Below are 56131 nucleotides of genomic sequence, written 5' to 3' on the forward strand. Positions count from 1 at the left end.
CGCCAACTGCCTAATGGAACGCATCCCCATCGATAACCGAAGTTCTTTAATAGTTCTCTCATGCGGGAAAACTATGCCATCCGGTATTAATCTTTCTTTCGAAAGGCTATCCCGGAGTTATCGGCAGGTTGGATACGTGTTACTCACCCGTGCGCCGGTCGCCGGCAAAGGAAGCAAGCTTCCTTCCCGATGCCCCTCGACTTGCATGTGTTAAGCCTGTAGCTAGCGTTCATCCTGAGCCAGGATCAAACTCTTCATTGTAATAGTATTTTAATCACTCCATAAAAGAAGTGGTTGTTGCTCTGTTCAGGACGCTCGAATTTAAAAGAGTCTCAATTACCTATTATATAGGTATTGACGGTTCTTTCTTTTTTACCCAAGACAGTCTTAAATGAATAAGAGATGTCTTGCTCTTGTACTACTTGTATTGTTTATGTAATTTCTTCAAAGAACGCTTCTTCTGTAAATTGCTCTCTTAACAAAAGCGGATGCAAAGGTAAGAACTTTATTCTATATATTCCAAATAAATCCTAAACTTTTTTTTCAATCCCCGTTTTCTCGTCTCTTACAAAACGTCTTAATCCAAAAGGAAATAAAAAAAACTTTTTTCTTTGCGAGTTAGACTGTAAAGATAGGAATAAAAATTAATAAAATCCTAATATTTTCAAGAATTTTATTTTAAATCACTATCCTCTTCACAACCTCATAATGCACTTTTGTTTCAGAATGTCAATCTATCGCTGCTCTCGTTCCCGAAAGCGGATGCAAAAGTAGAGCATTTAGTAATATGAACCAAATATATCTATCATTTTTTCTTAGTATTCTTAAAACTTTTTTGTAATCCGCTGATTAACAAACGTGTTATAAAACATATATTTTTGAAAGAGCTATGTATATTAACCACATATATACATTAATATATTAATATGTGCATAGCAAGGTATTCACCCCCGTCCATTTTCATCGCAAAACAGCATATATTTGGCGCTTCAGAAAAAAAAGACTATTTTTACTTTTAAAATAAAAACTGTATGAAACATAAAAAGACCCTAGAACTGTTATCTGCCTATACACTACTTTCTCTGCTGCTGAATTTGAGTACTGCATGCAGCAATGGGCAGGTAAGCAGCAAACACGTCCAAACAACTACAACAGATACTATCACCACTTTCGTATTACCCGAAATACCCGCCATGCTAAACAGCCCAGAGTTGCGTGCAGACTATTTGGCAAAACATTATTGGGACAATGTGAATTTTGCCGATACCAACTATATACATCATCCTGAAGTAACGGAGCAAGCATGGGTAAATTTCATCGAAATATTGAGATTGACATCCTCTTCTACCAGCGATACAGCCCTAAAAAAGCTATTCGCCCAAGCAGAAAAAGAAAAAAAATGCTATATGTATCTAACATCTCTGGCAGACAAATATCTATACGACCCTAACTCGCCGATGCGCAATGAAGAATTGTATATTTCTGTACTGGATGCCATATTGAAATCGCCCGCTATGAGCGACACGGATAAGATTCGTCCGCAAGCCCGGCGGAAACTGGCACAAAAAAACCGTATAGGAACTAAAGCACTGGACTTTATTTACATGCTTGCCAACGGTAAACAGAGCAGCTTATATAATGTAAAAGCCCCTTACACATTGCTATTCATCAACAATCCCGGCTGTAATGCCTGCAGCGAAACTATTGAAGCATTAAAAAGCAGCCCTTCCATTTGCCGAGCTACCGCACAGAAATCGTTGAAAATCCTTTCTATCTATCCAGACGCAGATTTGGTGGAATGGAAACGCCACCTCTCCGACTTTCCTAAGGAGTGGATTAACGGCTATGATAAAAAACAGACGATTGAACAACAAAACCTCTACGACTTAAAAGCTATCCCCACCCTGTACCTGCTGGACAAGGACAAAACCGTATTATTGAAAGATGCCACAAGCGCAGAAATCGAAGAATATCTAAAAAAGAATATAAAGAAGCAATAAGGCAAATTCTTTTTTCTATACCACTCCTCTCAATCCCCTTTGCCACCCGCTACCCACGAATTATTCTATAATTTCCGCATCTTCGATACTATCATCAGCGCCGGAGGGCCTATTATCGGCAACCGGTGTCTTAGGACGAAGACGGGTAAACTTAAACCAGTTTATCAACTCAGAAACTGCATACACCAAACTGGTAACACCGATAATGATGAATGCCGTAGAGCGTACCCCCGTAGGATTAAACAGTGCAATCAGCCCGGCAATCAAAATCAGCACCGGAACAACATAAAAGCCACCGGGAACGAGCATCCATTTACGGGCAGCCACAAGCGAGGCAATCTGTTGCACACCACCCATTACAAGAATAAAGCCCAGCACAAACGTCAGCAAATCCGCAAAAAATCCGGGCATGATAACCAGCCACAGTCCGAACAGCAGACTTCCTATCCCTTCGATAGGAAAACGGCGACGCACTTCGGAACCCTGGGCATAATAACCAATAATACTAATGAGTGAAGGTACAAGAAAAATAACACCGATTGTTATCACAAAATAATCACTGGCCTGGTCGGGAAACATAACCAATACCAAGCCTATTACCAGCGCACATATAATGCGTAAAAATGAATAACTTAATCCTTTCATGACTTTTTGTTTTTTTGCGAAGATACATCATTTATCCGAACAACCCCGTATGATAGTCCCGAAAAATCAATTCATATTGAGCCAGGCATTCAAGTCTTCGGCTATAAAAAGCCAATACAACAGTAAAACAATAGCAATAATTACCCCCACCGCGATTAAATGTCTCCGCTTCATAGTTCGTTCCTTTCTTTGTTACAAATAAATATGGTTGTCACATTTATAAAGAACAATATTCCAAGAAAAATGTTCTTATATAAAAAAAGTAAGATTTATTTTGGCAATTAAAACAATATGCTTATATTTGTCTCGGTAAAAACAAAAAAAGACAATGAAAACAATATTCGTAAATACATATTGGTGGTGGCGCCCGTTACAACTCCGACAGTCGTAAGGGAGCAGTGCTCGTGTGTATATACAATCATGGATAGATAAACAAAGAGCCCTGTCGCACCAAGCGACGGGGCTCTTTCGTTTAAATATCTCACACAGATTACATGGACTATACGAATTATCGTAAACCGATAACAGGATAATACTCCATACAATCCGTACCATTTGAAGATACAGGGCACAACAAAATTTTAAAAAAAAGAATTCATAGCCACACACAACCCGTGACGAGTGAAAACCTGTAAATAATTAAAATCGTAAATACAAATATGAGTTTCTTAGTTGACAAAGAAGGCTATTACGGAGAATTCGGCGGAGCATATATACCCGAGATACTCCACAAATGCGTAGAAGAATTACAGAAAAACTATCTCGACGTTCTACAAAGTGAAGATTTCAAACAGGAATACGACCGGCTGTTGCGCGACTACGTAGGCCGTCCCTCTCCACTTTACCTGGCAAACCGCCTGTCGGAAAAATACGGCTGCAAGATTTACCTGAAACGGGAAGACCTAAATCACACCGGTGCACACAAAATTAACAACACTATCGGCCAGATTCTGCTGGCGCGGCGCATGGGCAAGCAACGCATCATTGCCGAGACAGGCGCCGGACAACACGGTGTTGCCACTGCTACCGTCTGTGCCCTGATGAACATGGAATGTATCGTGTACATGGGTAAGACCGACGTAGAACGCCAACACATCAATGTAGAGAAAATGAAAATGCTGGGTGCGACCGTAATCCCCGTAACCAGTGGCAACATGACACTGAAAGACGCCACCAACGAAGCCATACGCGACTGGTGTTGTCATCCGTCGGACACCTACTACATCATCGGCTCTACCGTAGGCCCGCATCCTTATCCCGATATGGTAGCACGCCTGCAATCGGTTATCAGCGAAGAGATAAAGAAACAGCTCATGGAGAAAGAAGGACGCAATTTCCCCGACTACCTTATAGCCTGCGTAGGCGGCGGCAGCAATGCGGCCGGAACCATTTACCATTACATCGATGACAACCGCGTACAAATAGTTCTTGCCGAAGCCGGTGGCAAAGGAGTAGAAACCGGAATGACGGCCGCCACCATTGCTTTGGGGCAACTGGGCATCATTCACGGTGCACGCACCTATGTTATCCAAAACGAAGACGGGCAGATTGAAGAACCCTACTCTATCTCCGCCGGATTGGACTATCCGGGCATCGGCCCCATGCACGCCAACCTCGCCGCACGGAAACGTGCTGTCGTACTCTCCGTAAACGATAATGAAGCCATTCGTGCCGCCTATGAACTGACACAGTTCGAAGGTATCATCCCCGCATTGGAAAGCGCCCATGCACTCGGTGCACTGGAGAAGTTGAATTTCAAGCCCGATGATATAGTGGTCTTGACTGTTTCAGGACGAGGAGATAAAGATATAGAAACTTATTTGAACTATGCGTTATGAGTGATAATTTATGATTTATAATTTACGAGCGATGATTTCAGATTTTAGAGTGATGAGTGATGACTTCAAAGCTACAAGCCCAGAATTATAAGTTCAGAATTACGATTTCAGATTTATAAACTGGAAAACAATACAATTTAAACTCGAAACTCATAACCACCCGGCATAACCGGAATACAATACCAGCGATTATCAATCTAACCCATTCTTAAAGACACTATTTATAAAAACAATAAAGTAATGGAACAATATAATTATCAGACAGTAAGCCGTACAGTACTCGGCGACCTGCATACCCCCGTAAGCACCTATCTGAAAGTGCGTGATATCTTCCCTCAAAGCGCACTCATGGAAAGCTCCGACTATCACGGCAGCGAAAACAACCGCTCCTTCATCGGGCTTTGTCCAGTGGCGAGCGTCAGCATAGACCATGGAACCGCAGTATTCCGCTTGCCCGACGGAACACGCAAGGAACACCCCGTAACCGGGGAATACCGTGTGGAGAACGCTTTGCGCGACTTCCTCAACCGCTTCCATGTGGAAGGCGAATACAGCAACTACTGCGGACTATACGGCTATACATCCTTCAACGCCGTACACTACTTTGAAAACATTGCAGTGAAAGACAGCCGCGAAACTACCAATGACGCTCCGGATATGCTATACATACTCTACAAATACCTCATTGTATTCAACGACTTTAAGAATGAGATGCTGCTGTTAGAAATGCTCGCACCCGGTGAGAAAAGCGAGTTGGACAAAGTGCAGAAAGCCATTCACAACCGCAATTACACCGCCTACGACTTCCATGCCGTTGGCGAAACGACCTCCCCGCTGACCGACGAACAACACAAAGCCAATATCCGCCGGGGAATAGCCCATTGCCTACGGGGCGACGTCTTTCAGATAGTCCTCTCCCGCCGTTTCGAGCAACGTTTCGTAGGCGACGACTTCAAACTCTACCGCGCTTTGCGCAGCATCAATCCCTCCCCCTACCTGTTTTATTTCGATTTCGGTGGTTTCCGCATCTTCGGCTCCTCCCCCGAAACACACTGCCGCATCGAAGGACGCCATGCCTACATCGACCCTATTGCCGGTACAACCAAGCGCACCGGCAATCCGGAGCAAGACGCCGTAAACGCCCGGTACCTGCACGACGACCCCAAAGAAAATGCAGAACACGTGATGCTGGTCGACCTTGCCCGCAACGACCTGAGCCGTAATTGCCACGGCGTAAAAGTAGATTTCTACAAAGAAATGCAATATTACAGCCACGTCATCCACCTCGTAAGCCGTGTCAGCGGTACGCTGAACGACGGGACAGACCCTATCAAAGCATTTATCGACACCTTCCCTGCCGGAACACTGAGCGGCGCTCCGAAAGTACGCGCCATGCAACTCATCAGCGAGCTGGAACCACACAACCGCGGCGCATACGGCGGCTGTATCGGCTTCATCGGACTGAACGGCAGCCTGAACCAAGCCATAACTATCCGTACCTTCGTCAGCCGCAACGGTATACTATGGTTCCAGGCAGGCGGAGGCATCGTAGCCAAAAGCAATGACGAATACGAACTTCAGGAAGTAAACAACAAACTGGGAGCACTGAAAAAAGCCATTATAATGGCAGAGAAAATGTAGAAATCCCCAAATACCAATAATAAATAGAACAAATGATAGCAATCATAGACAATTACGATTCCTTCACCTACAACCTCGCACACCTGGTGAAAGAGCTCGGTGCAGAAACCGATGTACTGCGCAACGACCGGTTCGAAATGAAAGACCTGGAACAATACGATAAAATCATCCTCTCCCCAGGCCCCGGCATCCCCGAAGAAGCAGGGCTGCTGCTGGATGTAATACGTACCTACTCCGGCAAAAAGCCCATACTGGGCGTATGCCTGGGCGAACAAGCTATCGGACAAGTGTTCGGAGGGCGGTTAGTCAATCTCAGCAACGTATTTCACGGCGTACAGACAACCATAAGAATTAAAAGCGAAAAAACGGGAAAACAAGAAGAAGACAACAAGCACGAAGCTGTTATGCAAAACAAAATAGAAAACATCATCCAGCCCGACTACATCTTCCGCGGGCTGCCCGAAGAAATTCCCGTAGGCCGTTACCACTCCTGGGTGGTAGACACAGAAGCATTTCCCGAAACGCTTGCGATTACCGCTGTCAGCCCCGAAGGGCAGATTATGGCATTGAAACACCGGCAGTACGACGTCCACGGCATTCAGTTTCATCCGGAATCCGTGCTGACCCCGAACGGCAAACTGATAATACAAAACTGGCTGCAAGGCGATAAGCACGATACCTTTTGCAAAGCCCGGTGACACACCTTACGGAGAGTAAACACACATCCTCCGGAAACATATTCAACTATCAATATGTATAACGACTAATAATATACAGAAACAGATGAAAACGATATTGACCCGCCTCTTCAATCACGAAGAGCTCACTACGGAGGAAACCAGGCAAATCCTCCTCAACATCACCCGGGAAAAGTATCCCGAAGCACAGATAGCCGCATTACTCACAGCCTTCCAGATGCGCGGCATCACGGTAAACGAATTGATAGGATTTCGCGAAGCACTTATGGAGACAAGACTCCCGATAGATTTCTCACCCTATCGTCCCATTGACATCGTAGGTACGGGAGGCGACGGAAAGAACACATTCAACATCTCTACCTGCGCCTGTTTCATTGTAGCCGGAGCAGGATACAAAGTAGCCAAACACGGTAATTACGGCGCCACCTCCGTGAGCGGAGCAAGCAACGTGATAGAGCAGCACGGCGTACGTTTCACCAATAACCCCGACATCCTGAAACGCAGCATAGAAGAGTGCAACATTGCCTACCTGCACGCCCAACTGTTCAATCCGGCAATGAAATTCGTAGGACCCGTACGTAAAGCATTGGGAGTACGTACCCTGTTCAATCTGCTGGGACCGCTGGTAAACCCCTGCAAACCCTCCTACCAACTGCTGGGCGTGGCAGACCTCTCGCAAATGCGTCTCTACACGAACGTTTTCTACAAACTCGGTATTGACTTTGCCGTTGTGAACAGCCTGGACAGCTACGACGAAATTTCATTGACCGACGAATTTAAAGTGATGACACGCAATTACGAACGCATCTACCGTCCCCAAGCCCTCGGCTTCAGTGCAGTACGTCCCGAGGAACTCTCCGGCGGCGCCTGCAAAGAAGATGCAGCACGCATCTTCGACAACATCCTGAACAACCGTGCAGCAGCGGCACAGACGCAATGCGTCATCGTCAACGCCGCTTTCGCCATTCAAGTAATGGAACCGGAAAAGGAAATAGAAGAATGTATCGCTATAGCCCGCGAATCGTTGGAAAGCGGACGGGCACTGAATACATTGAAGAAATTTATAGAAATAAATAAAGACTTATGACCTATGAAATTTATAAGGCTTCGGATTTATAGTTTATGATTTTAGATTTATCAATTTAGAGTTCAAACGTACGGTTTACGATTATTTGTTTATAATTTCGGATTAACCTTAAAAGATAGCTTTAAATACTTTGCCACCACCTAACCTATATATGACAGATGTCGGCAGCAAAGTAAACATAAGCCCCTATAAACCTGAAATTCGAAACCATAAACAAAAAGTCCGAAACCTAAAACAGCATAAGTTTGAAATCCAAAATCTCATAAATCCAAAATCAGAAACCGAAAACCATAAAACTGAAACCCCATAAATCTGAAATCAGAAATCTCACAAGTCCGAAATCATAAACAAAAAATCAGAAATCCCACAAATCTATGGACATACTATCAGAAATAACAGACCACAAACGAATAGAAATAGAACTGCAGAAGCAGGCAATCTCCACGGAACAGCTACGCGAACGGGTACAAGAATTAATGGCAAACACCCAAGCACCCAAACGCAGTATGAAACAGGCGCTTGCCTCCTCACCTACGGGAATCATTGCCGAATTCAAACGCCGCTCCCCCTCGAAAGGCTGGATATACGAAACAGCCAAAGCCGAGGAGATACCCGCTGCATACCAAGCAGCCGGAGCATCCGCACTGTCTATCCTTACGGACGAAAAATACTTCGGCGGTTCGCTGCAAGACATCCGTACAGCACGTCCGCTGGTCGATATCCCTATCCTGCGTAAAGACTTCATCATCGACGAATACCAATTGCTGCAAGCCCGTATCGTGGGGGCGGATGCCGTATTGCTGATTGCCGCCTGCCTGCCACAAGAAACATGCGCCGCCCTTACCGCCCAGGCACACGCCTTGGGACTGGAAGTACTGCTCGAAATCCACACCCCCTCCGAGCTTGCCTATATAACCGAAGATGTAGATATGGTAGGCGTAAACAACCGCAACCTCGGTACATTCGTCACCGATGTAGACAACTCTTTCCGTATAGCCGGACAACTACGGCAAGCGATAGCCGATACCAAAAACACTTCCAGCACCCACGACCTGCCGTTACTCGTCTCGGAAAGCGGCATCTCGCATACTGCAACAATCCACCGGTTACACAATGCCGGTTTCCACGGTTTCCTTATCGGAGAAACCTTTATGAAAACCGGACAGCCGGGCAAAACGCTGAAAGAATTCATAAAAGGCATTGAACAAGCCCCCAAACAAGACATTGTAACCCTCAAACAATAAACCGTACATCCCATGACTCCACTTATCATCAAAGTATGCGGTATGACCGAAGCGGAAAATATCCGCAGCGTAGAACAACTGGGCATAGACATGATAGGCTTCATCTTCTATCCCAAATCCCCCCGTTACCTGTACGAAATGCCGGAATACCTGCCAACCCGTGCAAAACGTGTCGGCGTATTCGTCAACGAAAGCAAGGAAAACATCATGATATACGCCGACCGCTTCGCGCTGGACTATATCCAGCTTCACGGCAACGAGTCTCCCGAGTACTGCCGTTCCTTACGCAACAACGGCATGCGCCTTATCAAAGCCTTTTCCATTTCGCAGCCCAAAGACCTAACAAGCATCTCTGCTTATAAAGGTTTATGCGACTATTACCTGTTCGACACCAAGACATCGCAGTACGGAGGCTCCGGCAACCAGTTTGATTGGAACCTGCTATACCGTTATAGCGGAACGACACCTTTCCTGCTCAGCGGCGGAATCAACCCATACAGTATCAAAGCTATCAAAGAATTTCATCATTCCAAGTTAGCAGGTATCGACATCAACAGCCGCTTCGAAACAGTACCGGGCAAAAAAGACACGGAACGTATCAAGAAATTCCTACAAGAAATAAGAAACGGCGAAACCGCCTATTAAATACCATAACCGATAGTATAACCAATAATACAACCGATAATATAACAACAACCAGATAATAATAAACTTACTATGAACCGTATCGACCAACTTTTCCATGACAGCCCCCATAACCTGCTGTCCATCTACTTTTGTGCCGGCTGTCCCACCCTCGACGGTACAGCCGATGTAATCCGCACCCTCGAAAAAAACGGCGTGGATATGATAGAAATCGGCATCCCCTTCAGCGACCCAATGGCAGACGGCGTCGTTATCCAAGACGCAGCCACCCGTGCCCTACGCAACGGCATGTCCCTCCGCATCCTTTTCGAGCAACTGCGCAACATTCGCCGCAACGTCCGCATTCCGCTAATCCTAATGGGCTACCTCAATCCGATTATGCGCTACGGTTTCGAACCCTTCTGCCGGCAATGCGCAGAATGCGGCATCGACGGAGTAATCATCCCCGACCTGCCCTTCAAGGACTACGAAGAAAACTATAAAGCCATTGCCCGGAAGTACGACATCCGCGTCATTATGCTCATTACCCCCGAAACCAGCGAAGAACGTATCCGCGAAATAGACGCCCACACCGACGGCTTCATCTATATGGTATCATCGGCAGCCACCACCGGGGCACAGAAGGACTTCGACGCCCGGAAACAAGCCTATTTCAAGAAAATCCAGGACATGAACCTGCGCAATCCCCGCATGGTAGGTTTCGGCATCAGCAACAAACAGACCTTCGACGCAGCCTGCTCGCACTCATCCGGCGCTATCATAGGGAGCCGCTTCGTAACTTTGCTCAACGAATACGAAGGAGATGCACAACAAGCCATTACACACCTGAAAGCAGATTTGAAATAAGAAAAACCGAGTATGAAGTATAGGGGGATACTTCATACTTTACATTTCTTTTTGTATCTTTGTGCCCGAAAAAGAAGCAAAACGAACTATTTATGAAAGCAGACTGCCCCTCCGTCCTCCTAATTTACACAGGCGGAACTATCGGAATGATAGAAAACCCTGAAACCGGTGCTCTGGAAAATTTCAATTTCGACCAACTGCTCAGACACGTCCCCGAATTGAAACGCTTCAACTACCACATCTCCTCCTATCAATTCGACCCGCCTATCGATTCTTCCGACATGGAACCTGCCCTTTGGGCAAAGATTGTCAAGATAATAAACTGCAACTACAACAACTTCGACGGCTTCGTCATCCTGCACGGAACCGACACAATGGCCTATACAGCATCGGCGCTCAGCTTCATGCTCGAAAACCTTGCCAAACCCGTTATCCTCACCGGTTCGCAGCTCCCTATCGGTACACTGCGTACGGACGGAAAGGAAAACCTGATAACCTCCATTGAAATAGCTGCCGCCAAGCATCCGAACGGTACGGCTATCGTACCCGAAGTATGCATCTTTTTCGAAAACGAACTGATGCGCGGCAACCGGACAACCAAAATCAATGCCGAAAACTTCAACGCATTCCGCTCATTCAACTACCCGGCACTGGCAAAAGCAGGTATCCACATCCGATACAACGAACACATAATCCGCCGTCCGGACCCCACGCGACCTATGAAGCCGCACTATCTTTTCGACACCAACGTCGTAGTACTGACCCTATTCCCCGGCATCCAGGAAAGCATCATCAACTCCGTGCTCCATGTACCGGGGCTGAAAGCAGTAGTCCTCAAAACCTTCGGTTCCGGCAACGCACCCCAGAAAGAATGGTTCATCCGGCAACTGAAAGACGCCACAGAACGCGGCATCATCATCGTTAACATCACCCAATGCCAGAGCGGAGGTGTCGAAATGGGACGCTACGAAACCGGGCTGCATCTCCTTCAAGCCGGTGTTATCAGCGGCTACGACAGCACCCCCGAATGCGCCGTAACCAAACTAATGTTCCTCCTCGGCCACGGACTCAGCCAAGCCGAAATCCGTCACCGGATGAACTCCGACTTAACGGGAGAAATTACAAAAGAGTGATTTCTCCCGCACCTCTTCTCCTATTCTTTATTTTCCCGTTCCTCTCCTTCCCATTCCCACCCTCCTCATTCCCATTCTTCCCATTCCTCCTTTCCCGTTCCTATTCTTCCCATTTTCCCTTCCCCGTACTTTTTTCTCATTCCTCTCTCCTTCTGTTTCCGTTCCCCAATCATCCCCCCATAAAGCAAGCCGGCAATTCAGTCCCAAGCCTTCCTAATCTGACTACATTATACAACAAAGTGACTTTTATCTTTAATTTTTTCATTCTTTTCACCCATATTAGTTAAAGTAGGTTAACATATTTTTATTGCTATTAGCAGCAGACCGGCATTAAATAAAATAATTCCTACTTTTGTTACCCACATAGAAAACAGAGCAATGAAAAAAATCTTATTAGTCGATGATAAAGCCACCATAGGCAGAGTGTGTAATATCTATTTAGGAAAGGAATACGACCTGGAATATTTCGAGAACCCGCTGAAAGCACTTGAATGGCTCAACGAAGGAAAAATCCCCGACCTCATCATCTCCGATATCCACATGCCGCACATGCGCGGTAACGAATTCCTTTACTACCTGAAAGATAACGAGCTGCTAAAGCACATCCCGGTAGTGATGTTATCCAGTGAAGAAAGCACCACAGAGCGCATCCAGTTGCTCGAAGCCGGGGCGGTAGACTACATCCTCAAACCCTTCAATCCCCTGGAATTGAAGGCACGCATCAAGAAATACATTTAGAAGCCCTCTCAATCCGAGGAAAGACCCAAGGAAGGATAAAGGCAAAGGAGGAAAAGTAAGGGAGAAAAGCAAAGTCAAAAAAGGGAAAAAAGCAAAGCTAAAAAGGAGAAAAGTAAAACCCAAAAGAAGAAAAAAAGACCAAAAGAAGAAAAGCAAGAATAAAGGAAGATATGTTATATTATATCTATATAGGAAATAATACGGCTACCGTCAATCATCTGACTAAGATTACAGACGGTATGTTCATTACTGTTCCCGATGCCGGCAAAGCAGCCAAAGTCATAGACGGCATCAGCGAGCGGTATAACACATCTGTCCTTTACGAGCAAAGCACCCCCGAAAAAGACTGTCCCGCCATTGCCGGGCTCCACAAGCGGTTTCCACGCGTATACATAATCCTCGTAACCGAAAAGCTACAAGCCGCGGAACGCGAAAGCTACCTACGGGCAGGAGTCCACAACACACTGCCCCCGCAAGCCAGGGAAGAAAGCATCCGCAGAATGACGGACTTCCTGCAAATACGCCAGAAGCACAAAATGCAGGAATTCAGCCGGACGCGCCGCAAAATGCTCAACACATACCACCTTCCCCTATGGAAGCGCACGTTCGACATCGTATTCGCCACAAGCGCCCTATTGCTTCTCTCCCCCCTGCTTATAGGAACGGCAGTCGCTATCCGGCTCGAGAGCAGAGGAAAGATAATATACAAATCCCAACGGGTAGGCAGCAACTACCGCATATTCGACTTTCTGAAGTTCCGTTCCATGTACACCAATGCAGACAAGCGCTTGAAAGAATTCAACGCCCTCAACCAGTACCAGGCGGAAAAAGAAGTGATAGAAGACACCCCCGACATCTGTTTCGACGACCTCACGGGTACATCCGAAGAAGAAGCCAGCCTACTGATTTCGGACGACTTCATCATACAGGAAAAAGACTTCTTGAAACAAAAAGCACAATCGCAGGACAACCCCTTCGTCAAGATAGAAAACGACCCGCGCGTAACACACGTAGGCCGTTTCATCCGAAAATACAGCATCGATGAACTTCCGCAACTGTTCAACGTTTTAAAAGGCGACATGAGCATTGTGGGCAACCGCCCCCTCCCCCTCTACGAAGCCGAGTTGCTTACCAGCGACGCATACATAGACCGTTTCATGGCCCCTTCGGGACTAACAGGACTCTGGCAAGTGGAAAAACGGGGCGGAGCCGGCAAGATGTCCGCCGAAGAACGTAAACAGCTCGACATCAGATATGCGCAAGAATTCTCTTTTTGGCTCGACATGAAGATACTCCTGAGAACCTTCACAGCCTTTGTACAAAAAGAAAATGTATAACCGTTAAAACTAAAGCAAAACAGACAAATGAGAAAAGCCTATACATACCTACTATTACAACTTTGTACAGCTACATTTTTTCTGTTTCTGTCTCCCCATACCGCCGATGCCCAGCAGGAACTGACCCGTGAAGAACGCATCAAAATCCTGCAAACATTGAAAGAAAGCGACACAGCGCTGGAAAAGAGCATCTCCCAGGACAACCTGCAAGGAACATACAGCTACATAGAAGGCTTCGAGCTGCCTCCCCTCTCCGTGTTCATGGACGCCGTGATAGAAAATGCCACCGTAAAACGGGCACAATCACAGGTAGAGCAGGTAAAGAACCAGTACCGCATGGAAAAGCGGAACTGGTGGAACTATTTCCGGTTGAACGGAAACTACGCATACGGGCACTACAACGTGCTGAACGACAACAGCGACTCCTACCAGGACTGGTATCAGACCATCGTAGCCAGCTCCCGCCATACATTCAACGTAGGCGCCAGCGTAAGCATAAGCCTCGGCGACCTCTTCAACCGTCCGTTGCGGCTGAAAAACTACCGTTATAGCATCGAACAACTCCAGTACACACAAGAAGAAGTAATGGAAGACCGCAGGCTCAAAGTGCTGGAAGCATACAACAACGTAACCGCCCAACTCGCCACAATCAAGGCAAAGGCAGAGAATGCCGCCCTGTACAACGCCCAGATGAAAATCTCGGAAAACAACTTCATACAAGGCAAAATCGACATCATCTCCCTGTCGCTGGAACGCGCACGCCGTTCCGGGGCAGTAACCTCGTATGCCGAAGCGCGCGTTTCGCTGCACAACGCAATCATCCTACTCGAGATGCTTACAAATGTAAAAATAATCAAAGGGAAATAAAGGCTTATGGATATAATACAGTTTACAGCGCAATTTTTCTACCGCATCCGTTACTGGCTGTTGTGGGGTGGATTTATTGTCACGGTATTAGTGGCATACTTCACCCAGTTCCTACCGTTCAGCTATACTGTAAACAGCAATATATATGCCGGTGTAACCAACGTTACCAACATAGACGGGAGCAAAGTCGAAAATATCGGTAGCATCTTCGACAACCTCGTCAACATAGCCAAGTCCAAAAGCACACTGGAAAAAGTCTCCCTCCGCCTACTGGCAACCAGCCTGGTCTACGGAGAAGAGTGGCAAGACAATATGTACATCCAGGCAAAGCACTACCGCCAACTGCTCCAGGAAACCCCTAAAGAAGTACTGGCGCTGGTAGACCGCTCCTCGTTGGAAAAAACGGTCGAGAACCTTCAGGCATACCGCGAAGAAAGCGCATACAACTTCGTTTACTCCATGTACAGCCGCCCGGTAGACTTCTACAGCTTCGAAGCCTTAGACCAGATAATCGTGAAACGTTTGGGCGCCAGCGACCTGATAAGCTTCACCTATACCAGTCCCGACCCGGGCATCACCCAGAACACTATCAAGATACTGGAAGACGAGCTAATCAAAGCCTACGAGATACTCCGTTTCAGCGCCACCAACAGCGCCATTGCCTACTTCGAAGAACAAGTACGACTTGCCAAAATCAATCTGAGCAAAGAAGAAGACAACCTGATGCACTACAACGTAGAGCACTCGGTAATCAACTACGACAACCAAAGCAAAGAGTTGGCAATCACCAAGTACGACCTGGACGACCGCGAAGAACTTGCCCAGCGCACCTACCAGAGCGCCGTAGCACTCCGCCAGATGCTGGAAGACAAAATGGACATCCGCGCCAAGATAATCCGCGACAACACCAGGCTGCTCAAAGAACTGGAAAAAGTTACGGAGCTGAACCAGAACATCCTGGAACAAGAAATCTTCTCCACGGACACAGAACTCAAAGACAACGAACAGTTGCAGAAAAACAAGACCGATTTACGTAATTCGGAAGAAACAATCAGCCATATATCCGACAATCTCAACGAATACAGCTTCACCAAAGAAGGAGTAGGCATCGAAAGCATGGTTACGGAATGGCTCATGGCATGCATCAACGAAGCCAAAGCCAAAGCCGAGCTGAAAGTTCTCCGGGAGCGCCGTAATGACATCCTGAACCAATACCGGGAATTCTCCCCCGTGGGCACACAGGTCAAACGCAAGGAACGCGCTATCGGCATAGCAGAAGACAACTACCGCGAGCAACTCCGCGGACTGTCCGAAGCACGGCTACGCCTGCAAAATATCAAGATGACCACCGCCAACCTGCAAATCATCGCCCCGCCCGAGTACCCGCTGACCGACAACGGCCGCAAGCGGCTGCTCTACGTCCTGGCTGCCCTGGTAGGCAGTTTGGTGTTCATCACCTTCTACTTCCTCATTATCGAGCTTATAGACCGCACGCTGCGGGATGCCGAGCGTAGCCGTCGTCTCAGCGGCCTGCCCGTAATAGCCGCCTTCAACGGCATCAGCAACCTTAAATTCCGGGGCTTCCTGAAAGTATGCAACCGCCGTGCCGCAGCCTACTCCTGCCACCAGCTCAACAAATACCTGGCAACGGGGCGGCCTACCGTTATCAACCTGCTCAGCATGGAAGAGCGCGAAGGCAAAAGCTTCCTTGCCAAATACTTTGCCGACCACTGGGCATCCGAAGGGCTCCGTACCCGCATCGTAAGATACGGTGTAGACTTCGAAACCAACGACAAGAGATACATCCGGGCACAGCAGCTCTCCGACTTCTGGCAACTGAACCCCGCCGAGCAGATACCCGACATCATCCTTGTGGAATACCCCTCCATAAGCAGCACCAGCCTGCCCCTCACAGTACTGAAACAGGCCGACTTCAACCTGCTCATAGCCAACGCCTGCCGCCTGTGGGGCAAGAACGACGATGTGAACCTGAAATCCATTAAAGAAATACTGGACGACGCCCCGTTGTCGCTCTACCTCAACAATGCCGACCGCGAAGTCGTGGAATCGTTCACCGGCGAACTGCCGCCCCAAACACCTCTCCACAGCTTCGTCAGCCGCTTGTCACAACTGGGACTCACCGCTAAAAAAGCCGCCGTGAAATGAGCATAAAGCGAAGCTACATATCATCGCCCACACTAACCTTTGCCATACTCTGCATAGGCTTAGGCGGCATCGTATCAGCCACGCTGAGCCGCAACCTGGCTGCGGCAGGGCTGATAGCCATACTGCCCGCCCTGTTGTGCATCCTTATCCTGCACCTCCGCAAGCCGGAACGCTTCATATACCTGCTATTCATCTTCAACTACTTCTTCACCCCACTGGCACGTTACAGCCAGCAAGACGGGTTGAGCGTGCTGTCGGACATCCTCTGGTGGAGCGTGCTGCTCGTTATCATCGTGCAGACGGCGCTACGCTACCATTTTCCCTGGAAACAGGCCACCAACTACCTTACCATAGGTGGAGCGGTACTGGCAGCCTACTGCATCCTGGAGCTCGCCAACCCCACCGCCTCCCTGGAAGCATGGATATACTCCAGAGGCTTCCTGTACAACACCTTCCTGGTATCCCTAATCACGGTACTGCTGGCAACATCCCATAAACAGGTAGACCGGCTGATATTCCTCTTTTCCATACTCACGCTGATAGCCATACTGAAAGGGCTCTACCAAAAATTTATCGGGTTCGATACGGTCGAATACAACGCCATGATGGAAAGCGGCATGTATAAGACCCACCTGCTATCCCAGATAACCCGCTACTTCTCAATCTTCACCGATGCGGGCAACTACGGCTCCAACATGGGATTTGCCTGCGCGCTGTTCGGCATCGCCGGCCTGTTCAGTAAAAAATTCGGACTGAAAGTCTACTACATCTGCATCTCCGCACTGTCGCTGTACTCCATGTTCATTACAGGCACGCGGGGAGCTATCGTAGTGCCCCTGGGCAGCCTGCTGCTTTTTGCACTTATCAGCAAAAACATCAAGCTGATGAGCGCCGCCACAGTAGCAGGCATCTGCATCTACGTATTCTTCGCCTTTACATACATAGGCGAAAGCAACTACATGATACGGCGCATGCGCACGGCATTCCGCCCCAACAAAGACGCCTCCTTCCTGGTAAGAAAGCAAAACCAGCAAAGGCTGGCGGAATACCTCAGATACAGGCCCTTCGGCGAAGGCCTCGGACTGGGAGGAGTAGAAGCCCGGAGATTCGGCAACAGGCTGACCACCAGCATCCCCAACGACTCCACCTACGTCAAGATATGGACGGAAACCGGCATCGTGGGCATCGTGCTATACCTGCTTATCTATGCGGGCAGCCTGCTGTGGGGATGCTACTACATCATGTTCAAAGTAAGAAACGACGAACTGCGCCACCTGCTCACCGCGCTTGCCTGCGGCATATTCGGCATGATGCTCAGTGCATACGGCAACGCATTCTTCACCCAGTTCCCCACCGGCATCATGATGATAATGTTCCTGGGCATACTGATGAACGGCAAGTATATAGACGAACGACTGACAATAGAAAAACAGCAAGCATTATTAACCGCAACTAAAAAAGATTCGACGCTATGATATCCAGTATTTTTAACATATTCAGTATAGACTGGTGGATGAACGAAAACAACAATGCGTTACAAATGACAGACTCCGTACTGTACCTGCTGCTCGCCATTCCGGTAGTCTATCTGTTTGTGTGCGCACTCTTCTCGCTCGGCAAGTACAAGAACCCCTATCCGGCGGCAGACGTGCAGCACCGCTTCCTGGTACTTTTCACCGTGCTGCGCAACGGTAAGGAAGTAATCGAATCTATCAACCACTTCCTGGCTACCCAGCAATACCCGCGCGAGAAGTACGACATTGCCGTGGCAGCCACCCAACTGCCCGAAGAAGACCTCGTAACCCTGCTGCAAATGCCCGTCAACATCGTAGTGCCCGACAAGGAATACTGCACCAAAGTCTACGCAATCCAGCAGGTAATGGAGCGCTACGCCCCCGACGAATACGACATCATACTCATCCTGAACGCCGACAACCACATCGTGCCCGATGCGCTCCACATGTTCAACAACGCCTACTACTCCGGCTGCGACTCTATCCAGGCACACCGCATAGCGGAAAACCTGAACACCAGCATAGCCGTGCTCAACGCCGCCAGCGAAGAAATCAACAACAACCTTTTCCGCCTGGCGCACACCCGCATGGGATTTTCCTCCGCCCTTATCGGCTCTGCCATGACGTTCGACTTCGCCATGTTCCACGAGCTCGCCCCCAAGCTGAAAGGCTCCGACCTGAGCAAAGCAATGGAAATATCCCTGCTGGAACAGAACATCTACACCGAATACCTCAGAGACGTAATATGTTACAGCAAAAAAGAGGACAATGCCGACGGATACCAAACCCAGCGCATGAGCTGGCTCCGCACGCAATACACCAGCACTTTCTTCGCATTGAAATACCTCCCGCTGGTACTGCTGAAAGGCGAGTGGGACTACGCCCTCAAACTATTCCAGTGGCTCATGCCCTCCCGCTTCCTGCTTATCGCACTGATTTTGCTGTGCACGGTAGGCATAACCCTGCTGGACTGGACGCTGGCGCCCAAGTGGTATGTACTGTTTGCCAGCCTTATCCTCGCCTTCCTCATGGCACTGCCCGACGGCGAGCTGAACCGGCGCCTCCGCAAGGCAATCTGGGCGCTCCCCGTCCTGATGTTCACAGCCGTATTCAGCCATATCAAGCGTTTTTTCTATAAAAAGAGATAAGCGGCACGCACCATGAAGATAGCCATAGAAGCCCAGCGGATTTTCCGCCCCGACAAGCACGGCATGGATTTCGTAGCACTGGAAACCATTCGCGAGCTACAAAAGCGGCACGACGGCAACGAATACTACGTTATCGTAGCCCCCGGCAAAGACCGCTGCCTGGAAGCCTCCGCCAACCTCTCCATTATAGAGCTGGCATGCCCCACCTACCCGCTTTGGGAGCAGGTAGCCCTGCCGCGGGCAGTAAAGCGCCTGGGCGCCGACCTGCTGCACTGCACGTCCAATACAGCCCCGCTGTGCTGCCCCGTTCCCCTGGTGCTGACGCTTCACGACATCATCTACCTGGAACCCCGGCAGCACCGCAGCCCCTCGCTCTACCAGGAAATGGGCTGGCACTACCGTCGCCTCACCGTTCCGCGAATTTTGAAGAAATGCCGGAAAATCATCACCGTCTCCCACTTTGAATGCAACCGCATCCGCAAGGCGCTCGACATCCCCGCAGACCGCATCATAACTATCTACAACGGCTACAACAAGCATTTCCGCCCGATAGACGAGATAGACATGCAGGTTGTAAACCGCTACATCCCCCAAAAAGGTTTCCTGTTCTTCCTGGGCAATACAGACCCCAAGAAAAATGCGGCAAGGGTGCTGAAAGCCTACCGGTTGTACCTGGAACAATCCGCCATAAAGCGCCCCCTGCTCATTGCAGACCTCAAAGAACCCTATATAGACAGCCTGCTGCGGCAGGAGGGTCTCGGCGAGGAGCTGAAACAGCACCTCTATTATCCGGGCTACATAAGCAACGCCCACCTTGCCACGCTGTACAACGCCGCATTCGCATTCCTCTACCCCTCGTTGCGCGAGAGCTTCGGCATCCCCCTGGTAGAAGCCATGGCATGCGGCACACCCGTCGTTACGGGCAACACCTCCTCCATGCCCGAAGTGGGCGGTGCGGGCATACTTACCGCCGACCCTTACCAACCGGAAGAAATAGCCGGTGCGGTGCTGCGCCTGGAAAACGACGAAGCCCTCTACCGCCGGCAGCGGGAATACGGGTTGCAGCGCGCCCGGCAGTTCTCGTGGGAGAAGGCAGCCGGCGAGTTAGCGGAGGTTTACCGTAGCCTTGCACATAAATAACCGCCGAGCCATGAAAACCCTGTTCCTCGTCTTTTACGGATTTCAAGAGTACAACGGCATCAGCAAGAAAATCAGATACCAGACGGATGCCCTCGGACAATGCGGGTTGGACGTCCGCACCTGCCACTACGAAGTTGTCGGAGACGGCAGCAGGCAGTGGATGATAGACGGAGAAGTGCTTGCCGATTTGGGCAAAGGAATACCCGCCAAGATAAAAAAGCGGCTCTCCTTCGCCCCTATCCTGCGGTATGTACGGCAGGAAAAGATACAATGCGTATACATCCGCTCCTACCACAACGCCAACCCCTTCACCCTGCACTTCGTAAAGGCGCTGAAAAGGCAAGGCGCCGGAGTGCTGTTGGAGATACCCACCTACCCCTACGACCGGGAATACTCCTCCGCCGGGCAGAAGGTGCAGCTTTATACAGACAAACTGTTCCGCCGGGCATTCTGTCGGCATGTCGATTACATCGTCACCTTCTCCGACGACGACACGATATTCAGCCGCCCCACTATCCGCATATCCAACGGAATAGATTTCGACCGCATCCCCCTGCGCTCCTCCCTGCACGATACGGACAAGGAACTACACCTGATAGGAGTGGCCGAAATCCACTTCTGGCATGGCTTCGACCGCCTGCTGAAAGGTCTGGGCGAATATTACAGCAGCAATCCCGGCTACAAAGTCTATTTCCACCTGGTAGGTCAGCCCAGCGGAAAGCGGGAAGAAGAAGAAATCCTCGAACCTATCCGCCGCTACCGCCTGCAACCGTTCGTTACCTTGTACGGAACCAGGCACGGCAAGGAGCTGGACGCGCTTTTCGACCGTGCGGACTTTGCCGTGGGCAGCCTGGCACGGCATCGCAGCGGCATACACGCTATCAAAACACTGAAAAACCGGGAATACGCCGCACGCGGATTCGGTTTCGTCTACTCCGAAACAGACAGCGATTTCGACCGCATGCCCTATACGCTGAAAATCCCTGCCGATGAAAGCCCCGTAGACATCCCCGCCCTGATAGCATTCTGCCGGAACATGACCGCGACCCCGCAAGAGATAAGAGACTCTATCCGCCACCTCTCATGGAAAGAGCAGATGAAGAAAGTGTATGAACATATCGTACGAATAAAAAAATAAGATACCTTATGCCCCAAGTTTCCGTTATCATCCCCATATACAACACCGCCGCCTACCTGCGTCGTACGCTGGATAGCATTTGCAACCAGACCCTGAAAGAGCTGGAAATAATCCTCATCGACGACGGCTCCACCGACGGTAGCCGGCACATCATCGAAGAATATGCAGGGCGCGACGCAAGAATCCGGTGGTACGCGCAGCCCAACCAAGGGCAGGGCGTGGCACGCAACAATGCACTGCAACATGCCACGGGCAAGTATATATACTTCATGGACAGCGACGACCTGTTGGACGAGGATGCCCTGCTGCAATGCTATGAGGAGTGCGAGCAACACCGGCTCGATTTTGCTTTCTTCGATGCCGAGACTATCATAGACGAGCAGCACATCCCGGACATCAGCGATTATTGCAGGAAAAACATCGTTGATGATACCAGGCTGTGGAGCGGAACCGAGCTTCTGGATTTCGAGATGAACCACCGCAAACTTTTCATCTCGCCCTGCCTGTTCTTTACCAGGCACTCTTTCCTCAAGCAGCATTTCTGCGGATTTCCCTCCGGGATTATCCACGAAGACCACATCTTTGCAATGTATGTACTGCTCAATGCCCGGCGGGCGCGCTATATCCCCCGCCCCTACTTCAAGCGCAGGGTAAGGGGAAGCTCCACCATGACCAGCCGTTTCGGTATGCGCAACATCGAGGGCTATACCACCGTATGCACCCGGATACGCGCACTCAGCGAGGAGCATCCCGAGTGGAAAACGCTTATCGGCAAATACCTCGCCTACACTCTAAACGACGTAATTTGGGCAGGACACCGCATGACCTTCCTCGAAAAGGTGGAAACCGCTTGCCGCTTCAAGCGCCTGCGACTCGGAAAATACGTCAGCCTCAGAAACTGGGCTGTATTCTGGCTGAAGAAAAAATAAAGAAAAGACCATGACACCGCTCGTATCCATTATCACCGTCAACTACAACGGCATGCACGACACCTGCGAAATGATAGACTCCTTCCGCAGACACGAAACCTATCCGCGGTACGAAATCATTGTCGTAGACAACGGTTCACGCCTGCCCGAAGCGGAAAAGATACAGGCACGGTATGCGGCTGGTTACGCATCAGGCAGCTCCGTATCGGACAACCTCACAGCAGGAAGTCCGGCATTAGGCAGCTCCGTATCGGGCAATCCCCGTGTCAAGGTAGTCCGTAACATCAACAACGGCTTCGCCGGCGGCAACAATGCCGGACTGAAAGTAGCCAGAGGCGATTACCTCTTTTTCATCAACAACGACACACTTATCAAAGAACCCATACTGGCTACCCTGGTGCGGCGCATAGAGTGCAACCCGCAACGAACGGGCGGCGTATCGCCCATGTTGAAATTCGCCGCCCGCCCGGACATCCTGCAATATGCAGGCTTCACCCCCCTAAGCCCCATTACCCTACGTAACGCCGCCATAGGATTTATGCAGCAGGACAGCCCGCGCTTCCGTGTCCCTTGCGAAACCGCTTCGCTACACGGAGCCGCCATGCTGGTGAGCCGGCAAGCGTTGCAGGACGCAGGTCCCATGACCGAAGTATATTTTCTGTTCTACGAAGAACTGGACTGGTCTGCACAAATCCGGAAAGCCGGCTACCGCCTATGGTACGAACCTGCCGCCGTGGTATATCACAAAGAGGGCATGACGGCACGGCGCGGCAGCCCGATGCGGGAGTTTTACCTGTCGCGTGCACGTGTACTGTTTGCCCGCAGGAACCTGCGGGGCATCAGGAAATGCCTGTCATGTGCCTACCTCTGCCTTCTTGCCGCCCCCAAAAAGGCAGCCGCATACCTTCTGCACGGACAGGCGGCACTTGCCAAAGCTACGATATACGGCACTTACAAAGGAATATTATTCACTCAGAACGGATGAATTTGTTTATTCTCATTAAACTGATAATTTACTCTTATTAAACCGCCAGTTTAACAAGGATAAACTATTAGTTTAATAGGAATAAACGATAATATACCTTAGGCGTTTCTTTTTATTTATGCCGGAAACGTCTTACCAATGAGCGCATCCCCTCCGAACAGCAATAAAATCCGCTGCACAGTATCAGCAGGAACAGCAGGGAGGAAACCAGTGCATATGTAAGCCACATGCCATAACCCAGGGAGGGTTCCGGTAGCGGGAGGAAGTAAAGAGCCGCATCCGTCAGCCCCCACGAAAGGACGGCGAGCAGCAGATAACGGAAAATATTCTTCCAATACGACATTACGGGCATCTTAAACCCTTCCTTATAAAGAAGATAGGGTTTCCAAATGCTGATAATGGTTATCGAACTGGCTATATCGCCCAGCAATACTCCCGGAAGCCCCCACAGATAGCCGCCCGCTAAAGCCACCGTTACCGTTATCACCAGGGTGGCAACCGGCGCCCATGTATCGTGAAAGAGCCCGTAGCCGAAAATAAACTGGTCGTTCGTACCCCTGAACTGGCTGATAAAGAAGTTGGTGAGGATTACGACCAGTACGGAATGAGGCAATATGTACTCCTCGCCCAGCCACACCGTAATAAACGGGTCTATCAGGTGATAGAGCGCGAACGTCAGAAACGAGGCTATCAGGAAGCGCAGAGAGCTCAGCTCCCAGAACACCTGCTGGATACGTTTCATGTCGCCCTCGGCTATCAGATTGCCCACACCTGCACCGGTACTGCCCAAAAAGTTATCCACAAACTGGTTCAACTTGGTGAGCAACAGCATATAATTGCCGTAATATGCCACTAACTTCAACGAGGTAAATGCATAGACCAGAAAAGGCAAAAGTTGTGTCCTGCCCATTCCCGCCAGTTTATGTACGAACATCTGGCGGGCTTTACGCACAATAATCTTATTCTCCGGATACTTCCGCTTGCCTTCCGCCACGCTGCATTTCAGCCACGGATATACCTGGTTAATCTTCCAGTTCAGGATAAACGAGTACAGGATGCCGAATATCAGCTCGACGGCTATCCAGAGGTAGAAGCTGCCTACATAGCACACAAGCGCTATTTGTAGGAAAATCTTCACGATGTTCGCCGTTTGAAAGTAAACGGTGACTACATAGTTACGCTGGTCGGCGCCAAGCAGGGTTTGCCGGTAATTGATAAAATAGCTGATGAGTGCGGAAGCCAGAAATGTGAAATAAGCGAAATAGATTACACCGAGGTGAATGCCGGCATCGGCGAATATGTAGGGCAGAAAGCAGGCAAGAAGCAGCCCGGCGCCCAAAATAAGCAGCCCTACATTGCGGTAGAGATAGCCCAGCACCGAAACTATTTCTCTTATCTTGTCCTGGTTACGGTCGAAAATCGGCTTGTAAAGCACATAGCCTATGGATGCTCCGATGCCCAGCTCTGCCAGGTTGAGAAAGCCCAGCAGGTTTTGCAGCGTCCCCGTAAGCCCTACAAAGTCCGCTCCTAGCTTCTCGAGGAATATCTTCCGGGAGAAGAAGGAGATGAAAAGGGTGACAAGGTAGAAGAATACGTTGACACGCGCATTGAGATAGCTTTTACGGAGACGGGATTCGGACATGACTGCTTTTCCTGTTGGTTACTGTCTGTTAGATATTACTTGTTGGTTACTATTTATTGGTTATTACCGCCTGTCGGCTTATCGACTGTTATCCGTCAGGCACTGCCCTAACTTCTTTTTAGCTTTGCCGACAGCAACCGTCTGAATGTTTTGTAAACCATATCGGGACATTCCATGCGTACATAAATCCGCATTGCCTTCAAATATCCTTTCCAGCCAAAATGTTTCCGGCATAACTGTACGTAATAGTAGCGGTCTACGCATCTATCCCGCTCCCCTATTTTCTGCATGAAGCGGTTGTACCGGCATGATACCCGAACACGTGCCAGCAGGTTTTCAAGTACGACGCCATAGTATAAAGAGTTCTCACGGACTGTAGCGCAATATATGGATTGGGAACATAGAGCCACTTTCTGTGCATAATAATCGCTGTATGCCGAGAACATCACATCGTTTCCTGCCGGGGTTTCATCGAAGCCAATCCGGTTTTTCCGCACCATATCCGAGGATATCATCTTTGCCCACGGCACTCCGTTCTTATATCTCAATGCTTCCCAGTCGGCTTTTTCGTTAATCTTATCATAATATTCCTGCCGGGATGCTACCTGCCGGAACGTATCCGAATCCATGCTTTCCGCCCGAAAAACTATCATATCGTAATCCGTCGGGCTAAACGTATCCAGGACATCCAGAAATCCCGGAAGAAAGAAATCATCCGCATCGGCAAACAACAGCCACTTCCCTCTTGCTTTAACCAGTCCGCAGTTACGTGCATATCCGGCTCCCTTACCTTCCGTTGTATATACAATCTCCGCATTTTCGCGGGTAGTTCCAGGAAAATTGTCAAAGTCTACAATGGCAGGCGAACTGTTATCGTCTACTATCACAATCTGAACATCTTGCCGTGAAGGTATCGAATCGAGACAGCGCTGCAACAATAAAGGAATATTCTTGTGAGGAATAATTATCGTATAAGTATATGCAAAATCCATTTCAAGAGTTTTTCTTATATCTGTCATTATCAATCCACTCCATGCGCCGTATGGATAAACCGCTTATTCGCTTCCTTCAACCGGAACAGGTTTAAAAGCATCAGCAGGAAAGAGCAAGGAACCCAGCAGACTGCTCTCAACAACCGCCACTGCCAATACCTGCGGGGAATGGCAAGTGCCAATGCCAACAGCAGCAGGATGAATATTCCCCACCATTTGCATGCCAAGGAGGGTACACATAGGGAATATGCGAGGGCTATGATGAACACAAAGCCCAGCAGTAGCACTCGGGAGAAGGAGATTTGCTGATAGAGCTTGTCGCAGAAGTCCCACTTCCTGTCGCGGATAGCGGGCAGCAGGTGGTTGGCGAACTCGAAGAAGCTGTAATATTGGGCGGACAACCAACGGCGGCGCTGTTGGTAGAAGTTGTTCGCTTTCTGTATTTTCTCGTCTTTGACGAGGGTATCGGGCAAATAATGGAAGTGCACACCTTTATAGAGGAGTTTCATCTCCAGCACGCGGTCGAAACCGCCTACCGAGGTGTTGCTCATCATCGCATCGTAGAACAGGAGGTATTCGAATGCCATGCCCGAACCTATCAGGGCTGCCGACATGCCCAGGTTGGCGTGTCCCAAACGGAATATGGAGTTGTTTATCTCCTCGCTGACTGCGTCCAGGTAGGCCATGTCGGTATTCAGGTTCTTGGCTACCCGGTGTGTCTGTACCACCCGGACACCGGCAACGGCAAAAGCGTTGTTGACCTCGGACAGGTAGGAAGGGGCGATGATGTTGTCGGCATCTATCACCAGGGCTATGTCGTAGTTGTCTTTATCCAGGTATTCAAGGGCGACTTTGAGGGATTTCGTATTAGTACTTTTTTCAAAGTCCACCTGGAGCAGTTTTATGGGGAGTGAGGACAAAGTGGCATTCGTCCGGGGTTGCATGTGGTCTGATATTACCACGACATCGTATTTATCGTCCGGATAATCTTGTGCCAGGCAGGCGTGCACGGTAGGCAGGATTACCGCATCTTCGCGATAGGCGGCAATGAGTATCGCAAAGCGTTTGTGGTTTTTGGCGGGCGCGCTTGCAAAGGGTTTGCAGCGGCGCAACGATGCCAGGCTATACACCAACAGATATAGCACATTTACTGCAAACAGTATGTATAGAAACCAATCGAGAATGTGTAATATGTGTTCCAAAATCCACGTAATTTAACCCGGGTTGTTTATTCTTCGGAAGGCCTGCACGCAGGACATCCGTTACAAAGATACAAAAAACAGTGAGAGTTTGGATAATATCTACAAGAAAGGTGAAAAATAAAAAAAACGAGTAAGCTCTCCCGAACCCCTCGCCTCGTGTAAGAAAAGCCAAAAGGCTTTTCTTTTGCTTGCATCAAATTTGTTACCCGAAAACTAATCTTTTTTCTTTTTACCTTTAAAAAACAAACTTCAATTACCTCTTGAAAACAATTCTTAATGTTCTGATTTTACCTTTTTACCTAATACCTTTTTTCTAATTTCAGCTTATGAAAATAATTCAATCTTTTTACCTCTTAACTAATTACCTTTGTTACTGAAAACTTTGTTTATATCAGCAATTTCTCAATTGCATTGCAAAGGTAAGTGTTTTTTCCGTGTGCGCAAACAATCGGACAAAAAAGCGTATATCTTATAACATTGTTTTAGATATTAAACGTCGGTTTTACACTTGTAAACACTTAAAAGGCTGTCGCTGTGGTTTATCTGCGTGTGTCCTCCTTTTGCTTGCGGGGTATAAATGAGGGTATAATCTCCTTTTTTTGCCTACCGGGTATAAACGAAAGCATGCCTCCTCTTTTTGCCTACCGGGTATAAACGAAAGCATAACTCCTCTTTCTGCCTGCCGGGTATAAACGAAAACATATCCTTCCTTTCGCCTGCCGAGATAAATGAAAACATACCTCCTCTCCTTATCTGCCGGGTATAAACGAAACAAACCACCGAAGCACCGTAGTACTTCGATGGCTGTCCCCTTTAAACACCTTTAAACAAAATGAAATATTATATGATTACTTTCTTGCTTCTGCAATGTATGCCAGGGCTTCCTTGCATTTTGCAGTAACATAAGCCCAATCTTCGGCAGCAACCTTGTCGCCGGGGAAGAGCTTGGAGCCCATGCCTACGCAGAATACACCTGCCTTAATCCAAGCGGTCAGGTTTTCCTGTGTCGGTTCTACACCGCCGGTTACCATTAACTTAGACCAGGGCATCGGAGCCAGCAGGCCTTTAACGAGTTTCGTACCCAGCACGTCACCGGGGAATATCTTGCAGAGGTCGCAACCTACCTCTTGTGCGAAACCTACTTCCGAAACGCTTCCGCATCCCGGTGTGTAAGCCACCAGGCGACGGTTGCAAATCTTTGCGATTTCAGGATTGAACAACGGGCCTACAATGAAGTTAGCGCCTAATTGCAGGTACAGCGCCGCCGTAGCAGGGTCTACGATAGAGCCTACACCCATAGCCATTTCGGGACATTCCTTTGCTGCGAATTTTACGACTTCGGCAAATACTTCGTGGGCGAAGTCACCACGGTTGGTAAACTCGAATGCACGGACACCACCGTCATAACAGGCTTTCACTACTTTCTTTGCCACTTCTGCATCTTTGTGGTAGAATACAGGAACCATGCCGGTAGAACCTATCTTGTTCAATACGGCTATTTTATCAAATTTTGCCATTTTGCTACGTTACAAATTAAAGTTATAATTCATTTTAGCTTAGGACAGAAGAACCAAAGAGCATCATATCGATTGGGTAGTACCCGTCATCTCCGGTAAAGAATATGTTCTTTTGTTCTTCTGTCAAACGCTTTAGCGTTGAACACGACCGCTTGCGTCTCCTCCTGCCAGCGCTTCCACTTCTTCAACGGAAACGAGGTTGAAGTCGCCGTTGATAGTGTGCTTCAAGGCAGAAGCTGCTACTGCGAACTCGAGGGCTGCACCCTGGTTGGGCTTCGTAAGCAAGCCGTGGATGATACCGCCAGAGAAAGAGTCGCCTCCACCTACACGGTCGATAATGGGGTTGATGTCGTAACGTTTCGATTCGTAGAATTCCTCGCCGTTGTAAATCATCGCTTTCCAGCCGTTGTGCGTAGCAGAGAATGATTCGCGCAGGGTGGATATCACGTATTTGAAACCGAATTCCTTAGCCATTGCCTTGAAGATGCCTTTGTAGCCTTCCGCATCTGTCTTACCGCCTTCTACATCGGCATCGGGCTTGAAGCCGAGGCAGAGTTCGGCATCTTCTTCGTTGCCGATACAAACGTCTACGTACTGCATCAGGGGTTTCATAATGGACTGGGCTTTTTCTTTCGTCCAAAGTTTCTTACGGAAATTGAGGTCTACGGATACCGTAACGCCATGACGTTTGGCTGCTTCGCAAGCCAGGCGGGTCAGCTCGGCTGCTTTGTCGGAGATAGCAGGAGTGATGCCCGACCAATGGAACCAGTCCGCACCTTCCATGATAGCGTCAAAATCGAAATCTGCTGCATCGGCTTCAGCGATTGCAGAATGGGCGCGGTCGTATATAACCTTGCTGGGACGCATGGAAGCACCGGTTTCCAGATAGTAGATACCTACGCGGTCGCCGCCACGTGCGATGAAATCTGTCTTTACGCCATACTTGCGTAATGCGTTGACTGCCGACTGGCCGATTTCGTGTTTCGGCAATTTTGTTACAAAGTAAGCATCATGGCCATAGTTGGCGCAGCTTACAGCAACGTTGGCCTCACCGCCACCATATACCACATCAAAAGAATCGGACTGTACGAAACGGGTGTTGCCCGGAGTGGACAGTCTCAACATAATCTCACCTAATGTAACGACTTTCTTTCCCATAATTCTATGTTTTTATTAAATATATGATTAAATTGCTTCTTTCAAATTGTCATATCAGCCTCTTTATGAGGTTAAACACTTGATACCATGCAGAGTAAACGAAATTATTGTTTGTTCTTCATAGCTTTCGTGTGCGGGCACAAAGATACAACAATTTTCGTAATTACAAAAATTGTTATATATTTGTGTCGAAAATATTTAGATTATCAGTGTGTGCGAGCACAAGAAACCATAAACAAGCCCATGAATACACCGGAAAGAATAAGGATTAAGGACATCGCCAAAATGGCTGATGTGTCGGTGGGAACCGTAGACCGCGTTATCCACGGACGCAGCGGAGTGTCGGAAGCCAGCCGCAAACGGGTGGAGGAGATTTTAGAGAAGTTGAACTATCAGCCCAATATGTATGCCAGTGCACTGGCATCGAACAAGAAGTATGCGTTTGCCTGCCTGTTGCCCCAGCATGAAACCGGGGAGTATTGGACGGAGGTGGAGAGCGGCATACAGGAGGCGCTGAGTACGTACTCGGACTTCAACATCACCGTGAAACTGTCGTACTACGACCCTTACGACTACCATTCCTTCGACCGGGCTGCCCGCAGTATCGTGGAGCAGGAGCCCGACGGCGTGCTGTTCGCTCCCACGGCGCCGCAGTACACCGCTCCCTTCACCGGCGAGCTCGAAAAGCTGAATATACCTTATATATATATAGACTCGAATATCAAGGAGGCTCCCGCCCTCTCCTTTTTCGGGCAAAACTCGCACCAGAGCGGATATTTTGCCGCACGGATGCTGATGTTGCTTGCCGGCGAGGATGTGCGCGAGATTGTTATCTTCCGCAAGATAAACGAGGGTATCGTAGGCTCGAACCAGCAGGAACGGCGCGAAATCGGCTTCCGCGAATATATGCGGGAGCATCATCCCGCATGCCGCATCTGGGAACTGGACTTGCATGCCAAACGCGACGATGAGGACACGCAAATGCTGGACGATTTTTTCCGCATTCATCCCACCGTGAAGAACGGCATCACCTTCAACTCCAAAGCATACATCATCGGGGAATACCTGCAAAAGCACCGGAGGACAGATTTCAACCTCATGGGATATGACTTGCTGCAACGCAACGTGGACTGCCTGAAACAAGGGAGCATCTTCTTCCTCATCGCCCAGCAACCCACCTTGCAGGGTTTCGACGGTATCAAGGCCTTGTGCGATTACCTGATATTGAAGAAGGAGGTGGCAAGGGAGAATTTCATGCCGATTGACTTGCTGACGAAAGAGAATATAGAATACTATTATAATAAGTAAGGGAATACGGAATAACATTATAACAAGTAAGAGATATAAAATACCACTATAACAAGTAAGATAAAATAGAATACTATTATAATAAGTAAGAGCATATAGAATACCATTATAATAAGCAAATGTTAGAATGACAGATAGTACAAACTGATTATACATTAATAAATGTTGAAATTCAGTTTATATCAGTAACGATGATATAGCGTAACCTAAGGCTGAAAGCCTTTTTATCTTATAGCCCGGGGTAACACCCCGGGAATACGAATATGAATAACATTGCGCCCTGTAAGGGCAAAATATTTGAAGATTAATCTTTTGCCCTTACAGGGCGCAGGGTTCCGGGAACATTTATTCCCGGGGCGTTGCCCCGGGCTTAGAGATAAAAAGCCCTTCAGGCTTAGGTTATGCTTACTATAAAAACTTTCAACACTTACTTGTTTAATAAGGTGGTAAGATGATAAAGCGATAAGGTAGAAGCGATAAAGTAGTAAGATAATAAGGCAATAAGATAGTAAGATAATAAAGTGATTAAAGTAATCAAGTAATATTGAACGAAACTAATTAAAACATATTCATATGGAAACAAAGTACCTGAAAATTAATCCTGCCGATAACGTTGCGGTGGCTATTGTCGCACTGCCGGCAGGTGAAAAGCTTATAGTAGACGGCAAGGAAATCGTCCTGAACGAAGATGTTCCTGCCGGACACAAGTTCGCCCTGAAAGATTTTGCAGAGGGTGAGAATGTGATTAAATACGGTTATCCTATCGGACATGCCCGCACTGCAAAGAAGCAGGGGGACTGGATGAACGAGAACAACATCAAAACCAATCTTGCCGGTTTGCTGGAATATACCTACAATCCGACCGAGGTAAGCCTGGATATCCCGCACAAAAACCTGACATTCAAAGGTTACCGCCGCAAGAACGGCGATGTGGGGGTACGCAACGAGATATGGATTATCCCTACGGTGGGCTGTGTAAACGGCATCGTTAACCAACTGGCAGAGGGGCTGCGCCGCGAAACCGGTGGCAAAGGGGTGGATGCAATCATGGCATATCCGCATAACTACGGCTGCTCGCAACTGGGTGATGACCACGAGAATACAAAAAAGATACTGCGTGATATGGCGCTGCATCCCAACGCCGGAGCCGTGCTTGTGGTAGGGCTGGGATGCGAAAACAACCAACCGGATGTGTTCCGCGAGTTTTTGGGTGAATACGATGCAGACCGCGTGAAGTTCATGGTAACGCAGAAAGTGGGCGATGAATACGAGGAAGGCATGAAGCTGCTGCGCGAGCTATACGAAAAGGCGAGCAAGGACGAGCGTGTGGATGTGCCTCTGAGCGAGCTGCGTGTAGGTCTGAAATGCGGCGGCTCCGACGGTTTCTCTGGTATTACCGCCAACCCGTTGCTGGGCAGGTTCTCCGATTTTCTCATTGCACAGGGCGGCACAAGCGTGCTGACGGAAGTGCCCGAGATGTTCGGTGCGGAGACAATCCTGATGAACCGCTGCCGTAACAAGGAGCTGTTCGAGGAAACCGTGAAGCTGATTAATGATTTCAAGGAATATTTCCTTTCGCACGGCGAACCGGTGGGAGAAAACCCGTCCCCGGGAAATAAGGCGGGTGGTATCTCCACGCTGGAGGACAAGGCATTAGGGTGTACCCAGAAATGCGGTAAGAGTTATGTGGAAGGTGTGCTTCCTTACGGCGAACGCCTGAAGGTGAAAGGTCTGAACCTGCTCTCCGCACCGGGAAACGACCTGGTTGCCGCCACTGCCCTGGCTTCGTGCGGATGCCACATGGTGCTGTTCACAACAGGGCGCGGAACGCCTTTCGGGACTTATGTGCCGACCATGAAGATTTCCACCAACTCCAATCTTGCCAAGAACAAACCGGGCTGGATAGATTTCAACGCCGGCGTTATCCTTGAAAACGAACCTATGGAAAAGACTTGCGAGCGGTTTATCGAGTATATCATCCGTGTGGCAAGCGGCGAGTTCGTAAACAATGAAAAGAAAGGATACAAGGAAATCGCCATTTTCAAAACAGGTGTAACTTTATAAAAACGGAAGAAAGGCGGTTGCCCGGGGTTGCGGGAATGATATATCCAATTCACCAAAACATTTTCCGGGCTTACAGACACATAATAGTTTATAGTGCCCTTATATTTGAAAACAGAATTCAGATATAAAAGAACTTATAACTGAATCCCGTTTTCATTTACACAAAATTATGGACAGTGCTAAATAAGGCGGTGTGTCAAAACAAAAATGACTACTCTTTAGGTTACAGATTGTAACTATAATACCCGAAAGGGTCGTATCAAGCTCCGTTTTGAGTAATGATACGACCCTTTCTTTAGTCTTTTAGAGTGCTCGAATTTCAAGTTAAAAGTTCATCTTTTCAAAAATCGAGCTTTGACACACTCCTTACCTTCATCATCGGCGGACGAGCGAAAACACCCCTACTCTATAAAGGTAAGGGTTTCCTTGAACTTTTATGTGTGCTTTTCCCTATCTTTGAACCATTAGAAACAGTCGAGGAACCCGCGAAACGCAGCCTTATCGGGTTGTGATTTGCTTTCATTTTAGTATCTTTGCAAGGAATTATCAGGAATATCGCTTTTATAACTTATTAGTTTGTGTAACTATCGGTTCATATAACCTATTGGTTCTTGCAACTATCGGTTTACATAACCAGGAAGTTCCTGTAATTCGTTAGTTTTTATAGTTTGTTAGTTTTTGAAGCTTATCAGTTCCCTAACTATTAGTTCATGTAACCCATTAACAGAAAATATGTCCGCAGAAATAAATACTTCTTCCCTCAAAAAGGGCGGCTGGTGGTCGCTGAGCCCGTTGGTCGTATTTCTTTGCTTATACCTCATTACCTCACTGCTCGTAAACGATTTCTACAAAGTGCCGATTACGGTGGCATTCCTGCTATCGTCATGCTACGCCATTGCCATTACGCGGGGGCTAAAGCTGGAGCAGCGTATCTATCAATTCTCCGTCGGGGCAGGCAACAAGAACATATTGCTGATGATATGGATATTTGTCCTTGCCGGGGCTTTTGCACAAAGTGCCAAGCAAATGGGGGCTATCGACGCCACGGTAAACCTGACCCTGCACATACTCCCGGACAACCTGCTGCTGGCAGGTATTTTCATCGCCGCCTGCTTTATCTCATTATCTATCGGTACAAGCGTAGGGACAATCGTAGCGCTGACTCCAGTAGCCGTAGGGTTGGCGGAGAAAACCGGTATCGACCTGCCTTATATGGTGGGCGTCGTGGTGGGCGGTTCGTTTTTCGGAGACAACCTCTCGTTCATATCGGACACCACGATTGCGTCTACAAAGACACAGGACTGCGTAATGAGAGATAAGTTCAAAGTGAATTTTATGATTGTAGTACCGGCGGCGTTAATCGTACTGGGCATCTACATATTCCAGGGGTTTTCTTTGTCCGCCACTCCGCAGATACAGGAGGTGGAGTGGCTAAAAGTCATTCCCTACCTCATCGTACTGGGTACGGCAATAGCCGGAATGAATGTAATGCCGGTACTGCTGCTCGGCATCTTCTCGACCGGTATCATCGGACTTTTTACCGGAACGGGATTTTTCGACTGGTTCGGCGCCATGGGAACGGGTATCACCGGCATGGGCGAGCTTATCATCATCACCCTGCTGGCAGGCGGAATGTTGGAGACAATCCGCTACAACGGAGGTATCGACTTCATCATTTCCCGCCTTACACGGCATGTTACGGGCAAGCGGGGTGCGGAACTCAGCATAGCCGCGCTGGTGAGCGTTGCCAATCTCTGCACCGCCAACAACACGATTGCTATCATCACCACCGGCCCTATCGCCAAAGACATAGCCAAACGGTTCCACCTCGACCGCCGGAAAACGGCAAGCATACTGGATACGTTTTCCTGTCTCATCCAGGGCATCATCCCCTACGGCGCGCAAATGCTGATAGCCGCGGGGTTGGCAGACATCTCGCCGCTCAGTATCATAGGCAGTTTGTACTATCCATTTTGCATGGGAGCCTGCGCCATACTTGCCATATTAATAAGGTATCCGAGAAAATACTCGTGAAAAGAGTGATGATTTATGAGCTATGAGCTGGGGCGTAAGTGATGAGTTCCGGTTTATGATTTATAGGGCGCAAATCATAGGATAGCCCCCTGATTTATCAGATTATTGCCCTCTACCCGCAAATAAATCATAAATCATAAATCATAAATCATAAATCTTTCCTATCTTTGCACCCGCTACTACGAGTTAGCAGCATAATTCAAATCATTAACTAAAAAAACATTTAATTAAATGGCAACAAAAATCAGATTGCAAAGACATGGACGTAAGAGCTACGCTTTCTACTCTATCGTAATTGCAGACGTAAGAGCACCACGTGATGGTAAATTTATTGAGAAGATTGGTACTTACAACCCCAACACCAATCCTGCCACAGTAGATTTGAAATTCGACCGCGCACTGGACTGGGTACTGAAAGGCGCACAACCTACCGACACCGTTCGCAACATCCTTTCCCGCGAAGGCGTTTACATGAAGAAACACCTCCTGGGCGGTGTAGCAAAAGGCGCATTCGGCGAAGCGGAAGCAGAGGCTAAGTTCGAAGCTTGGAAAAACAACAAACAAAGCGGTTTGGCTGCCCTGAAAACTAAAGAGGAAGAAGCCAAGAAAGCCGAAGCCAAGGCACGCATGGAAGCTGAAAAGAAAGTAAACGAGGCAAAGGCTAAGGCACTGGCCGAAAAGAAGGCTGCCGAAGAAGCTGCTAAGGCTGCTGCCGAAGCACCTGCAGAAGCAGAAGCAACGGAAGCTCCGGCTGAAGAGGCTCCCGCAGCAGAAGCTGCCGCTGAATAAAAAGCACAGTCTCCCCTTGTAAAAAAGGGACAAAAAACATAAAATCCTCACCGGTTATGCCGGTGGGGATTTTTTATTCGTATATTTGTGGCTACAAATATTTATTTAATGAAAAGAAACAATGAAGAAATTAACTTACCTGCTCGCTGTTGCCGCCGTATTTGCAGCCTGTAACAGCGAAAACAAGGGTTACACCGTAACCGGAACAATAGAAGGCGCAACCGACGGCGACACTGTTTACCTGCAAACCGTAGAAAGCCGCCAACTGGTAAAACTCGACTCCGCAGTCATTGCCAACGGCACTTTCACCTTTAAAGGTACGCAAGACACCACCGCCAACCGCTACATTACTTATCATCCTGCCGGAACGGAAGGTATGATAATGGACTTCTTCCTCGAAAACGGAAAAATCGATATCAAGCTCAACGGAAAAAACAGTTCTGCCACCGGTACTGCAAACAATGACATTTACCAGGCTATCAGGGTGCAGTTCAACGACCTGGACAGCCAAATGGAGAACATCTACTCCTCCATGGCAGATGCCTCCCTGACCGACGAGCAGCGCGAGGCGAAAAGCAAGGAAATGAATGCCCTGGAAAACAAAATGATAGAGGTAGCCAAAAGCAGCATCGAAAAGAACATAACCAATGCAGTAGGCGTACATCTGCTGAAAAGCTACTACTATTACCTGGATGTGAAAGAGCTCGACCCGCTGATGCCGCAAATACCTGCGTTATACAGCAGCGATGCCACCATTATCCGTATCAAGGAAAACGTAGAGAAAATGAAAGCTACCGCCGTAGGCCAGAAGTTTACGGATTTCGAAATGCAGACCCCGGAAGGCAAGACCGTAAAACTGTCCGACTATGTGGGCAAGGGCAAAACGGTACTCGTTGATTTCTGGGCAAGCTGGTGCGGACCCTGCCGCCGCGAAATGCCTAACCTGGTAGAAGCATATGCCAAGTACAAGAATAAGAATTTCGAGATTGTAGGCGTTTCTTTAGACCAGAACGGCGATTCATGGAAAGAGGCTATCGAAAAACTGAATATCACCTGGCCGCAAATGTCCGACCTGAAATACTGGAACTGCGAGGGCGCCAAGCTGTATGCTGTAAGTAGCATCCCTCACACTGTACTGATTGACGGCGACGGGATTATCATCGCACGCGGTCTGCACGGCGACGAGTTGCAGGACAAGCTGGCGGAAGTTCTTAAATAAGAAAAGAAAGCCGGCAATAGGATAAAGAAACAAATGGAGAGGTGCGTCAAAACTAAGACGAACGCCCTGGAAAGTTACAGATAGTAACTGGCAAACGAACAAAAGAGCCGTATCATTACTCAAAATGAAGTGAAATGCACCCCAAAAGTTAGACACAAAACTTTTGGGGTGCACTCATTTACTCAAAAAGTAATGATACGGCTTTTTCTATTGCCGATAAAGGGGAGGGCTGATTTCAGATTAAAGTTCATTTTCTCCAAAATCAGATTTTGCTCCCTTGTTTTGCAACCACGCAGATTGACACTCGCAACATACGTGCCCGGATACTGTAACGTGCATAGCCGGATACTGCAACGTACATACCCGGATGCAACGGCATATGTACACAGGCACAACGGGGCGCATGCCCCGATACAGTGAAGTGTGTGCTCAGACGGGGAACACGCGGTCTGCCATATCTTTTGCCAGCTCCACCGCTTTCCACTGCCTCGTTTCGTCCGCATCCGAGGAACCGAGCATACCGGCTGCATCCGGCAGGCAGAGCGTCAGGCGCTTTGCGGGTATATAATTCAGGACTTCTTCTATTTTTGCCTGCAATTCATCCAACTCGTCCTCGTCTGGATAATACGAAAGCACGAAACCGAATACGGCTTCCCGCTCGCGAACGAACCACAGCAAGCGGCTACGGTCGCAGATTCCACAATCGTAATTCAGGAAATATGCATCCGCTCCCTGCAACCGCACCAACATGTCGGTCGCAGCATGAAAAGCCACGAACAAGCCTTCGGGACGCTCACGCAATACCCGGTTGTTGAGCCGGGCAGCCTCATCGGTCAGCATAGCTTTCACCCCTTCGAACTGTACATAGCGGCAACCCGCCCCGTACAAGCCTTCCAGCAGTTTCTTATAAGCTGTCGCCAAATCGTCCAACAGTACATTCAAGTCCGGATAAACCGACTTCAAGCATCTGGATTCCGTTTCGCGGAGAATTCTCATCAGCAATTTGCCCGGCGAAGGCATATGCTGCTTAGGTAGCACTTCTTCCGTAGAATTTTCCACCAGAAAAACAAAATCATCGATAATGGGATGATGAAGCAAACCGATTCTACCCGTTACCTCCAATTCCCCGCCGGACGAAAGAGCCGTGTTTGTTTTGCGGCGGATTCCCTCCCAGCCTTCCAGAAAATCGTAACTCCGGAAACCGCCGTCCGTTGCAACCTTCATACCTGCCGACTTCAGGCGTTCTGTAAGGTTACGGATTTCCGCATCTTCAACGGCACGCAATGTCTGTAAGCTAATCTGCCCGTCGCGATACCGGCTCCTCGCATCCCGTAATGCGGAAGGCACGCACAATGCCCCCGCAATATCAATTTTAAAGGGTGGAAATACTTTTCCCATGTTCACTCTTTTTTGATAATTAGTAATTGCGCTTTGCCCTATCCCACGAGTAGCAAAGAAAAACAATGAATGGCAGGTATTCTGACTCGGTTTCCATTTCAAACCGCCTTCCCAACCTTTTCCTTATATAACGGAAAATAATCAGTGGCAGAGGGTGTACGTTGAAATGTTTGACGTGAAACCTTACAGCAGCGGGACTGTCCGGGATTTGCACCCGATTCCCTTTTAATCGCCGGTGATGAAAACCACAGGCAAACCGATTCGCTGCAAATATAGCCAAAGTATTTGATAACCGGCAAATAAAATGCCTCTTTTTTATTGTCTGTTTCAAAATAGAGCGACACATAACATAATATATAATTATCAATAATGTACAACTGTGAAAACCACACAAATTACAAAGTTTCCCATTTCCCCAATAATCATATTTGATTATCAACTGATTAACCATTTTTAATTCAACAAAAGTTTTCCAAAATGGAAAACATAAGGATAAGTATCATACCTTTGTTTCGCAATTAAGCCCTATTATAAAATTCTAAAAATATAATCGATATGATACAAACGGTACTCAAGCGTGACGGACGCATCGTAGGTTTCAATGAAGAAAAAATAGCAACCGCTATCCGCAAAGCCATGCTCCATACGGACAAGGGAGAGGATATGCAGTTGATACGTCAAATCACCGACCACATATCTTTCAAGGGCGACGCCCAGATGACGGTGGAGGCGATTCAGGATTTAGTGGAAATGGAGCTGATGAAAAGTAGCCGCAAAGATGTAGCCCAAAAGTACATCGCTTACCGTAATCAGCGCAGTATCGCCCGTAAAGCCAAGACGCGCGATATGTTCCTGGAAATTATCAATATCAAATCCAACGACATCACCCGCGAGAATGCCAATATGAACGCCGATACGCCGGCGGGTATGATGATGAAATTCGCCAGCGAAACCACCAAGCCTTTCGTAGACGATTATCTTCTGAGCGAAGAAGTGCTGGATGCCGTCAACCATAACTACCTGCACATCCACGACAAGGATTATTATCCTACCAAGAGCCTGACTTGTGTGCAGCACCCGTTAGACCGTATCCTGACGTACGGCTTCTCTGCCGGACACGGAGAATCGCGCCCTGCAAAACGCATCGAAACTGCCAGCATCCTAGGTTGTATCTCACTGGAAACCGCCCAGAACGAGATGCATGGCGGACAGGCCATTCCCGCATTCGATTTCTACCTTGCTCCCTATGTGCGCAACAGCTATATCGAGGAAATAAAAAACCTGGAGGAACTGAACGGCAAGGATTACTCGCACCTTTACCAAAAGGAGCTGGCAGATTACCTGCAACAGCCTTTGGACGGGCTGACCGACGACCGACGCATCGTACAACATGCGGTAAACAAAACCGTGGCACGCGTGCACCAATCCATGGAAGCGTTCATACATAATATGAATACGATACACTCGCGCGGCGGAAACCAGGTAGTGTTCAGCTCTATCAACTACGGTACGGACACCTCTGCCGAGGGGCGCTGTATTATCCGCGAACTGCTGAAAAGCACTTACCAGGGAGTGGGAAACGGCGAGACGGCTATCTTCCCCATTCAGATATGGAAGAAGAAGCGCGGCGTAAGCTATCTGCCGGAAGACCGTAACTACGACCTTTACCAACTTGCCTGCAAGGTAACCGCACGCCGTTTCTTCCCGAACTTCCTGAACCTGGATGCCACCTTCAACCGGAGCGACGACTGGAAAGCCGACGACCCGAAACGCTACGAGCACGAAGTAGCCACCATGGGATGCCGTACGCGTGTGTTCGAGAACCGTTTCGGACCGAAAACCTCTATCGGGCGGGGAAACATTTCTTTCTCTACAATCAACATCGTCCGTCTCGCCATAGAGTGCATGGGTATAGCGGATAAGGAGCAGCGCATCGCCTGCTTCTTCGCCAAGCTGGATGCCATGCTCGAGGTAACCGCACGCCAGTTGCACGAACGCATGGAATTTCAGAAAACGGCATTCGCCAAGCAATTCCCTTTGCTGATGTCTGCCCTGTGGATAGGCAGCGACAAGCTCAAACCCAATGACGACATTTCTTCCGTTATCAACCAGGGTACGCTGGGTATCGGTTTCATCGGGCTGGCGGAGTGCCTGGTGGCACTTGTGGGCAAGCATCACGGAGAGTCGGAAGAAGCCCAGGAGTTGGGATTAAGAATCGTGACCTACATGCGCGACCGTGCCAACCAGTTCTCCGACCAATACCAGCATAATTACAGTGTATTGGCTACGCCTGCCGAGGGTTTGTCGGGCAAATTCACACGTATAGACCGCAAAAAGTTCGGCAGCTTGCCGGGCATTACAGACCGCGACTACTACACCAACTCCAACCATGTACCGGTGTACTACAAGTGCAGTGCCCGCCATAAGGCGGAGATAGAGGCTCCTTACCACGATTTGACCCGCGGAGGACATATATTCTACGTAGAAATCGACGGCGATGCCACCCACAACCCCGAAGTGATTATGCGCGTAGTGGATATGATGGACAAGTACAATATCGGTTACGGCTCGGTAAATCATAACCGCAACCGTTGCCTGGAGTGCGGATACGAGAACTCTGCCGCCGACCTGGAAGCCTGCCCGAAATGCGGTAGTACCCACATCGACAAGTTGCAGCGTATCACCGGCTACCTGGTAGGTACTACCGACCGTTGGAACAAGGCCAAGCTTGCCGAACTGAACGACCGCGTTATCCACCAATAACGTGAGGAGTTACCATACGGCATCATAACCGTAATATTGTATCCGACTATTAATTTTTCGATTTTAAAAGTGCTTTCCATTCTCGACATATTAGAAGATACTACGGTAGACGGTCCCGGTTTCCGTACCGCCATTTATGCAGCCGGATGTCCCAACGGATGTCCGGGCTGCCATAATCCGGAATCGTGGGACATCAACCGCGGACGCTGGATGACTACCGAAGAAATTCTGCAAAAGGTACTTGCCGACAACTTTGCAGACGTAACGTTCAGCGGGGGCGACCCGATGTTCCAGCCGGAAGGTTTCACCGAGCTGGCGCACGCTATCAAGAGGCAAAGCCGGAAAAACATCTGGTGCTATACCGGATATACCTTCGAAGCCCTGCTGCGCAATCCCCGCCAGGCAAAGCTGCTGGAATACATCGATGTACTGGTGGACGGTAAATTCAAGAAGGAGCTGCGCGATGAAGCCCTCTACTTCAGGGGCAGCAGAAACCAACGGCTAATCGATGTACAAGCATCACTGAAAGCCAAGAAAGCCGTAAGCTATAATTATAATCCGGGAATTTGACGCATGCTCATTCTCGCTGTTACCGGGACTACGGGCGGGAAGTTCAACAACGGCATGCGTCCTTATACATAACTTACCGCGGGCAGAAAGTCAACGACACGCATCTTTACAGGCAACTTACTGCGCATAGTAAGTTAACAACATGTATTCCTACAAGTTAACTTACTGTACGAAGTAAGTTAACTTCATCAATAATCAATAGTTAACATCTTCCCACCTACTCTGTTAACTTACCAAAATCCCAGGCTTGTTCCGGCTAACCTCCCTTTTCAGCGGGAATGGAACAGACGTATTCCGTTTCTCTTGCCGTTGTCATCATACAGCACTACAATCTTGGTGGGAGCCTCTCCTTCCGTATCGGTAACCTTATACAAGTTCCACACTTCATACTCTTTCCGTTCGTCATCGAGCAACTCCGCCTCATCGACCGCCGGGGCATACAAACCGTCGAAATATACGGAGATTTGCTCTTTTGCCTGCTGCACATACTGTTGTTCGTCCAAGATACCGGCATTCGTAGAGGAAGACAGCATTATGTTTTGGTGTACGAGTTTCGATTGGCACTTGCCATAGAGATAATATTCCAGACACCGCCTTAAATCCGCGTACCATTTCTTATGAAGGGCAATCGCATCAGCCCATTCCTTCGCTTCCTCATAAGTTATTTGCGGATTGGGGATATAGAAATCATAATGCGACTTGCTTTCGTAATATCCGGCATAATATGCATAGTACTTAATCATCCGGATACCTTCCGGCTCCGCATCCGGCACATACGAACCCCACAAATATTCATCAAGGGACTTTTTATAGGAGAAATCATGGAAAAAGGCATTCAGGCAATTATCCACTTTTATCAATTCGGCACAAGACTCTTCGTCCACATCCAGCGGATTATAGTTTTCTCTTTGCAGCAAAGCCTGCATCATGAAGTGGTTTACAGTATAATATCCGATATATCCAAGACAAATAGCGAGAAGGGTAATTCCGGCGGCACGCGAGATTTTTTTTGTTTTCATAGTTTCACAGTATTAATCCCCCAGCCTTTAAGAGGAATGATAAATAAATATGGTGCGGAAGAAAGAATATCTTCAATCCGTCCGTAAAAGTAGAAAAGAAATACCGGCTTTCCTATGGAAATCCTTTTTATATTTATTCCTTCTTCCAGCTTATCCGCCATATCCCCGCCGCCGGCACCGCAGCGGGCAAATCCCTCCGGCTCGTCCGGTCGAACGCCCCGCCAACTATTTTCAATGATATAAAAACCTATTTCATTTTTATTTCCTACATTTGTAGCCGTTAAAAGAATCTATAACGAGATACCGGAACCGTGAAACAAAGACAATCTTACAGACAGACGATACGCTTCCGCCGTTGGAGCCGGAAAGCTTATGCCGCATTTGCCAGTATAGGCAGGTGCGTCACGATAGGCTGTCTGCGCAAGAACGTAGCCGACTGTGCGTTGCGGAAACAGAATACGGTACGGACTATCCCCTATCTTATCCATATTATGACTATCGACAAACTGAAAGCCCAGGTACTGGCAGGCATGGACATATCGCCCGACCAAGCCGCCTGGCTGGCGAATACCGCCGACCGTGAAGCGCTCTATGCCGCTGCACACGAGATTACCGTACAATGCGCACAGCGCGAGTTCGATATGTGCTCTATCATCAATGCCAAGTCGGGACGATGCCCCGAAAACTGCAAATGGTGCGCACAATCCGCCCACTACCACACGAAGGCCGACATCTACGACCTGCTCCCTGCAGAAGAATGCCTCAAACAGGCGCAATACAATGAGCGACAAGATATCAACCGCTTCTCCCTCGTCGCCAGCGGCCGAAAACCTTCTTCCCGACAAATGGAACAGCTTTGCGACACGGCACGCTACATACGCCGCCACTCGTCCATACAACTGTGTGCTTCCTTAGGATTATTGAACGAAAAAGAACTGCATGCCCTGCACGATGCCGGCATCACACGTTATCATTGCAACCTGGAAACAGCCCCTTCTTTCTTCCCCACCCTGTGCAGCACGCACACGCAAGAAGACAAGCTGCGTACCCTACAAGCCGCACGCAATGCAGGCATGGATATTTGCAGCGGCGGCATCATCGGTATGGGCGAAACACTGGAACAACGTATTGAATTCGCCTTTACCCTGAAAGAGCTGGGAGTGCAATCCATTCCTATCAACCTGCTCAGCCCCATTCCGGGCACTCCGCTGGAGAACCGGCAGCCGCTCACGGAGGAAGAGGTGCTGGTAACAATCGCCCTTTTCCGCTTCATCAACCCCACCGCCTGCCTCCGCTTTGCCGGCGGACGCTCGCAGTTGAGCAAGGAAGCGGTGAGGAAATCGCTTTATATAGGTATCAATTCGGCTATCGTCGGCGACTTGCTGACAACGCTCGGCTCCAAAGTTTCCGACGACAAGAAGCTGATAGAGGAGGCAGGGTATGAGTTCTGCGACTCGCAGTTCGACCGCGAGCACCTATGGCATCCGTACACATCGACCACCGACCCGCTGCCTGTATATAAGGTGAAGCGGGCGGACGGGGCAACCGTCACGCTGGAAAGCGGGCAGACGTTGATAGAGGGAATGTCGTCCTGGTGGTGTGCCGTACACGGCTACAATCATCCGGTGCTGAACCGGGCGGCGACGGAGCAGCTCGGCAAAATGTCGCACGTCATGTTCGGTGGGCTGACGCACGCTCCGGCTATCGAACTGGGGCAATTGTTGCTGCCGTTAGTGCCGCCTTCCATGCAGAAGATATTCTATGCGGACTCCGGCTCGGTAGCCGTAGAAGTGGCGCTGAAAATGGCCGTACAATACTGGTATGCCAAAAACCAGGCGAAGAAGAACAACTTCGTTACCATACGGAGCGGTTATCACGGAGATACATGGAACGCTATGTCCGTGTGCGACCCGGTAACGGGAATGCACTCCCTCTTCGGCTCGGCACTACCCGTACGGTACTTCGTTCCGCAACCCCGCTCTCGTTTCGGCGGAGAGTGGAACCCGGAGGATATTCTCCCCCTGAAAGAAACCATAGAACGGTATGCCGGCGAACTGGCCGCCCTGATATTGGAACCCGTAGTACAAGGTGCGGGCGGTATGTGGTTTTACCACCCGCAGTACCTGCGCGAAGCGGCAAAGCTATGCCGGGAACACCGCCTGCTGCTTATCTTCGACGAGATAGCGACCGGATTCGGGCGTACCGGAAAGCTTTTTGCCTGGGAACATGCCGGAACAGAGCCGGACATCATGTGCATAGGTAAGGCTCTGACCGGAGGCTATATGACTCTTTCCGCCGTACTGGCTACCAACGAAGTGGCAGACACTATCTCCAACCATGCCCCGGGTGCGTTTATGCACGGTCCGACTTTCATGGGAAATCCCCTGGCATGCGCCGTAGCCTGCGCATCGGTGCGCTTGCTCACATCTCCCGAATACAACTGGCAGGAGAAGGTTACCCGCATCGAAGCACAGTTGCGGCAAGAACTGGAACCTGCACGGCAACTGCCGCAAGTAGCCGATGTACGGGTATTAGGTGCTATCGGGGTCATTGAAACCAAAAAGCCGGTGAATATGGCGTGGATGCAGCGCCGCTTCGTCGAGGAGGGTATCTGGGTGCGTCCGTTCGGCAGGTTAGTCTATCTGATGCCGCCCTTTATCATCGAACCGGAACAGCTCGGCAAGCTGACGAAGGGGCTGATTAAGATTGTAAAAGAAATGAAAGACTAAAGTTAAAGAGATAACATGTCAAGACTGTAAAAGAAGCAGTATAGCAAAGTTATAAAAGGAATGACATGTTATAAAAGAGCAATGTATTAAGGTTATAAAAGAAATGAGAGGTTAGCAAACTTCTCCGTAATTATCTGTAATAGTCAAGACCTGCTCTGACAATTGGTTTATTATCAGATTAAGTCTTGACTAATTCAAATTATCAAACAAGCATAACCAATGAGTACCATATCCCGAATGCAGCAAGAGCTGCAACTCCTCGAAGCCCACAGCAACCTGCGCCGTCTGCCGGAGATGACACACAGCGGACGGGACGTCACCGTAAACGGCAGGCGTATGCTGAACCTCTCGTCCAACGACTATCTGGGGCTGGCATCCGACCGGAAGCTGCGCGAAGAATTTCTCCGCACACTTACACCCGACACATTCCTGCCCACCTCCTCGTCTTCCCGGTTGCTGACGGGTAACTTCACCGTTTACGAAGAACTGGAAACCGAGCTGTCGCACCTTTTCGGTACGGAAGCCGCACTGATTTTCAACAGCGGGTATCACGCCAATACGGGTATCCTGCCCGCCGTAAGCGATACGCACACGCTGATACTTGCCGACAAACTCGTTCACGCCAGCCTGATTGACGGCATCCGCCTTTCGGCAGCCAAGTGTATCCGCTATCGCCACAACGACCTGGCGCAACTGGAACGGTTGTTGAAAGAGCACCACGCCGCCTACCGCCAAATCATTATCGTTACCGAAAGCATTTTCAGCATGGACGGCGACCAGGCCGATTTACAAGCATTGGCAGCCCTTAAGCACCGGTACGGCAATGTCCTGCTCTACGTAGACGAAGCCCACGCTTTCGGTGTACGCGGCAGGCACGGGCTCGGCTGTGCCGAAGAACTCGGCTGTATCCGTGACATCGACTTCCTCGTAGGCACATTCGGCAAAGCGGCTGCCTCCGTAGGCGCCTACATCGTATGCAAACGGGTGATACGGGAATACCTCGTAAACCGTATGCGTACCCTCATCTTCACCACCGGCCTGCCACCCGTAAACATAGCATGGACACTGTTCGTCGTACGCAGGCTGGCAGACATGCAAGAACGGCGCGAACACCTGACGCATATCAGCCGGACACTTCGCGAAATCCTGCTGGCAAAGGGATACGCATGCCCCAGCACCAGCCATATCGTCCCGATGATAGTCGGAGCGAGTGCGGATGCCGTTCTACACGCAGAAGCCCTGCAACGGCACGGTTTTTATGCCCTACCCGTACGCCCGCCGACAGTACCCGAAGGAACCTCGCGCATCCGCTTCTCACTGACAGCGGAAATAAGAAAAGAAGAGATAGAGGAACTGGGCAACAAATTATAAAATAATCAAGCGAATAATAGCTTAAGTTGAGTAATAACCTAATGAATAATATATCAATGACCGAACAATAACGTAGCTGAATAATAACTGAATAACCAAGTAACAACCTAATAACTAAACAATACATCAATGACTGAATAATAGCTTACGGCTGAGTAATAACCTAATGAATAATATATCAATGACTGAATAATAATATAGCTGAATAATAACTGAATAACTATATAACCGAGCAACAACTCACAACCTAATAATAACTTAATAATCAAAAAGAAACAATGAAACAAGTTTATATCATACACGAGAATCACCCTAAATTGCTCCTGTTGTTTGCCGGCTGGGCAGCGGATGAAACGCTTTTCAAACAATACCGTCCCAAAGGCATGGACTACATGATTTGCTACGACTACCGTACGCTCGATTTCGACATGTCCGTTTTCGACCGTTACCGCCAAGTAAATGCGGTAGCCTGGTCTATGGGAGTATGGGTAGGCTCGCTCATACTCAACGATGCGCCCCAGGACAAGGTAATCGGCATCTCTTTCAATGGAAGCACCTCTCCTATCGACCATTTGGAAGGTATTCCCCCGCAAACCTACCGGGCTACCCTCGACGGGCTCACCCCCGCCTCGCTCCAGAAGTTCATGCGCCGCATGTGCAAGGACAGCCATGCCTACAAAGCATTCATGGAAATAACTCCTCGGCGTAATTTCGACGAAATAAAAGAAGAACTGCGGCTTATCAAAGAACAATACTTCGAAATGCACGGCGATACGGAAAGTGAGGACATGGACGATGAAGCCCTCGATGAGAAATACAGCGAATACCACGATAAGTACAGATACGAGTACGATTATGCCTTTATCGGCAACAACGACCGGATATTCCCTCCCGAGAACATGAAACTCAACAACGAAAGCCCCGCATGCGGCATCGTAACCGTAACAGACAGTGCACACTATGACGAAGCCATGTTCCGCTTCTTGCTGCAAGATATGTGGGAGATGCCTATCGACGACTTCCTGCACCACCTCAGAAAGATAAGTGTTGAATGAAACGACAGAGAAGATGACTTGCAAAGCCATTCAATCCATTGATAAAACCCTTGTAGCAAGACGTTTTGCCCATGCACGGAACACGTATGGGTGTGAAGCCCGTGTACAGCAGCAGGTAGCGGAAAAGATGTTGCGCCTGCTAATGGAGCATACCCATACACCCGCCGCACACCATACCTCCGGCAGTACCCGCCTTTTCCGCCACATCACCGAATTCGGATGCGGAACAGGCAGCTACTCCCGCTTGCTGCTGCACGCCCTGCAACCGGACACCTTGCTGCTCAACGACCTATGCCCCGAAATGGAAGAATGTATAAAGGACTTATGCAACCAGGGCGGCGAATGCCGTGTAAGCTTCCTGCCCTGCGATGCAGAAACCCTCGACTTTCCGCCGGGGACAGACCTGATAACTTCCTGCTCCACCCTGCAATGGTTTGCCGACACGGAACGTTTCTTCGCCCGTTGCCACCGTTTCCTTCCGAACGGAGGCATCCTTGCATTCAGCACCTTCGGCAAAAAGAATATGCATGAGATACATACCTTGACAGGGAACGGACTGGACTACCTCTCCCTCGAAAGCCTGAAAGCCATGCTTACACCCCATTTCGAAATTCTCTATACCGAAGAAGAAATCGTTTCCCTGCCTTTCCACACCCCGCTCGAAGTGCTGCAACACCTCAAGCAAACCGGAGTTACCGGCACGGAAAAGAAAGTATGGACCCGCGGACGCCTGCAAAATTTCTACAACGAGTATATCCGGCTGTGCGGCAATGCCGACCTCAGCGTCTCCCTAACCTATCATCCGGTCTATATCATAGCGAGGAACCGGAGAGAAACGGAAAGAGCAGAACGTAAGGTATAAAATACGGAATATGAAGCATGAAAGTATAAGGCATAAATACGGAACATGGAAGTACAAGGTATAAAATACGAAACATGAAAGTATAAGGCTTAAATACGGAACATGAAGCATAAAAGCACAAAGCATAAATACAAAGAGTAAAGCATAAAGCGCAAAGCTTAAAACAACGCACGAGCAAGCATAAAACTAAAGAACAAACCCGAAGCATAAACCATAAACGATAATAAAAGAGTTATGAAACCGAACATCTACTTCGTCAGCGGCATCGACACCGACGCCGGAAAAAGCTACTGTACCGCCTGGTATGCCAAGCAGCTATCCCAAAACGGCAAGCGCGTCATTACCCAAAAGTTCATCCAGACGGGAAACACCGGACATTCCGAGGACATCGACCTGCACCGCCGTATCATGGGCACGGGCTACCTGCCCGAGGACAAGGAAGGACTCACCATGCCCGAAATCTTCTCCTACCCCTGTTCTCCCCACCTTGCGGCACGCATCGACCACCGTCCTATCGACTTCGACAAGATAGAGCGTGCCACCCGTGAACTCGCCCGCCGTTACGACACCGTATTCGTGGAAGGAGCCGGCGGCCTAATGGTCCCCCTTACGGAAAACTACCTTACAATCGACTACATCGCCGAGAAACGTTACCCCCTTATCTTCGTGACATCCGGCAAACTGGGCAGCATCAACCACACCCTGCTGAGCTTCGAAGCTATCAGGCATCGCGGCATCGTGCTCCACACCGTACTATATAACCTTTATCCCACAGTAGAGGACAAGACCATACAAAACGACACGATGCAATACATACGGAACTATCTTTCCAAACACTTCCCCGGAACGGGATTCGAGGTTGTACCGGAACTCACCACAGACTGCGCGGAATCGGCACAGACTGATTATCATTTGCAATCAAAGCAGTAAAACCTCTGTGTCCTCCGTGAACCTCCGTCTCCTCTGTGTTGAAAAACTCTGTGCCAATCCGCATAATCTGTGGTTAATTTTGTAAATTTGCACCCCATAAACGTCATACGCCCCATGGAAGCATTTACATTCGATACCACCGAGAAGATATTACTTGCAGCAACGGGAACTCTCCTCATCATCCAAGCCCTTTACTACTTTTGCCTGTACAACCGTATCCACCTGCGCAGCCGCGCCGTGAAACGGAACAATGTACACTTTTCCCAGGAGTTGCCCCCCGTATCGGTTATCATCTGCGCCCGCGAGGAGTCCGAGAACCTGCGCCGCAACCTGACCGCAGTTTTAGAGCAGGACTACCCGCAGTTCGAAGTCATCGTTATCAACGACGGCGATACGGACGAAAGCGAAGACTACCTGACTGTGTTGGAAGACAAATACCCGCACCTCTACCACAGCTTCGTCCCCGACTCGTCCCGCTACATCAGCCGGAAAAAACTTGCCGTGACCCTCGGTATCAAGGCGAGCAAATACGACTGGCTCGTCTTTACCGAGGCAAATTGCCGGCCGCAGAGCAACCAATGGCTACGCCTGCTGGCACGCAATTTCACTCCGCACACGCAGGTCGTACTGGGATACAGCGGCTATGAGCGCGGCAAGGGCTGGCTGCACAAGCGTGTGGCGTTCGACAACCTTTTCACCTCCATGCGCTACCTCGGCTTCGCACTTGCCGGCAGCCCTTATATGGGCATCGGGCGCAACCTCGCCTACCGTAAGGAGCTGTTCTACCGCGAGAAGGGATTCTCTGCGCATCTCAACCTTCAACGCGGCGACGACGACCTGTTCGTAAACCACGTAGCCACTGCCGGAAATACCCGTGTAGAAACCGATGCGAATGCCATTGTACGCATGCAACCCGTATCGCGCACTAAGGACTGGCACGAAGAAAAGATAGGTTATGCCTCCACCGCCCGGCTCTACCACGGTGCACAACGCTGGCTGGCGGGGCTGGAAACCACTACCCGCCTGATGTTCTATGCCGCATGGGTAGCTACGCTCGCAACAGGCATATTGAATTTCCACTGGCTGGCGGCAGGCATTGCGTTCTTTACCTGGATACTCCGTTTTGTATTGCAGGCAATCATCGTCAACAAAACTGCCGGAGACTTGGACGACCGGCGCAGGTACTACTGGACGTTGCCTGTGTTCGACATGCTCCAACCCTTGCAGTCGCTCCGCTGGAAACTCTACTGCCTGTTCAGGAAGAAAAGCGATTTCCTAAGAAAATAATTCATCCCGTGAAGCGGATATATTCAGCTTACGGGATGAAATTATCCGTCCCGTGAGACGGATAAATCCGTCTCGCAAGGCAAAACCGTCCGCCTCACGAGACGAAATCATATGCCCCGCAAAGCGAAATCAATTGCCCTGCAAGCATACTCCGCCTTCACTGCAACAGGAAAGCCGGCTACTCTCCCGCCTTTATTCGTAACGCATGGAATTTGCCGGGTGAATCCGTGTGATAAGGTATGACGGTCCCAGCAGCATAATAACCGAAGCCAGCAATGTACCGGCATTCAACAAGAGGAAAATCCAGATATTGAAAGACACGGGAACGGTACCCATATAGTATGTTTCCGGGTCGAGGCGGAACACTCCGAACCACTTCTGGACAAAATAGAACGCCAGCCCCAACACATTGCCCCACAGCATACCTTTCCCGATAAGGAACACTGCCAGCCAAAGGAACAGCTTGCGTATCGTGAAGTTGTCGGCGCCCAGGGATTTCAGTACCCCAATCATGGAAGTGCGCTCGATGATGATAATCAGCAATCCCGAAACCATTGTAAAGCCGGCTACTCCAATCATCAGGATAAGGATAACCCATATATTGACATCCAGGATATCCAGCCAGGCAAAAATCTGCGGGTTGAGCTGCTCCACATTGCGCACGCAGTAGTCCGCACCGTAAGGGTCGGGATGCCGTCCTGTTTCATCGGCTATCCGGTAGGTGCTTTCTTCGAGCCTGCCATAGTCGTACAGTTCCAGTTCCACTCCGCTCACCTGGTCGGGATGCCATTTGTTCAGGCGGTTCACCAGGTATAAATCCGTAAGTAGGAACAGGTTGTCGTATTCGGAAAAGTTAGTCCGGTAGATACCGGCAACCGTCAGGCGGCGGGCGCGCACATCGTCCTGTATATAATAGGTATCTATCTTATCGCCGAGTTTCAGCTTCATCTTGTCGGCTATCGCTTTCGAAATGACGACACGGTTGGCAGATGCCGAGTCGCTGAATTGCGGGAACTCCCCCTCTATCAAATGGCGGCGGAAAAAAGAAGCGTCGTATTCGGCCCCTATCCCTTTCAGCACCATGCCCTGAAAGGCATCGGCCGTCTTTATCATGCCCGGTTTGGTAGAGTAGCGCTGCACGTGCTTTACGCCGGGATTGCTTGCAAGGGCGGCAATCATGCTGTCCGTTACAGCTATGGGGCGAGTTTCGAAAGAGCGCGCCGCGTCCGAGTTGCTAATCTGGATATGGGAACCGAAGCCTATTATCTTGTCGCGCACCTCGCTCTTGAAGCCGATTATCACCGACACGGCAACAATCATTACCGCCAGCCCGATAGCGACACCGATAGTGGCTATCAGTACGGCGGGACGGGAAACTTGCTTTCCGGCATCACCGTCGCTGTAAATACGGCGGGCGAGAAACAGGGCTAAAGACATTCTTTCTAAATATAAGGTATAAAGTATAAGTCGATGAGACGCCTCTTTTCGGGAGTGATAATTCCTTTTTCAATTATATCTGTACTTTATATCATTCCGTACGCCCCGGATAGGCTTCGAGCGCCTTGGAGAGCACAAACAGCGCACGGGTCAAATCTTCCTTCTTCAGCACGTAGGCTATGCGGACTTCGTTGCGGCCGGAACCCGGGGTCGTATAGAAGCCGGAAGCCGGAGCCATGAACACGGTCTGCCCTTCGTACTCGAAGTCCGAAAGACACCAGGCACAGAACTTGTCCGAATCGTCCACGGGCAGCTTGGCTACGGTATAGAAGGCTCCCATGGGAATGGGCGAATATACGCCGGGAATACGGTTCAGCCCGTCTATCAGGCACTTACGGCGTTCTACATATTCGTCGTAGGTATCGCGCAGGTAGTCCTCTCCGGCATCCAAGGATGCCTCGGCAGCAATCTGCCCTATCAACGGGGGGCTTAGGCGTGCCTGGCAGAATTTCATAACGGCGTCGCGTATCTCCTTGTTCTTTGTTATCAGCGCACCGATGCGGATGCCGCACTCGGAATAGCGCTTGGAAACGGAGTCTATCAGCACCACATTGTTCTCGATACCTTCCAGGTGGCAGGCGGAGATATAGGGAGAACCCGTATAGATGAACTCGCGGTACACCTCGTCGGAGAAAAGGAAAAGGTCGTACTTCTTCACGAGGTCGCGTATCTGGTTCATTTCACGGCGGGTATAAAGGTAGCCGGTAGGGTTATTGGGATTACAAATCAGGATAGCGCGGGTACGGTCGTTAATCAGCTCCTCGAACTTCTCTACCTTGGGCAGTGAAAATCCTTCCTCTATGGTGGTGGCAATCGTACGGATTTTGGCTCCGGCAGATATGGCGAACGCCATGTAGTTGGCGTATGCCGGTTCCGGCACGATAATCTCGTCGCCCGGGTTAAGGCATGCCATGAAAGAGAACAGCACGGCTTCCGAACCGCCGGAGGTGATGATTATATCGTCGGCAGTAAGCTTGATATTGTATTTATCGTAATACCCCACCAACTTCTCACGATAGCTGCGATAGCCCGCGCTGGGACTATATTCCAGCACCTTACGGTCGACGTTGCGAATAGCGTCGATTGCAACCTGCGGCGTGGGCAGGTCGGGTTGTCCGATATTGAGGTGGAATACATGAATGCCCCGTTGCTTGGCTGCATCTGCCAAAGGAGCCAGCTTTCTGATAGGAGATGCGGGCATCTCCATTCCGCGAATAGAAATTGTTGGCATGAGTTTTTTATATCATTTTATCATTTAAGTCGCAAATGTAGCGATTTATTTGATACTAAAGGGAAGCTAAGACATAAAAACTTTAAAAACCTTATCTATATTAAAAACACTATGCCATTTAAAAAGAATCGCGTACCTTTGAGATAGTAAACAAATGGACAACCACAATCGTTTTATCATAAACCAACATAAAAAGAGTAAGTAATACCATGGTCATCAACCTAATAACTTTTGCTTCACAACTACATAAGCAAGCATCTGTTCGCAGTTCCCATGAGCTAATATTGACTGAGTTGGAAAAGTATTTCACTGTCAATTTCATAGATTATCAAGATATTGCCAAACTGACTCCCGATGATTTCAGCATCCTGTTCATCGCCACCGGCGGAGTGGAACGGCTAGTTATCCAGCATTTCGAATCGCTCCCCCGCCCCGCCATTATACTGGCGGACGGCATGCAGAACTCGCTGGCTGCCGCCCTCGAAATATCGTCCTGGCTGCGCGGCCGCGGAATGAAAAGCGAAATCCTCCACGGCGAACTGTCCGAAATCATCAAGCGTATTTTCGTATTACACGGCAACTTCATGGCGCAACGCAGCCTTTTCGGGATGCGTATCGGCGTGATAGGCACTCCGTCGGGCTGGCTCATTGCCAGCAACGTGGATTACCTGCTTGCCAAACGCCGCTGGGGAGTGGAATATACGGATGTCTCGCTGGAACGTATCTACGAGTATTACAACCGGATTACCGACGATGAGGTGGGCGAATCCTGCGCCCTGATTGCCGGCAAGGCGCTTGCCTGCCGGGAAGCGTCGCCGGAAGATATGATAAAGGCGATGCGCCTGTACCGCGCTATCCGGAAGATAGTGGACGAAGACCGTTTAAGCGCAATCACCCTGAGCTGCTTCCGCCTGATAGAACAGACGGGCACTACCGGCTGCCTGGCTCTTGCCCTGTTGAACGACGAGGGTATCATTGCCGGATGCGAGGGCGATTTGCAGTCTGTCTTTACCATGCTCGCCGCTAAGGTGCTTACCGGGAAACCGTCCTTCATGGCTAACCCGTCCATGATTAATGCGCGTACCAACGAAATCATACTGGCGCACTGCACAGTGGGCATTGCACAAACGGAGCAGTTCATTATCCGTAACCATTTCGAGACGGAAAGCGGCATCGGCATACAGGGAATACTGCCTACGGGTGACGTAACGGTCGTGAAGTGTGGCGGAGAATGCCTGGACGAGTACTACCTAAGCACGGGTACGCTGGTCGAAAATACCAATTACATCAACATGTGCCGCACGCAGGCACGTATAAAGATGAATACCCCGGCGGAATATTTCCTGAGGAACCCGCTGGGCAACCACCACATCATGCTGCATGGCAACTACGAACAACTGCTGGATGAATTCCTGCAATCCGCCGGTTGCAAGAGGATAGAATAAGGCTTCCGGAAAGGCGGTTACAGTATATCATCCTTTTAGGGACATTCAGTAAATAATATAAAATCAGCCAACTAATTCATACACAAAATATTGCGAATTAGCTGGCTTTTTTGTATCTTTAGGTATTCCCCCGCAAATAAGGTTTGAAGGCCAAAACGGGGGAAATTCCCCGACTAAGATATGGCTAAGATACAAAATATTTCCGAAATTCACCCAACTTTGGGCTTCACAGAATTTGATGTTCTGGAAAAATACCGCAAAAGTTTTAATGAGAGTGAGCTTGGCAGGCTTCACTCAGTGTTCCCGTTTG

44 protein-coding genes, 1 rRNA gene and 1 riboswitch are annotated in these 56131 nt (G+C 49.2%); of the genes, 33 read left to right on the top strand and 12 right to left on the bottom strand.

All coding sequences use genetic code 11. The features are described from left to right. Positions 1 to 261, bottom strand: a 16S ribosomal RNA gene (locus C233_RS0114925); the annotation flags it as partial. A gap of 770 nt (positions 262 to 1031) precedes the next feature. On the opposite strand from C233_RS0114925, the gene C233_RS0114930 reads away from it, so the two are divergent. Further along, positions 1032 to 2000, top strand: a complete 969-nt coding sequence (locus C233_RS0114930) for a DUF5106 domain-containing protein (RefSeq protein ID WP_018668365.1) — start codon at positions 1032 to 1034, stop codon at positions 1998 to 2000. 60 nt (positions 2001 to 2060) lie between these two features. On the opposite strand, the gene C233_RS0114935 is transcribed toward C233_RS0114930, so the two are convergent. Beyond that, on the bottom strand, positions 2061 to 2645 hold the full coding sequence (locus tag C233_RS0114935; RefSeq protein WP_018668366.1) for an HdeD family acid-resistance protein: 585 nt from the start codon (positions 2643 to 2645) through the stop codon (positions 2061 to 2063). Between the two features lie 659 nt (positions 2646 to 3304). Here C233_RS0114935 and trpB point away from each other — a divergent pair. From trpB to C233_RS0115030, 18 genes are all read left to right on the top strand, one after another. Beyond that, on the top strand, positions 3305 to 4483 hold the full coding sequence (gene trpB, locus C233_RS0114940) for a tryptophan synthase subunit beta (RefSeq protein WP_018668368.1): 1179 nt from the start codon (positions 3305 to 3307) through the stop codon (positions 4481 to 4483). Between the two features lie 240 nt (positions 4484 to 4723). Beyond that, entirely contained in the window at positions 4724 to 6124 is a 1401-nt protein-coding gene (locus C233_RS0114945; RefSeq protein WP_018668369.1) for an anthranilate synthase component I family protein, read from the top strand. A gap of 32 nt (positions 6125 to 6156) precedes the next feature. Next, positions 6157 to 6822: an anthranilate synthase component II gene (locus tag C233_RS0114950; protein WP_018668370.1), complete on the top strand. Its 666-nt coding sequence runs from the start codon at positions 6157 to 6159 to the stop codon at positions 6820 to 6822. Between the two features lie 85 nt (positions 6823 to 6907). Beyond that, complete coding sequence (trpD, locus tag C233_RS0114955) at positions 6908 to 7909, top strand: anthranilate phosphoribosyltransferase (RefSeq protein ID WP_018668371.1); 1002 nt, start codon at positions 6908 to 6910, stop codon at positions 7907 to 7909. Positions 7910 to 8283: 374 nt separating this feature from the next. Then, complete coding sequence (gene trpC / locus C233_RS0114960; protein ID WP_018668372.1) at positions 8284 to 9153, top strand: indole-3-glycerol phosphate synthase TrpC; 870 nt, start codon at positions 8284 to 8286, stop codon at positions 9151 to 9153. Between the two features lie 12 nt (positions 9154 to 9165). Continuing rightward, positions 9166 to 9798, top strand: a complete 633-nt coding sequence (locus C233_RS0114965; protein WP_018668373.1) for a phosphoribosylanthranilate isomerase — start codon at positions 9166 to 9168, stop codon at positions 9796 to 9798. A gap of 72 nt (positions 9799 to 9870) precedes the next feature. After that, positions 9871 to 10644 (top strand): tryptophan synthase subunit alpha, encoded by a 774-nt coding sequence (gene trpA, locus C233_RS0114970; RefSeq protein ID WP_018668374.1) that lies wholly within the window; start codon positions 9871 to 9873, stop codon positions 10642 to 10644. A gap of 92 nt (positions 10645 to 10736) precedes the next feature. Beyond that, positions 10737 to 11777: an asparaginase gene (locus tag C233_RS0114975; protein WP_018668375.1), complete on the top strand. Its 1041-nt coding sequence runs from the start codon at positions 10737 to 10739 to the stop codon at positions 11775 to 11777. Between the two features lie 378 nt (positions 11778 to 12155). Further along, on the top strand, positions 12156 to 12515 hold the full coding sequence (locus C233_RS0114985) for a response regulator (protein ID WP_018668377.1): 360 nt from the start codon (positions 12156 to 12158) through the stop codon (positions 12513 to 12515). Positions 12516 to 12685: 170 nt separating this feature from the next. Further along, positions 12686 to 13852 carry a sugar transferase gene (locus C233_RS0114990; protein WP_018668378.1) on the top strand — a complete coding sequence of 389 codons (1167 nt, stop codon included), beginning with the start codon at positions 12686 to 12688 and terminating at the stop codon, positions 13850 to 13852. A 27-nt stretch (positions 13853 to 13879) separates the two neighbouring features. Then, the gene (locus C233_RS0114995) at positions 13880 to 14719 is read left to right on the top strand and encodes a TolC family protein (protein WP_018668379.1); all 840 of its coding nucleotides are present in this window, start codon (positions 13880 to 13882) and stop codon (positions 14717 to 14719) included. 6 nt (positions 14720 to 14725) lie between these two features. Then, complete coding sequence (locus C233_RS0115000) at positions 14726 to 16885, top strand: GumC family protein (protein ID WP_018668380.1); 2160 nt, start codon at positions 14726 to 14728, stop codon at positions 16883 to 16885. After that, on the top strand, positions 16882 to 18360 hold the full coding sequence (locus tag C233_RS0115005) for an O-antigen ligase family protein (protein ID WP_018668381.1): 1479 nt from the start codon (positions 16882 to 16884) through the stop codon (positions 18358 to 18360). The genes C233_RS0115000 and C233_RS0115005 overlap by 4 nt, the downstream gene beginning before the upstream one ends. After that, the gene (locus C233_RS0115010; protein WP_018668382.1) at positions 18357 to 19547 is read left to right on the top strand and encodes a glycosyltransferase family 2 protein; all 1191 of its coding nucleotides are present in this window, start codon (positions 18357 to 18359) and stop codon (positions 19545 to 19547) included. Before C233_RS0115005 ends, C233_RS0115010 begins: the two co-directional genes overlap by 4 nt. 12 nt (positions 19548 to 19559) lie before the next feature. Beyond that, positions 19560 to 20687, top strand: a complete 1128-nt coding sequence (locus C233_RS0115015) for a glycosyltransferase family 4 protein (RefSeq protein ID WP_018668383.1) — start codon at positions 19560 to 19562, stop codon at positions 20685 to 20687. A 10-nt stretch (positions 20688 to 20697) separates the two neighbouring features. Next, positions 20698 to 21825, top strand: a complete 1128-nt coding sequence (locus C233_RS0115020; RefSeq protein WP_018668384.1) for a glycosyltransferase family protein — start codon at positions 20698 to 20700, stop codon at positions 21823 to 21825. An 8-nt stretch (positions 21826 to 21833) separates the two neighbouring features. After that, the gene (locus C233_RS0115025) at positions 21834 to 22754 is read left to right on the top strand and encodes a glycosyltransferase (protein ID WP_018668385.1); all 921 of its coding nucleotides are present in this window, start codon (positions 21834 to 21836) and stop codon (positions 22752 to 22754) included. 10 nt (positions 22755 to 22764) lie between these two features. Further along, positions 22765 to 23739: a glycosyltransferase family 2 protein gene (locus tag C233_RS0115030; protein ID WP_018668386.1), complete on the top strand. Its 975-nt coding sequence runs from the start codon at positions 22765 to 22767 to the stop codon at positions 23737 to 23739. 112 nt (positions 23740 to 23851) lie between these two features. Here the strand turns inward: C233_RS0115030 and C233_RS0115035 are convergent, their stop codons facing one another. The 5 genes from C233_RS0115035 to C233_RS0115055 form a co-directional block, all read right to left on the bottom strand. Next, positions 23852 to 25381 (bottom strand): lipopolysaccharide biosynthesis protein, encoded by a 1530-nt coding sequence (locus tag C233_RS0115035; protein ID WP_018668387.1) that lies wholly within the window; start codon positions 25379 to 25381, stop codon positions 23852 to 23854. A gap of 107 nt (positions 25382 to 25488) precedes the next feature. Continuing rightward, positions 25489 to 26373: a glycosyltransferase family 2 protein gene (locus tag C233_RS0115040; RefSeq protein WP_018668388.1), complete on the bottom strand. Its 885-nt coding sequence runs from the start codon at positions 26371 to 26373 to the stop codon at positions 25489 to 25491. A 29-nt stretch (positions 26374 to 26402) separates the two neighbouring features. Further along, positions 26403 to 27575 carry a glycosyltransferase family 2 protein gene (locus tag C233_RS0115045; RefSeq protein ID WP_026314878.1) on the bottom strand — a complete coding sequence of 391 codons (1173 nt, stop codon included), beginning with the start codon at positions 27573 to 27575 and terminating at the stop codon, positions 26403 to 26405. An 848-nt stretch (positions 27576 to 28423) separates the two neighbouring features. Then, complete coding sequence (locus tag C233_RS0115050) at positions 28424 to 29092, bottom strand: bifunctional 4-hydroxy-2-oxoglutarate aldolase/2-dehydro-3-deoxy-phosphogluconate aldolase (protein WP_018668391.1); 669 nt, start codon at positions 29090 to 29092, stop codon at positions 28424 to 28426. 132 nt (positions 29093 to 29224) lie between these two features. Continuing rightward, on the bottom strand, positions 29225 to 30250 hold the full coding sequence (locus C233_RS0115055; protein WP_005653084.1) for a sugar kinase: 1026 nt from the start codon (positions 30248 to 30250) through the stop codon (positions 29225 to 29227). 243 nt (positions 30251 to 30493) lie between these two features. On the opposite strand from C233_RS0115055, the gene C233_RS0115060 reads away from it, so the two are divergent. The 5 genes from C233_RS0115060 to C233_RS0115080 all read left to right on the top strand — a co-directional run bounded on the left by C233_RS0115060 (position 30494) and on the right by C233_RS0115080 (position 37664). Continuing rightward, positions 30494 to 31558: a LacI family DNA-binding transcriptional regulator gene (locus C233_RS0115060; RefSeq protein WP_018668393.1), complete on the top strand. Its 1065-nt coding sequence runs from the start codon at positions 30494 to 30496 to the stop codon at positions 31556 to 31558. A gap of 573 nt (positions 31559 to 32131) precedes the next feature. Continuing rightward, the gene (locus tag C233_RS0115065) at positions 32132 to 33622 is read left to right on the top strand and encodes a UxaA family hydrolase (protein ID WP_018668394.1); all 1491 of its coding nucleotides are present in this window, start codon (positions 32132 to 32134) and stop codon (positions 33620 to 33622) included. Between the two features lie 732 nt (positions 33623 to 34354). Continuing rightward, complete coding sequence (locus C233_RS0115070) at positions 34355 to 35656, top strand: Na+/H+ antiporter NhaC family protein (protein ID WP_018668395.1); 1302 nt, start codon at positions 34355 to 34357, stop codon at positions 35654 to 35656. Between the two features lie 231 nt (positions 35657 to 35887). Continuing rightward, positions 35888 to 36445, top strand: coding sequence for a 30S ribosomal protein S16 (locus tag C233_RS0115075; protein ID WP_018668396.1), 558 nt, complete (start codon positions 35888 to 35890; stop codon positions 36443 to 36445). A gap of 121 nt (positions 36446 to 36566) precedes the next feature. Beyond that, a complete protein-coding gene (locus C233_RS0115080; RefSeq protein WP_018668397.1) occupies positions 36567 to 37664 on the top strand; it encodes a TlpA disulfide reductase family protein in 1098 nt (365 codons plus the stop codon). 429 nt (positions 37665 to 38093) lie between these two features. Here C233_RS0115080 and C233_RS0115085 read toward each other — a convergent pair whose 3' ends face one another. Beyond that, entirely contained in the window at positions 38094 to 39062 is a 969-nt protein-coding gene (locus C233_RS0115085; protein WP_026314879.1) for a uroporphyrinogen decarboxylase/cobalamine-independent methonine synthase family protein, read from the bottom strand. A 55-nt stretch (positions 39063 to 39117) separates the two neighbouring features. After that, positions 39118 to 39338: riboswitch (cobalamin riboswitch) on the bottom strand. Between the two features lie 279 nt (positions 39339 to 39617). Between C233_RS0115085 and C233_RS0115090 the strand changes: the two genes are divergently transcribed. Then, entirely contained in the window at positions 39618 to 41825 is a 2208-nt protein-coding gene (locus C233_RS0115090) for an anaerobic ribonucleoside triphosphate reductase (protein WP_018668399.1), read from the top strand. Positions 41826 to 41894: 69 nt separating this feature from the next. Then, positions 41895 to 42395: an anaerobic ribonucleoside-triphosphate reductase activating protein gene (gene nrdG, locus C233_RS0115095; protein ID WP_018668400.1), complete on the top strand. Its 501-nt coding sequence runs from the start codon at positions 41895 to 41897 to the stop codon at positions 42393 to 42395. Positions 42396 to 42664: 269 nt separating this feature from the next. On the opposite strand, the gene C233_RS0115100 is transcribed toward nrdG, so the two are convergent. Together C233_RS0115100 and C233_RS24545 are read right to left on the bottom strand one after the other, a co-directional pair. After that, on the bottom strand, positions 42665 to 43414 hold the full coding sequence (locus tag C233_RS0115100) for a hypothetical protein (RefSeq protein WP_018668401.1): 750 nt from the start codon (positions 43412 to 43414) through the stop codon (positions 42665 to 42667). Continuing rightward, positions 43411 to 43575 (bottom strand): hypothetical protein, encoded by a 165-nt coding sequence (locus tag C233_RS24545; protein WP_018668402.1) that lies wholly within the window; start codon positions 43573 to 43575, stop codon positions 43411 to 43413. Before C233_RS24545 ends, C233_RS0115100 begins: the two co-directional genes overlap by 4 nt. Before the next feature lie 330 nt (positions 43576 to 43905). Between C233_RS24545 and bioA the strand changes: the two genes are divergently transcribed. From bioA to C233_RS0115135, 6 genes are all read left to right on the top strand, one after another. Continuing rightward, on the top strand, positions 43906 to 46143 hold the full coding sequence (bioA, locus tag C233_RS0115110) for an adenosylmethionine--8-amino-7-oxononanoate transaminase (RefSeq protein WP_164835502.1): 2238 nt from the start codon (positions 43906 to 43908) through the stop codon (positions 46141 to 46143). A 219-nt stretch (positions 46144 to 46362) separates the two neighbouring features. Further along, positions 46363 to 47514, top strand: a complete 1152-nt coding sequence (locus C233_RS0115115) for an 8-amino-7-oxononanoate synthase (protein ID WP_025068923.1) — start codon at positions 46363 to 46365, stop codon at positions 47512 to 47514. Positions 47515 to 47792: 278 nt separating this feature from the next. Continuing rightward, positions 47793 to 48569, top strand: coding sequence for a pimeloyl-ACP methyl esterase BioG family protein (locus tag C233_RS0115120; RefSeq protein ID WP_018668405.1), 777 nt, complete (start codon positions 47793 to 47795; stop codon positions 48567 to 48569). 13 nt (positions 48570 to 48582) lie between these two features. Continuing rightward, the gene (gene bioC / locus C233_RS0115125) at positions 48583 to 49431 is read left to right on the top strand and encodes a malonyl-ACP O-methyltransferase BioC (protein ID WP_018668406.1); all 849 of its coding nucleotides are present in this window, start codon (positions 48583 to 48585) and stop codon (positions 49429 to 49431) included. 234 nt (positions 49432 to 49665) lie between these two features. Then, on the top strand, positions 49666 to 50361 hold the full coding sequence (gene bioD / locus C233_RS22775; RefSeq protein WP_018668407.1) for a dethiobiotin synthase: 696 nt from the start codon (positions 49666 to 49668) through the stop codon (positions 50359 to 50361). A 114-nt stretch (positions 50362 to 50475) separates the two neighbouring features. Then, positions 50476 to 51648 carry a glycosyltransferase gene (locus tag C233_RS0115135; RefSeq protein WP_018668408.1) on the top strand — a complete coding sequence of 391 codons (1173 nt, stop codon included), beginning with the start codon at positions 50476 to 50478 and terminating at the stop codon, positions 51646 to 51648. Between the two features lie 192 nt (positions 51649 to 51840). Here the strand turns inward: C233_RS0115135 and C233_RS0115140 are convergent, their stop codons facing one another. Both C233_RS0115140 and C233_RS0115145 read right to left on the bottom strand, forming a co-directional pair. After that, positions 51841 to 53085 (bottom strand): ABC transporter permease, encoded by a 1245-nt coding sequence (locus C233_RS0115140; RefSeq protein ID WP_018668409.1) that lies wholly within the window; start codon positions 53083 to 53085, stop codon positions 51841 to 51843. A 91-nt stretch (positions 53086 to 53176) separates the two neighbouring features. Continuing rightward, the gene (locus C233_RS0115145; RefSeq protein WP_025068922.1) at positions 53177 to 54376 is read right to left on the bottom strand and encodes a pyridoxal phosphate-dependent aminotransferase; all 1200 of its coding nucleotides are present in this window, start codon (positions 54374 to 54376) and stop codon (positions 53177 to 53179) included. Between the two features lie 209 nt (positions 54377 to 54585). Here C233_RS0115145 and C233_RS0115150 point away from each other — a divergent pair, with 209 nt between their 5' ends. Further along, positions 54586 to 55821 carry a fucose isomerase gene (locus C233_RS0115150; protein WP_025068921.1) on the top strand — a complete coding sequence of 412 codons (1236 nt, stop codon included), beginning with the start codon at positions 54586 to 54588 and terminating at the stop codon, positions 55819 to 55821. The last annotated feature ends 310 nt before the right edge of the window (positions 55822 to 56131 follow it).

It is taken from the genome of Bacteroides gallinarum DSM 18171 = JCM 13658 (assembly GCF_000374365.1).
Taxonomy (GTDB): domain Bacteria; phylum Bacteroidota; class Bacteroidia; order Bacteroidales; family Bacteroidaceae; genus Bacteroides; species Bacteroides gallinarum.

What these genes read in the sequence shown, in the direction of transcription:
- C233_RS0114930 (WP_018668365.1), top strand. Translation starts at nt 1,032, where the DNA reads ATGAAACATAAAAAGACCCTAGAACTGTTATCTGCCTATACACTACTT.
- C233_RS0114935 (WP_018668366.1), bottom strand. Translation starts at nt 2,645, where the DNA reads ATGAAAGGATTAAGTTATTCATTTTTACGCATTATATGTGCGCTGGTA.
- trpB (WP_018668368.1), top strand. Translation starts at nt 3,305, where the DNA reads ATGAGTTTCTTAGTTGACAAAGAAGGCTATTACGGAGAATTCGGCGGA.
- C233_RS0114945 (WP_018668369.1), top strand. Translation starts at nt 4,724, where the DNA reads ATGGAACAATATAATTATCAGACAGTAAGCCGTACAGTACTCGGCGAC.
- C233_RS0114950 (WP_018668370.1), top strand. Translation starts at nt 6,157, where the DNA reads ATGATAGCAATCATAGACAATTACGATTCCTTCACCTACAACCTCGCA.
- trpD (WP_018668371.1), top strand. Translation starts at nt 6,908, where the DNA reads ATGAAAACGATATTGACCCGCCTCTTCAATCACGAAGAGCTCACTACG.
- trpC (WP_018668372.1), top strand. Translation starts at nt 8,284, where the DNA reads ATGGACATACTATCAGAAATAACAGACCACAAACGAATAGAAATAGAA.
- C233_RS0114965 (WP_018668373.1), top strand. Translation starts at nt 9,166, where the DNA reads ATGACTCCACTTATCATCAAAGTATGCGGTATGACCGAAGCGGAAAAT.
- trpA (WP_018668374.1), top strand. Translation starts at nt 9,871, where the DNA reads ATGAACCGTATCGACCAACTTTTCCATGACAGCCCCCATAACCTGCTG.
- C233_RS0114975 (WP_018668375.1), top strand. Translation starts at nt 10,737, where the DNA reads ATGAAAGCAGACTGCCCCTCCGTCCTCCTAATTTACACAGGCGGAACT.
- C233_RS0114985 (WP_018668377.1), top strand. Translation starts at nt 12,156, where the DNA reads ATGAAAAAAATCTTATTAGTCGATGATAAAGCCACCATAGGCAGAGTG.
- C233_RS0114990 (WP_018668378.1), top strand. Translation starts at nt 12,686, where the DNA reads ATGTTATATTATATCTATATAGGAAATAATACGGCTACCGTCAATCAT.
- C233_RS0114995 (WP_018668379.1), top strand. Translation starts at nt 13,880, where the DNA reads ATGAGAAAAGCCTATACATACCTACTATTACAACTTTGTACAGCTACA.
- C233_RS0115000 (WP_018668380.1), top strand. Translation starts at nt 14,726, where the DNA reads ATGGATATAATACAGTTTACAGCGCAATTTTTCTACCGCATCCGTTAC.
- C233_RS0115005 (WP_018668381.1), top strand. Translation starts at nt 16,882, where the DNA reads ATGAGCATAAAGCGAAGCTACATATCATCGCCCACACTAACCTTTGCC.
- C233_RS0115010 (WP_018668382.1), top strand. Translation starts at nt 18,357, where the DNA reads ATGATATCCAGTATTTTTAACATATTCAGTATAGACTGGTGGATGAAC.
- C233_RS0115015 (WP_018668383.1), top strand. Translation starts at nt 19,560, where the DNA reads ATGAAGATAGCCATAGAAGCCCAGCGGATTTTCCGCCCCGACAAGCAC.
- C233_RS0115020 (WP_018668384.1), top strand. Translation starts at nt 20,698, where the DNA reads ATGAAAACCCTGTTCCTCGTCTTTTACGGATTTCAAGAGTACAACGGC.
- C233_RS0115025 (WP_018668385.1), top strand. Translation starts at nt 21,834, where the DNA reads ATGCCCCAAGTTTCCGTTATCATCCCCATATACAACACCGCCGCCTAC.
- C233_RS0115030 (WP_018668386.1), top strand. Translation starts at nt 22,765, where the DNA reads ATGACACCGCTCGTATCCATTATCACCGTCAACTACAACGGCATGCAC.
- C233_RS0115035 (WP_018668387.1), bottom strand. Translation starts at nt 25,381, where the DNA reads ATGTCCGAATCCCGTCTCCGTAAAAGCTATCTCAATGCGCGTGTCAAC.
- C233_RS0115040 (WP_018668388.1), bottom strand. Translation starts at nt 26,373, where the DNA reads ATGGATTTTGCATATACTTATACGATAATTATTCCTCACAAGAATATT.
- C233_RS0115050 (WP_018668391.1), bottom strand. Translation starts at nt 29,092, where the DNA reads ATGGCAAAATTTGATAAAATAGCCGTATTGAACAAGATAGGTTCTACC.
- C233_RS0115055 (WP_005653084.1), bottom strand. Translation starts at nt 30,250, where the DNA reads ATGGGAAAGAAAGTCGTTACATTAGGTGAGATTATGTTGAGACTGTCC.
- C233_RS0115060 (WP_018668393.1), top strand. Translation starts at nt 30,494, where the DNA reads ATGAATACACCGGAAAGAATAAGGATTAAGGACATCGCCAAAATGGCT.
- C233_RS0115065 (WP_018668394.1), top strand. Translation starts at nt 32,132, where the DNA reads ATGGAAACAAAGTACCTGAAAATTAATCCTGCCGATAACGTTGCGGTG.
- C233_RS0115070 (WP_018668395.1), top strand. Translation starts at nt 34,355, where the DNA reads ATGTCCGCAGAAATAAATACTTCTTCCCTCAAAAAGGGCGGCTGGTGG.
- C233_RS0115075 (WP_018668396.1), top strand. Translation starts at nt 35,888, where the DNA reads ATGGCAACAAAAATCAGATTGCAAAGACATGGACGTAAGAGCTACGCT.
- C233_RS0115080 (WP_018668397.1), top strand. Translation starts at nt 36,567, where the DNA reads ATGAAGAAATTAACTTACCTGCTCGCTGTTGCCGCCGTATTTGCAGCC.
- C233_RS0115085 (WP_026314879.1), bottom strand. Translation starts at nt 39,062, where the DNA reads ATGGGAAAAGTATTTCCACCCTTTAAAATTGATATTGCGGGGGCATTG.
- C233_RS0115090 (WP_018668399.1), top strand. Translation starts at nt 39,618, where the DNA reads ATGATACAAACGGTACTCAAGCGTGACGGACGCATCGTAGGTTTCAAT.
- C233_RS0115100 (WP_018668401.1), bottom strand. Translation starts at nt 43,414, where the DNA reads ATGAAAACAAAAAAAATCTCGCGTGCCGCCGGAATTACCCTTCTCGCT.
- C233_RS24545 (WP_018668402.1), bottom strand. Translation starts at nt 43,575, where the DNA reads ATGGCGGATAAGCTGGAAGAAGGAATAAATATAAAAAGGATTTCCATA.
- bioA (WP_164835502.1), top strand. Translation starts at nt 43,906, where the DNA reads ATGACTATCGACAAACTGAAAGCCCAGGTACTGGCAGGCATGGACATA.
- C233_RS0115115 (WP_025068923.1), top strand. Translation starts at nt 46,363, where the DNA reads ATGAGTACCATATCCCGAATGCAGCAAGAGCTGCAACTCCTCGAAGCC.
- C233_RS0115120 (WP_018668405.1), top strand. Translation starts at nt 47,793, where the DNA reads ATGAAACAAGTTTATATCATACACGAGAATCACCCTAAATTGCTCCTG.
- bioC (WP_018668406.1), top strand. Translation starts at nt 48,583, where the DNA reads ATGACTTGCAAAGCCATTCAATCCATTGATAAAACCCTTGTAGCAAGA.
- bioD (WP_018668407.1), top strand. Translation starts at nt 49,666, where the DNA reads ATGAAACCGAACATCTACTTCGTCAGCGGCATCGACACCGACGCCGGA.
- C233_RS0115135 (WP_018668408.1), top strand. Translation starts at nt 50,476, where the DNA reads ATGGAAGCATTTACATTCGATACCACCGAGAAGATATTACTTGCAGCA.
- C233_RS0115140 (WP_018668409.1), bottom strand. Translation starts at nt 53,085, where the DNA reads ATGTCTTTAGCCCTGTTTCTCGCCCGCCGTATTTACAGCGACGGTGAT.
- C233_RS0115145 (WP_025068922.1), bottom strand. Translation starts at nt 54,376, where the DNA reads ATGCCAACAATTTCTATTCGCGGAATGGAGATGCCCGCATCTCCTATC.
- C233_RS0115150 (WP_025068921.1), top strand. Translation starts at nt 54,586, where the DNA reads ATGGTCATCAACCTAATAACTTTTGCTTCACAACTACATAAGCAAGCA.